Raw genomic sequence first — 55743 nt, 5'->3', positions numbered from 1 at the left:
ACCGCGGTCCAATCGATCGATCGGGCGGTGGCGATCCTGCGCTGCTTCGACGCCCGGCGGCCGGACCAGGGGATCAGCGATCTGGCCCGGGCGACCGGCTTGTCCACCAGTACCGTGCACCGGTTGTTGCTGGCCATGCAGGCGAACGGCCTGGTCCGCCAGACCGTCGACCGCCGCTATGCCCTCGGACCGCTCGTCGCCCAGCTGGCCCGCAGCGGCGGGATCCCCGACACCCTGCGGGACGCGGCCATGCCCGTACTGCGAGCGCTGCGTGACGACACCGAGGAGACTGCCGCGGTGCACGAGTTGCTGCCCTCTGGGGAGCGCGTAGTACTCGATCAGGTTGAGAGCCATCACCAGTTGCGCCGTACGTACACCGAGTTCGGCATCCCGGTCCCGTTGCCGCAAGGTGCGCCGGGCAAGGTGTTGCTCGCGTTTGCGCCGTGGGAGCAACAGGTCGCAGTACTGGCTGTTCCGCTCGAACAGGTGCTACCGCAGACGATCACTGATCCCGCAGTACTGGCTGCGCAGTTGGCTGAGGCCCGGCGAAGCGGGTATGCCCGGTCCATGGCCGAGCGCACTCCAGGGATCCGCAGTGTGGCTGCAGCGGTCTTCGACTTCTCCGGCCAGGCTGTCGGTTGCCTCAGCCTCTCCGGTCCTGAACTGCGGATGCCGCCGGACCGCCTGAGCCAGCTAGGTGACCAGGTCGCCCAGGCCGCTTGGTCAGCTTCCGAACTACTCGGCGCCACCACCGCAGTACGCGAACGTTGCATAGCGCTCGCCACCGCGCCCGCTGCTGTACCGGCCCGGTAGTCCGCCGATGCAGGAACCGGTGAGCCTCTGGAAGATCGCCCCCTCTGTCTATCTGCCCGCGCTGCTCTATGGCATCGGGCAGGGCGCGATCGCTCCGGTTATCGCCCTGTCGGCCATCAACCTCGGCGCCTCGTTCGCCGTAGCCAGCCTGGTCGTCGCCGCGGCCGGTGTCGGCCAGGTGATCGGCGATATCCCCGCCGGCGCCCTCACCACCCGCATCGGCGAACGCCGCGCCATGCTGCTGGCCACTCTGCTCGTCTCCGTCGCGCTGGTCGCCTGCCTGGTGGTCCCGACGGTTTGGGGACTCGCCCTCGCGATCGGAGCCACCGGACTCGCCGCATCCGTCTGGGGCCTTGCCCGCCAGGCCTACCTGAGCGAAGCCGTTCCGCTGCAGCTGCGAGCCCGCGCCCTGTCGACACTCGGCGGCGTCCAACGCATCGGCTCTTTCGTTGGCCCGTTCCTGGGAGCCCTGGTGATGCGTTTCCTCGGCACCGACGGCGCCTACTGGGTCCACCTGGTCGCCGCCCTGCTTGCTTGCGCCGTGCTGGCGAGCCTCCCCGACCTCGAGTCCGTACGCCGCAACCGCCTGGCCCGGCCGGTCGCCATGCAGTCCACCCGCACGGTGATCCGCGACCACCTCCCCGTACTACGAACACTCGGCGTCGGCGCTCTCCTCGTCGGCGCAGTACGCGCATCCCGCCAGGTCGTGATCCCGTTGTGGGCCGAGCACATCGGCCTGGATCCGCAGACGACCAGCCTGATCTTCGGCATCTCCGGTGCGGTCGACATGCTGCTCTTCTATCCGGCCGGCTCCGTGATGGACCGCTTCGGCCGGAAGTGGGTCGCAGTACCGTCCATGGCAGTCCTGGGCCTGGCGCATCTCCTCTTACCGCTGACGCATTCCGTCCACGCGTTGACAGCGGTCGCCCTCCTGATGGGCGTCGGCAACGGTCTGGGTGCCGGCGTGATCATGACGCTGGGCGCCGACGCCTCCCCACCGGTCGGCCGAGCCCAGTTCCTCGGCGCCTTCCGCCTCTTCGCCGACACCGGCAACGCCGCCGGCCCCTTCCTCCTCGCCGCAGTCACCGCCCTGGCCGGCCTGGCCCCCGCGATCCTCGTCCTAGGCCTCACCGGCTGGGCCGCCGCCACCGCCATGAGCCACTGGATCCCACCCCACCCCGTCGCCCCACCAGCAGTCGATCCCTAGCCGGATTTGGTGCGGGCGTCACCGGCGGTTACTCTTGAGGCTGCCGAAGACCGCTGGTTGTCGCTCCCGGAGCGACTGAAGGTCCCACAAGTTCGTGGGCGGCCCGCGCAGGTGACAAGTAGTGGAGAGTTTTTCACGCCCTTGCGCCCGCGCAGGGGCGTTTTCGATGTTGAGGGTCCTGGCCGGTGTGGCAAAGAAGCCCAACCTTGTCGATCGACAAGGCGGAAGGAGACCCATGGCGAGGCCGGACAAGGCTGCCGACGTCGCAGAGCTCACGGAGAACTTCAAGAGCTCTACCGGCGCCGTGCTGACCGAGTACCGCGGACTCACCGTGGCGCAGTTGCGGCAGTTGCGCACTACGCTCGGTGACGACGTGAACTACGCCGTGGTGAAGAACACGCTGACCAAGATCGCGGCCAAGGACGCGGGAGTGGAGTCGTTCGACTCGCTGCTGCAGGGTCCGTCGGCCATCGCCTTCATCAAGGGCGACCCGGTGGTCGCGGCCAAGGGGCTGCGTGACTTCGCCAAGGCCAATCCCCTTCTCGTCATCAAGGGCGGTGTGCTGGACGGCAAGGCACTCGACTCTGACGAGATCAACAAGCTCGCTGACCTGGAGTCGCGTGAGGTTCTCCTCGCGAAGCTCGCAGGTGCGATGAAGGCGGCCCCGCAGCAAGCGGTGTCGTTGTTCGCTGCTCCGCTCGCTCAGGCTGCCCGCCTGTTCGCGGCGCTGCAGGACAAGCTGCCGGCCGAGGCTGCCCCCGTGGCAGACGAGGCTCCGGCCGTGCAGGACACGCCGGCCGAAGCACCTGCCGAGGCGAGCACCGAGGAGACCCCGTCAGCCGACAGCTGACGAGATCACCTCACGCAGGACCCCATTCAGTCATCAGCTAGCAAGACACTTACGGAAGGACCGCCAAAATGGCGAAGCTCAGCACCGAAGAGCTGCTCGGCCAGTTCAAGGAACTCACCCTGCTCGAGCTCTCTGAGTTCGTGAAGGCCTTCGAGGAGGAGTTCGGCGTGACCGCCGCTGCTCCCGTCGCCGTCGCCGCTGCCCCGGGTGCCCCCGGCGCCGCTGCCGAAGAGGCTTTCGAGCAGGACGAGTTCGACGTCGTCCTCGAGGCGGCCGGCGACAAGAAGATCCAGGTCATCAAGGAGGTGCGTGGCCTCACGAGCCTCGGCCTGAAGGAGGCCAAGGACCTCGTCGAGAGCGCGCCGAAGGCCATCCTCGAGAAGGTCGACAAGGCCGCCGCGGAGAAGGCCAAGGAGGCCCTCGAGGGCGCCGGGGCCACCGTCACCGTCAAGTGACCTTCGCGGCCCGGTACTAGCCGGCCGCACCCAGCACCAAAACGAAGGGCGGTCCCGCAAGGGGCCGCCCTTCGGCATGTCCGGCCGAAGCAGAACGGGTGACCATGGTGGCCGGATATGGCCAGACGTGGGGTGCGGGTGCGGGGGAGTCTTGAGTCCTCATCGACTCGGTCCAGGAGGACTCAAGTGCTCGCAAAGGTGTTTCCCATCAAGCTGAAGGACGGCGACCAGGCGAAGGCGGAGGAGCTCGTGCTCGCCTTCGCGCCGCAGGGACCTGGGCAGGAAGAGGGCACCCTGTCGTTCCGCGTCTACCGCGATCCGGCGAACCCGGATTACCTGCTGTTCGTGGAACATTTCGCCGACCAGGCGGCGTACGACGCGCACACCGGCTCGTCGGCGTACAAGGAACTGATCGCCGGGCAGTTCGCCGATCTGATCGTGGAGTTCGTGGAGATCGACCACGAACTGCTCGTCAGCCTCTGACGATGACGATCGACAGAAGCGCTCAAGCGCGCGAGTTCCAGGCCCTGCACCAGAAGCCTCCGCTCGTCCTGCCGAATGCCTGGGATGCGGGGTCGGCGAAGGCGATCGAGGCGGCAGGCGCGCAGGCGATCGCGACCACCAGTGCCGGCGTTGCCTGGGCAGCGGGGACTGCGGATGCGGGTGGACTCACCCGCTCCGACGCTTTCGAGGCCTTACGCCGCATCGTCGCTGCCGTCTCCGTGCCCGTCACCGCCGACATCGAGTCCGGGTACGGCGGGTCGCCGGCTGAGGTCGCGGCGACCGTTGCCGAGGTCATCGCGATCGGAGCCGTCGGCATCAACCTGGAAGACAGCGCCAACCGTGCATTGATCGACCCGGCAGCACAGGCGGAACGGATCGCAGCGGCACGGGAAGCCGCTATCGCTGCAGGTATCGAGCTCTGCATCAACGCTCGCATCGATACCTACTTCTTCGGGGACCCAGCGGAGACGGTCGAGCGGGCCGCGGCCTACACCGAGGCTGGTGCGGACGTGGTGTTCGTCCCGGGGCTGCTGGACCCGGTCGCGATCCGCCAGTTGGTCGCCGCGATCTCGTTGCCCCTGAACCTGATGGTCGGTCCAGGCGCGCCAACTGTCGCCGAACTCGTCGAACTCGGAGTCGCGAGGATCAGCGTGGGCCCCGCGATCACCGCACGCGCCTATGCACTCGCCGGTGCGGCCGCGGCAGAGCTGCTCACCGACGGCACCTACAACACACTGGGGTAGTAACGCGCCGCTGTCATCCGAGGATGGCAGCGGTCTCCAGGTGGGTGGCCGCCAGCGCTCGCCACGGCCGCCATGCTTCGGATTCCTCGTCACGGGGAAAGGCATCTCGCGCCCCGAGCCGCAGCGCGATCCACTGCGCAGTTCTCTCCGTGACGCCGGAGACCGCGGTCAATGACCCGATCAGCTCGTCCAGCGACTCACCGCCGTCCAGCGACACGTTGCCCCCAGCAACCGCTGCGGCCAGTGCCCTGACAATCGCTTCGACCTCAGACGGTACGCCGTACTGGTCCGCCCGCGCGAGCGTCTCCGCCGACGGGAAGGTATGCGTCAATCCATAGCCGAGGCCGGCGAACGGTGTTCCCTGAGCCTCGACCAGCCGGCCAAGTGCGTCCCTCCCGCCGGCTTCGCCGAGGCAATCAGCGACTACCGCCTGCACGGCGACCTCGAACGGCCCCCAGATCCCCGGCACCCGCAGCCCGGGACGCGCCGCGATCAGCGGTCCGATCACGGGGTCTCCCGCGAGCTGGGCCGCGGCCAGCACCGGCTCGGTCTGCAGGCCGACGAGACGGCCCGCTCTCTCGACCACGTGGATCGTCCCTTCCCAGTAAGGAAGATGGGCCTTCAACAGGAGGTGATCGGAGCCTGCGGGTGCGATCTCGAGCAGTCCGGGATCGCCGTCGAGGGTGATCGTGCGCCGGTAGACGCCGTCAACGACCGACTCCACCCCGGGAACGGCGTTCCGGGCGAGGAAGGCGGCCATCGCGTCCCAGTCGTAGGGCGGCGTGAACGGCATCCGCAGCAGCAGACCGCCGTCCGCCGCCAGCCGGTCGTTGCGCCGGCGCCGCTGCCTGAGCTCACCCGGAGTCGACCGGAACACCTCGCGGATGGCCCGATTGAACTGGCGAAGGCTGCCGAATCCCGAGGCGAAGGCGACATCCGCGATGGTCAGCTCCGAGTCGTCCAGCAGCCTCCTGGCGAAATGAGCCCGCCGCGACCGGGCGAACTGGTCCGGTGTGACGCCGAGATGATCGTTGAACATCCGCCGCAGATGCCGCGCCGATACCCCGAGCCGCCGGCCGAGCGCCGCCTCGCCCGCGTCGTCGAGCACGCCGCTGATGATCAACTGCACCGCGCGACAGACCAGTTCGGGCGCCTCGTCCGCCACGGTCCCCGCCACCCGGTACGGCCGGCACCGCAGGCACGCCCGATACCCCGCGGCCTCCGCGGCAGCGGCCAGCTCGAACGTCCGCACATTCTCGGCCAACGGCTTGGCCCCACACCCTGGCCGACAGTAGATGCCGGTCGTCCGCACCGCCGAATAGGTCGTCACGCCCCACCCCCAACCGCCCGTCGCTACCACGTCCGGACACACTCCAGAGACTAGGCACCCGTTCCGACACTTTCCGCGGTCTGGCCTAAGAGGCGTTGCTGCGGACCTCTGAAGCAGTACGGCGGGCGTGGTTCAACAGGGTGCGGCGGGCCGGGGCACCTAGATATCTGTGGGCGCCTTCGGCGACGACGATGGCGAGGGCGATCCAGGCGATCGCGAGCAGGCCGTTCGCCAGGGAGCCGGCGTGGACGGGGCCGAAGCCGTGGACCACGATCGTGTGGAGCAGGAAGAGGGCGTAGCTGATGACGCCCAGTCGGATCATCACGTTGGTGGAGAGCAGCACTGAGGTCCAGGAGCCGCGCGTGGCCGCGACGGTGAGGATCACCAGAGCCAGCGGCGCCGACCACAGTGCGCTGTACTGCACCGCACTGCTCGAGCCGAACAAGATGATCACCGCTACCGCATAGATCACAGCACCCGCCTGCACCAGATAGGCGGCACGTGTAGTGGTCAGGCGATACACCCAGTACGCCGCTCGCGTGGTCGGCCGCTGCACCGAGTACGCCGTACGGGTGGCTAGGCCGGCCACGATCATGCCGATCACGAGATCCGGCACCCAGACGAGGGGATTGCGGTAGAGCCAGGCATCGGAGCCCGTGGTCAGCCGTACGCCCAGCACGACCAACTGCAGTGCGAACGCGACGAGCAACGAGGTCGCGGGACTCGTGGCGACCACCCGGGCCAGCAGGGGATAGGCGCAGTACAGAAGGAGAGCGGTCCCGACGAACCAGGCCTCAGGACCGAAGACAGTCCGGATCCAGTCGCCGCCGTTGAGGGCGCCGAGGATCAGTACGCCGAGCCCGACCACCACGAACAGCGGAGCCAGCCGAGCCACCCGGGCCATCGCATAGCGGCCGAGCGCCTGCCGCCCGGACCACACCGTCAGCGACGGGTAGTTGTAAGCCAGCACGAACCCGGACAGCAGGAAGAAGAACGGCACGCCCAGCGACGCCCCCGCCACCAGGTCATGCAAGAAGGCCGGCGCAGTCCGCCAGACGCCCACCTGAGACGCGACCACCCCGACAGCGGCGAGCCCGCGAAGTCCTGTCAGCGCAAGGATCTCCGGCCTGGGATGGGAGAGCGCAGCGCCTTGCTCGACCGATGTGAGTCCGCTCACGCCGAGACCTTCTCAGTCGCACGCTCAGTGACAGCCGGCCGCCGCGTCAGCCGCAGTACGGCCCGACGAGCCGGTACTTCGATCAGCCGGTGCGCGCCTTCCCCGACCAGTAAGCACAATCCGACGATCACCAGCACCGCCAGGTACGCCGCCCAGCCGGGTGGATCCGCCAGCATGCTGTTGGGATCCCTCCCCAGATAGGCCAGCAACGGCCGGTGCGTCAGGTAGACGGCATAACTAGCAGTACCCAAAGTCACCAGGGCCCGGGTGGCAAAGAAGCGGGACAGCCACGCAGTAGGCGCAGCAGCCATCGACAGCAGCAGTACTGCGAACGGCACGGTCCACATCGCCCCGTAGAACGCAGGCAGCTGCCAGTCGGCCAGAGACGGTCCGATCGACGCCACAACGAGCACAAAGCCGACACTAACCACCTGCACCCAACCCGCCAGCCGCTCGCGCAAGCGGAATCCCCGCAGCAGCAGGAAAGCTAGCGAGATCCCGACCACGAACTCGGACAACCGCGGCAAGGGATTGCGGTAGAGCCACCGATGACCGGACGACGGATCCTTCACCGACAGGAAGGCCCATCCCTCAGCCGTGAAGATCGCGACCAGTGCCACCTGCACGGCGAAGGCGACCACCATCACTCCGACGAGTCCGAGACTCCCGAACCGCTTGGAGACATAGGCGATCACGGGCACCAGGAGCGGGAACACGGCGTACAGGAAGATCTCCACGCAGATCGACCAGCCGGGCGAGTTGTAGCTGGCCTGGCCGATCGAATAGTCCCCGGACCACGACTGGATGGCGAGCACATGCCGCCACAACGACTCCTGCGGTACGCCGTGCGCGGCGCGCTGTATTACCAGGAACAACAGCACCACCCAGTACAGCGGCATCACCCGCGCGATCCGGGCCAGGTAGAACCGCCACAGCCGGGTGCCGGCCGTGATCGTCAGCGTCGAGTAGTTCCACGCCAGCACCAGCCCGGACAACATGAAGAACAGCGGGACCCCGATATAGCCGGAGGCAACCAGGTTCCGTAACGGTGACGGTGCCGAAGCTGGTAACCCGATGTGATGCAACACGACGGCGAGGGCTGCCGCGGCCCGGACGCCCGTCAGCGCTAGGATCTCGGCACGCGGGTGCGGGAGCTGATCCCCGTGCTGCGGTGAAGCGATACCGTGCGGCACCCGCAGGACTGTACCGGACCGTCCTGCCCGGCCTCGGACGCAGTACCCCGGACGGAACGTGACCAGAGCGTGACTAATTGATCGCAAACACTTGATACACAGGGGTTACGCAAAAAGGTACTCGTGCGTAACCTAGGCAACCGCGCCCTCGTTGAACCGATGCCAAGTCGTCGGTTCGGGGCCTGTACGACCAAAGACCCGTGAGGAGGACCGGTGGGCGTAGAAGTCCGCGTAGAGGGACTCACGAAGTCCTTCGGCAGTCAGCTGATCTGGGGCGACGTGTCCCTGACGCTGCCTGCAGGCGAGATCTGCGTGATGCTGGGCCCTTCCGGTACCGGTAAGTCCGTATTCCTCAAGACGCTGATCGGTCTGCTCAAGCCGGACCGGGGCCACGTGCACATCGAGGGCGTCGACATCGCCACCTGCTCGGAGCGCAAGCTGTACGAGGTGCGCAAGCTGTTCGGCGTGCTGTTCCAGGACGGCGCGATGTTCGGCTCGATGAACCTGTACGACAACGTCGCCTTCCCGCTCCGCGAGCACACCCGCAAGTCCGAGTCCGAGATCCGCTCCATCGTGATGGAGAAGATGGAGATGGTCGGCCTGGTCGGGGCGGAGAAGAAGCTGCCCGGGGAGATCTCCGGCGGCATGCGCAAGCGCGCCGGCCTGGCCCGCGCGCTGGTGCTGGAGCCCGAGATCCTGCTCTTCGACGAGCCCGACTCCGGCCTGGACCCGGTCCGCACCGCGTTCCTGAACCAGCTGATCATCGACCTGAACGAGATGACCCAGGCGACCTGCCTGATCGTCACGCACGACATCAACACCGCGCGCACCGTGCCGGACAACATCGGCCTGCTGTACCACCGGCACCTGGCGATGTTCGGCCCGCGGGAGATGCTGCTGTCCAGCGAGGAGCCGGTGGTCCGCCAGTTCCTGAACGCCCAGCGGATCGGCCCGATCGGCATGTCCGAGGAGAAGGACGCCGAGGACCTCGCCCGCGAGGCCGACCAGGAGCTGCCGCCGCTGCCGCCGATCCCGGTGCAGCAGCTGCCGAGCAGCGGTGTGATCCGTCCGACGCAGCGGCCACCGGGACAGTGGTGTGCCGACAACGGGGTGACCCCGCCGCCGGGCTCCTTCGCCTCCGATGTGGTGGGGGCTACGTGACTGTTGACGCGACCGCCCCGCTGAAGCACGCAGGATCGCTCTTCGCGTTCGCACTCGACACCGCCAGGGCCTCTGTCCGGCGGCCGTTCCAGCTGCGCGAGTTCCTGCAGCAGGCCTGGTTCGTGGCCAGCGTGACGATCATCCCGACCGCGCTGGTGGCGATCCCCTTCGGTGCGGTGATCGCGCTGCAGGTCGGCGGGCTGATCCAGCAGTTCGGTGCCCAGGCGTTCACCGGGTCCGCTGCGGTGCTGGCCGTAGTACGGGAGGCGTCGCCGATCGCGACCGCTCTGCTGATCGCGGGAGCGGGCGGTTCGGCGATCTGCGCGGACCTCGGCGCGCGCAAGATCCGCGAAGAGCTGGACGCGATGATGGTGCTCGGCATCGACCCGATCCAGCGCCTGGTGGTGCCGCGGGTGCTGGCCACCATGCTGGTCGCCTTCTTCCTGAACGGCTTCGTCAGCGTGGTCGGCGTGATGGGCGGCTACATCTTCAACGTGGTCCTGCAGGACGGTACGCCGGGGAGTTACATCGCCTCGTTCACCGCGCTCGCCCATCTGCCCGACCTGTGGCAGGGCCAGGCGAAGGCGCTGGTGTTCGGCTTCATCGCCGCGGTGGTCGCGTCGTACAAGGGGATGAACGCGGGCGGCGGCCCGAAGGGGGTCGGCGACGCGGTGAACCAGTCCGTCGTGATCACCTTCATGCTGCTGTTCGTCGCGAACTTCTCCATGACGGCGATCTACTTCCAGCTCGTACCGCCGAAGGGGGCCTGACCGTGACAGCAGCACAGTCAGTCCTCGATGTCCTGGTGAAGAAGCCGCTCCACTCCCTCGACCGGCTGGGTGAACAGCTCTCCTTCTACATCAAGGCGCTGGCCTGGTCGGGCAAGTCGATCACCCGCTATCGCAAGGAGATCCTGCGGCTGCTGGCCGAGGTGACGCTGGGCACCGGCGCCCTCGCGGTGATCGGCGGCACCGTCGGTGTGATCACCTTCCTGGCCTTCTTCACCGGGACCGAGGTCGGCCTGCAGGGGTACTCGGCGCTGAACCAGATCGGCACCTCGGCCTTCGCCGGCTTCGTCTCCGCCTACATCAACACCCGCGAGATCGGCCCGCTGATCGCCGGTATCGCGCTCGCCGCGACCGTCGGCTGCGGCTTCACCGCGCAGCTCGGCGCGATGCGGATCAGCGAGGAGATCGACGCGCTCGAGGTGATGGCGATCCCGTCGCTGCCCTACCTGGTGACCACCCGGATCATCGCCGGTCTGATCGCCGTCGTCCCCCTGTACGTCGTCGGCCTGCTCGCCTCGTACTTCGCGACGAGGCTGACCGTGACCACGTTCTACGGGCAGAGTACGGGGACGTACGACCATTACTTCCATCTGTTCTTACCACCGGGGGACGTGCTCTGGTCCTTCGGGAAAGTGCTGGTCTTCGCGGTCCTGGTGATCCTGGTGCACTGCTACCACGGCTACCACGCGACCGGTGGCCCGGCCGGAGTCGGTGTCGCGGTCGGTCGCGCGGTACGGACCTCCATCGTGGTGATCAACGTCGTCGACCTGCTGCTCTCGATGGCGATCTGGGGCACCACGACGACGGTCAGGCTGGCGGGGTAGCGATGGCCAAACGCGTCCTCGGGACAGCCTTCATCGGGCTGGTCTGCTTCCTGCTCTGGCTCACCTATGCCTTCTACGCCAAGATCTTCGTCGACACCGTGGACGTGAAGCTGGAGACCAGCCACATCGGCCTGCAGCTGAACCGGCACGCGGACGTGAAGCTGCGCGGCATCATCGTCGGCGAGGTCCGCAGTGTCTCGACCAACGGCGAGACCGCGACGATCGAACTGGCCCTGAAGCCCGACCAGGTCAAGGAGATCTCCAGCGCGGTCAGCGCGCGGATCCTGCCCAAGACCCTGTTCGGCGAGAAGTACGTCGCCCTGGTGCCGCCGAGGGGCGCGGAGGGCCGGGCGATCCGGGCGGGCGATGTGATCTCCCGGGACAAGACCGCGGTCGGCATCGAGATCGAGAAGGTGCTGAACGACGCGCTGCCGCTGCTGCAGGCGGTCGACCCCGCTGATCTGAACGCAACTCTGAACGCCCTGGCGACCGCGCTGGAGGGACGCGGCAGCGAGATCGCCGAGACCCTGACCCAGCTCGACGGCTACCTGAAGAAGCTGAACCCGAATGTGCCGAAGCTGATGGCGGCCCTGACCAAGCTGACCCAGGTCTCGGACATCTACGGCGACGTGACCCCCGACCTGGTCCGGGCGCTGCGCAACCTGACCATCACCGGCAACACCGTGGTGGAGAAGGAGCAGCAACTGCAGACCTTCTTCACCGACGTGACCACGCTGTCGACCACGGCGAACGGGTTCCTGAAGGAGAACGAGGACCGGGTGATCCGGCTCGGCGAGGTGAGCAAGCCGGTGCTGGACCTGCTGGAGCGGTACTCGCCGGAGTTCCCCTGCTTCCTCAAGGTGATGACGGACACCGCGCCGGTCCTGAGCGACACGTTCCGCGACGGGGCCCTGCACATCAACCTCGAGCTGATCACGAACCAGCCGACGCCGTACGAGTCGAACGAACTGCCGAAGTACGAGGACAAGCGCGGTCCCACCTGTGTCGGCAAGAACTACAGTCACCCGGGAGCCAAGCCGGGCCCGTACACGCAGGACAACCCGGCGCCGTACATCACCGGTGAGGACGGCGTGATCGGCGATCACAACAAGGAAGAGCGCTTCCCGCTGAACCTGACCCTGAACCGCTCGGCGCCCGGGTTCGCGATGGACACCGGCGGCGTCGGGACCCCCGCGGAACAGAAGGTGATCGACTCCTTCGTCGGTCCCGCGATGGGCGTCCCGGCAGGCGACGTACCGGATCTGGCCACCTTGATGATTGGCCCGCTGACTCGTGGAGGGCAGGTGAACCTGAAGTGAAGCTGCTGGACAGGAAGACCTCGTTCGACACCGTGCGGCTGGCGATCTTCGTGGTGGTCACCACCATCGCCACGGCTCTACTTGCCGTCACGATCGGGAACATCACCTTCAACGCGACCACGAAGTACCGGGCCGTGTTCACCGACGTGGTCGGGCTGAACAAGGGTGACGACATCCGGATCGCCGGGGTGCGGGTCGGCCAGGTCGACAAGATCGCGCTCCAGCAGACTGATGGCGGTCAGGGTGGGTTGGCGATGGTCACCTTCTCGGTCGACTCCGACCAGGTGCTCGACACCTCGACCCGCGCGACCATGCGCTACCGGAACCTGGTCGGCAACCGCTACGTCGCGCTCACCGAGGGCGTCGGTGGCGGCACCCGGATGAAGAAGAACGATGTCATCGACAAGGACCGGACCGCGCCGGCGCTGGACCTGTCGGTGCTGTTCAACGGGTTCAAGCCGCTGTTCACCGCGCTCACCCCGGCGGACGTGAACCAGTTCGCCTTCGAGGTGATCAAGGTGCTGCAGGGCGAGGGCGGCACGATCGAGAGCCTGCTGGCCCGGACCGCCTCGCTGACCACCACGCTGGCCGACGCGGACCAGGTGATCGGTGACCTGATCACCAACCTGACCTCGACGCTGCAGATCGTCTCGCAGCGGCAGGCGAACTTCTCCCAGTTGCTGGTGAACCTGCAGCGATTCATCACTGGGCTGAGCCAGGACATCAACCCGATCCTGGGCTCGCTCGGCTCGATCAACTCGCTGAACACCAAGACCGCTGGGCTGCTGCAGCAGACCCGGGTGCCGCTGAAGGCGGACCTGGACCAGCTCCGGACGATCGCGTCCACGCTGGACGACACCCAGGCGATCTGGGTGAAGACGCTGCAGAAGATGCCGGACAAGCTGAACACGATGACCCGGACCGCGTCGTACGGGTCCTGGTTCAACTTCTTCCTCTGCGGCTTCGACGGCAACGTCACCCTGCCGCTGGGCACCCGGATCCCGGTCAGCTACGACAACAACTCGGCGAGGTGCGCCAAGTGAAGCCGTTCAGAGAGCAGAACCAGGTCACCATCGGGGTGGTCGGCCTGGTCGTGATCGGGCTGATCATGCTGGCCGCCTTCAAGGCGCAGGATCTGCCGCTGATCGGCGGCGGGGTGAAGTACTCCGCGCAGTTCTCCGAGGCCGGCGGGCTGAAGCCGAACGACGAGATCCGGGTCGCCGGGGTCCGCGTCGGCCAGGTCCGCAAGGTTGATCTCGAGGGCAGCCACGTGCGGGTCGACTTCGTCGTCGACAAGGGCGTGAAGCTCGGCGACCAGACCGGCGCCGAGATGAAGATCAAGACGCTGCTCGGGCAGAAGTACCTGAAACTGAACCCGGCCGGTGAGGGGACGCTCAAGGAGGGTTCGGAGATCCCGCTGGCGCGGACCATCTCGGCGTACGACGTGGTCGACGCCTTCACGGATCTCGCCAACACCACCGAGCGGATCGACACCGCCCAGCTGGCCAAGGCCCTGGACACCTTGTCCACCACCTTCAAGAACACCCCGGCGGAGGTCAAGGCGTCCCTCGACGGGCTGTCCAGGCTGTCCCGGAACGTGGCCAAGCGGGACGAGGACCTGAAGAAGCTGCTCCAGCACTCCGACACCGTCACCAAGATCCTTGCCGACCGCAACCAGGAGCTGATCAAGCTGCTGAAGGACGGCAACACGGTGTTCCAAGCGGTGCAGGCCCGCCGCGATCTCGTCCACCAGTTGCTCGTGTCGACACAGAAGCTGGCCGCGCAAATCACCGCGCTGGTCCGGGAGAACCGCAAGGACCTGACGCCCACCCTGCAGAAGGTGAACGCCGTCCTCGCCACCCTGCTGGCGAACCAGAACGCGCTGGACGCCAGCATCCGTGGCCTCGCGCCGTACGCGCGGGTGTTCACGAACACGCTCGGCACCGGGCCGTGGTTCGACACCTACGTGCAGAACCTGGCCCCGGTTCCGGAGATCCCGCTGCCGAAGGTCCAGATTCCTGGTCTGCCGCCGATCCTGGGAGGTGGCGGATGAAGAGACCGGGGTGGTGGGGTGGGGAAAGTATCAAGATGGCTGCGTTCTCCCGGCTGGTTGCGATCGGTGTCGTGGTCGCGGTGCTGGCGGTCAGCGTGATCGCGCTCTGGCCGAACCCCGAACGGGTCTCCGCGACGGCGTACTTCCCCCGCGCGGTCAGTGTCTACCCGGGCTCGGACGTGCGGATCTTGGGCATCAAGGTCGGCGAGATCGAAAGTGTCACGCCGGCCGGCCGTTCGGTCCGGGTGAAGTTCTGGTGGGAGGCCAAGCACAAGGTGCCGGCCGACGCGAAGGCGGTGATCGCGTCGCCGTCGATCGTGGCCGACCGGTACCTCCAGCTCACCCCCGCCTACACCAAGGGTGACGTGATGGCCGACGGGACGGAGATCCCGTTGACCAGGACCGCCGTACCGCTGGAGCTGGACCAGATCTACCAGAGCCTGAACGACCTGTCCGTGGCACTCGGCCCGAAGGGCGCGAACGACCAGGGCGCACTGTCGCGGCTGCTGGACGTCTCTGCGGCCAACCTCAACGGTCAAGGCGCCAAGCTGAACCAGACCATCACGGACGTCTCGAAGCTGACGCAGACGCTGTCGGGCAACTCCGACAGTCTGTTCAACACGATCCGCCAGTTGCAGACCTTCGTCTCCGCGCTGGCCGCGAACGACTCGCTGGTCAAGCAGTTCAACACCAACTTCGCTGCCGTCTCGACCACCTTGGCCGGCGAGCGGAAGGACCTGTCCGCCGCGTTGTCCACTCTGGCGACGGCGCTCGGCGAGGTCGCGTCCTTCGTCAAGGACAACCGCGGGCTGCTGAAGACCACCATCTCCGGCGCCACCGACATCTCCCAGATCCTGGTCAAGGAGAAGGCCGCGCTGGCCGAGATCATCGACACCGCCCCACTCGGCCTGGGCAACCTGGCCCGCGTCTACAACCCGCAGTTCGGGACCCTGGACCAGCGGATCAACCTGGCCCAGCTGGACGACCCGGCAACGTTCATCTGCTCGCTGTTGCTCCAGGCGAACCAGCCGGTGTCCACCTGCTCGGCGCTGAAGCCCGTGCTCGACGCACTGCCGAAGCTCCCGCTGCTGAGCGCCATCACCGGCGACAGCAACACCGGCTCCGGCGGCCCAGCCGGTACTCCGTGGGCTCCCGCCCCGGCTCCGAAGCTTCCGAGTCCCGACAACGTCGACTCCACCCTCGGTGGCCTGGTCCCGGGAGCCACCCCATGAGGCGGCGGCTGAGGGTTCTCGCCGGCGTGGTTGCGCTGGCCACGTTGCTGAGCGGCTGCGACTTCAGTGTCTACTCGTTGCCGTTGCCGGGCGGCGCCAAGATCAAGGGACCGGCGTACACGGTCACGGTCGAGTTCAGCGACGTCCTCGACCTGGTGCCGAAGTCCTCGGTGAAGGTGGACGACGTCACGGTCGGAACGGTCGAGAAGGTCTGGCTCGAGGGCTACGTCGCGAAGGTGCGACTGAAGCTGCCGAAGAGCCTCGACCTGCCGGACAACGCCCGGGCGACGATCCGGCAGACCAGCCTGCTCGGCGAGAAGTTCGTCTCGCTGGCGCCGCCGACCGGTGACGAGAAGCCGCGCGGCAAGCTGGAGAACGGCGAGCTGATCCCGCTGTCGCGGACCACCAGCAACGTCGAGGTCGAGCAGGTCCTGTCCGCGCTCTCGCTGCTGCTGAACGGCGGCGGCGTGGCCCAGTTGCAGATCATCACCCAGGAACTGAACAAGGCGCTGACCGGCAACGAGCCGGCCATCCGCAGCGTGCTGACCCAGCTGAACACCTTCGTCGGGACGCTGGACAAGAACAAGCAGCAGATCGTCACCGCGATCACGGCGGTCGACTCGCTGGCGAAGAAGCTCAACGCGCAGAAGGCCACCCTGGCGACCGCGATCGACTCGCTGCCGAAGTCGATCGCCACCCTGGACAAGCAACGGGCCGCGCTGGTGAAGACCTTGCAGGCGCTGGCAACGCTGGGCAACACCGCGACCAGGGTGATCACGGCATCCCAGAAGGACCTGGTGGCCAACCTCCAGTCGCTGTACCCGGTGCTGACGAACCTGGCCAAGGCGGGGGAGAACCTGCCGAAGTCGCTGGAGCTGCTCTTCACCTATCCCTTCCCGGACGCTGCGGCAGATGCGGTGCAGGGTGACTTCACCAACCTGGTCATCACTCTCGACGTGAACACCCAGAAGGCACTGCAGGGCCTGCTCGGGCTGAACCTGCCCAGCACCGGGCTCACCTTGCCGACCGCCAAGCTGAGCCTCCCGGTCCACAACTCACCGCAGTTCCCGACCGCCGGCTCGACCGGTGGCCTGCCGCCACTGCCACTACCGACCGGCACAGCCACCAGCTGCATCACCGTGCTCGGTCTACCGGTCTGTACCCCGACGCTCAACCGGTCCGGGTTCGATCCGGAGCTGGCCAAGGTCCTGATGCCGGGGGTGGCCAAGTGATCAGCAGAACGGTCCGGATCCAGCTGATGGTGTTCCTGCTGATCACCGTGGTCGGCATCGCCTATGTCGGCGGCAAGTACGCGCAGGTGGACCAGCTGCTGTTCGACGACGACTACACCGTCAGCGCCAGCTTCGCCGAGTCCGGCGGCATCTTCACCGGCGCCGAGGTGACGTACCGCGGCCAGCCGGTCGGCCGGGTCGGCAAGCTCGAGCTGCTCTCCGACGGCGTCGAGGTCAACCTGGACATCGACAAGAAGCAGAAGATCCCGAACGACCTGCTCGCCGTGGTCGCGAACCGGTCCGCGATCGGCGAGCAGTACGTCGACCTGCAGCCGCGCCGCGACGGCGGTCCCTACCTGCAGGACCGCTCCAAGATCGCCCGGCAGGACACCGCGATCCCGATCGACACCACCGAGCTGCTGCTGAACCTGGACCAGCTGGTGAACTCGGTCGACAAGAACAGCCTGAAGACCACCGTCAAGGAGCTCGGCGACGCGCTCCGCGGCCGCGGCACCGACCTGCAGAAGATCATCGACAGCTCCGGACACCTGATCGACGACGCGGACGCGAACATCCTGCAGACGATCAAGCTGATCAACGACGGCGACACCGTGCTCGCCACCCAGGTGGCCAGCGGCGACGCGATCAAGACCTGGGCGAAGAACCTGGCGCTGCTGTCGGACACCCTGGTCAGCTCGGACGCGAGCATCCGGTCCGTGATCGACAACGGCTCGGCCGCGTCGACGCAGCTCACCGGCCTGATCCAGGACAACCGCGCGGACATCGCGGTGCTGCTGGGTAACCTGCTGACAGTGAGCGAGATGACCGCGGTCCGGCTGGACGCCGTCGAACAGTTGCTGGTGGTCTACCCGGCGGTGTCGATGGGCGGCTACGTAGTACCGGCGAAGGACGCGGGGACAGGGCACTACGACGCCCACTTCGGGCTCGTGCTCGGCGTCAGCCCGCCTGCCTGCCGAGCCGGCTACAACGGCACCGACAAGCGGGTCCCACAGGACACCACCAGCAAGGCCGCCAACTCCAAAGCCGCCTGTACTGCGAAGCCGTCGACCGGGATCGACGTCCGCGGCTCGCAGAACAAGCCGAACCCCACGTCCCGCGAGGATGCCAACCGGATCGGGTACGGCGTCGGGTACGACCCGGCCACCGGCGCGGCAGGTGGTTCCGGCGGCATGCCCGAACTGGTGCTCGGCTCGACCGGCGGCCAGGAGGATCTCCTCGGCGCGGACTCCTGGAAAGCCCTCCTCCTCGGACCGGTGACTGCGAAGTGACTTCAACCTCCCGGCGGGGCCCGGTGATTCTGGCCTGGGCGCTCAGCGTGCTGCTCGTGGTCGCGCTTGCGGCCGCGACCGTGTCGGTGCTCGCGTTGCGACGTCAGGACGTGCGGAACGAAGACCGTGCGGGCGCGATGCAGGCAGCCCGGCAGTTGGCGCTCGACTTCACCACCTATAACTACGGGACCTGGGACGCCGACGCGAAGCGGGTGGTGGACGACTCCACCGGGCAGTTCAAGGAGGAGTTCTCCTCCGGGTCGAACTCGGTCAAGACCGAGGTGGTGGCGAACAAGGCGACCTCCAAGGGCGATGTGAAGGAGGCCGCCGTGGTGTCGAACGACAAGGACTCGGCCCAGGTCCTGGTGATCGTGAACGCCGTGGTGACGAACACCGCGGCGTCGACCGGCGTCGAGCGGCGCTACCGGATCAAGCTCGACATGGTCCGCGAGAACAACCGCTGGCTGACCGCCGACTTCCAGGTCGTGGGCTGATGCCGGACCGCAACCGCAACCGCATTGCCGGCCGCCGCCGCCCCACCCCCGACCGCGGCCCACACACCCCGCCCGACACCGAGGACACCCCCACCGACGCATCCCCGCAAGCGCCCTCGGCGCCCGCCGAGCCGGGCGAGTCCACGGGCGTGCAGCCGCCCGTTGCCCCCGCCGTGGAGGAAGCGGAGGCGGCTGCGGCAGACGTGACCCCTACCACAGTCGACGCTGACGACCCGCTGGTAATGGTCCCGTCAGAGCGGCGAGGGCGGCGCACGGCCTGGCTGATCAGGCGCAGCACCTTACGGAAAGTAGCGGAGGCGGCTGAGGCAGCGGCGCCCGCGAAAAGAGCCCGGGCGGTCAGTGTGGTGCTGTCCGGCGTCCTGGCGGTGCTCATCGTGGTGATCCTGGCGTTTGCCGGGATTCTCGGGCTGAAGGCCTGGAAGGGGCAGCAGGCCGAGGACGCCCGGGGCGAGGCGGCCGCGGCGGGCCGGAAGGCTGCCGAAACCGCGCTCAGTTACGACTACCGCTCGCTCGACAAGAGCTTCGCCGCCGCCCGCGCCACCATGACCCCGGATTTCGCCACCAAGTTCGACGAGACCGCCAAGGTGGCCGGCGAGCTCGCCACCAAGACCAAGGCGACCGTGCGCGCCGAGGTCCGGGAGGTCGGCGTACGGGATGGTGACGCCGATCGCGTCACGCTGGTCATCTTCGTCAACCAGACGACCACCAGCACGATCACGCAGGGTAAGCCCCGGGTCGATCTGAACCGGACGAGATTCACGATGGTCCGAAACGGGGACCAATGGCTGGTCCAGGAGATCGCTGGACTGTAGTCTCATGGTGACTCCGGAAAGGTTCGAGTTCCGGGCGGCTCGCGGGTCCATCCACCCGCTGGAGACCCCGGGTCGGTCCTTGACGGAGAGGGTGGTCCGACGGCATAGTGTTGGACCCCATTGGACAGTCTTGCCCTGATCGGGTAATCTATTGCTTTGCGCTGCCTCTACCTCCCCCCTGGCTCAGGTCAAAACTTGACTAGGGCGGTTCGGCATGCGCTCCCAGCACCGAAGTGCCAGCACAGTAGTTACTTTGCGAGCCCGTGGAAGGACGCCCCTTGGTCGCCTCGCGCAACCCTCAGTCCGACAGTATTACCAACGTTTCCGGCTCCCGCCGCATCTCCTTCGCCAAGATCTCCGAGCCTCTCGAGGTTCCGGATCTACTGGCGTTGCAGGTGGACAGTTTCGACTGGCTGGTCGGGAACGAAACCTGGCAGGCCCGGGTGGCCGCCGCCGAGGCGGAGGGACGGACTGATCTGTCCTCCCCGTCCGGCCTGGAGGAGATCTTCGAAGAGATCTCCCCGATCGAGGACTTCAGCGGCACCATGTCGCTGTCGTTCCGTGACCACCGGTTCGAGCCCCCGAAGAACACGGTCGACGAGTGCAAGGAGCGTGACGTCACCTACTCGGCGCCGCTGTTCGTCACCGCCGAGTTCATGAACAACGAGACCGGTGAGATCAAGAGCCAGACCGTCTTCATGGGTGATTTCCCACTGATGACGCGCAAGGGCACGTTCGTGATCAACGGCACCGAGCGTGTCGTCGTGTCCCAGCTGGTTCGCTCGCCCGGTGTGTACTTCGAGCGCACGCCGGACAAGACGTCGGACAAGGACATCTTCACCGCCAAGATCATCCCGTCGCGCGGTGCGTGGCTGGAGTTCGAGGTCGACAAGCGCGACATGGTCGGCGTACGGCTCGACCGCAAGCGCAAGCAGAACGTCACCGTGCTGCTCAAGGCGCTCGGCTGGACCGACGCGCAGATCCTCGAGGAGTTCGGCGAGTACGAGTCGATCCGCCTCACCCTGGAGAAGGACCACACCTCCGGGCAGGACGACGCGCTGCTGGACATCTACCGCAAGCTGCGCCCGGGTGAGCCCCCGACGCGCGAGGCCGCGCAGGCGCTGTTGGACAACTATTACTTCAACGGCAAGCGCTACGACCTCGCCAAGGTCGGCCGGTACAAGATCAACAAGAAGCTGGGCCGCGACGAGGCGCACGACACGGCCGTCCTGACGATCAACGACATCGTCGCGACGATCAAGTACCTGGTCGCGCTGCACGAGGGCAAGACCGAGCTGGCCGCGCCGCAGGGCGAGATCGTGGTCGAAGAGGACGACATCGACCACTTCGGCAACCGCCGTCTCCGGACGGTCGGCGAGCTGATCCAGAACCAGCTCCGGACCGGCCTGGCCCGGATGGAGCGGGTGGTCCGCGAGCGGATGACGACTCAGGACGTCGAGGCGATCACGCCGCAGACGCTGATCAACATCCGCCCGGTGGTGGCGGCGCTGAAGGAGTTCTTCGGCACCTCCCAGCTGTCCCAGTTCATGGACCAGACCAACCCGATCGCGGGTCTGACCCACAAGCGCCGCCTGTCGGCGCTTGGCCCGGGTGGTCTGAGCCGCGAGCGGGCCGGCTTCGAGGTTCGCGACGTGCACCCGTCCCACTACGGCCGGATGTGCCCGATCGAGACCCCGGAAGGCCCGAACATCGGCCTGATCGGTTCGCTGGCCACCTATGGCCGGGTGAACCCGTTCGGTTTCGTCGAGACGCCGTACCGCAAGGTCGTCGAGGGTGTCGTCACCGACCAGGTCGACTACCTGACCGCGGACGAGGAAGACCGTTTCGTCATCGCCCAGGCCAACGCGGTGCTGAACGAGCAGAACGCGTTCGCCGAGGACCGGGTGCTGGTTCGCCGGCGCCACGGTGAGGTCGAGCTCGTGCTGGTCGACGACGTGGACTACATGGACGTCTCGCCGCGCCAGATGGTGTCGGTCGCGACGGCGATGATCCCGTTCCTCGAGCACGACGACGCCAACCGCGCCCTGATGGGCTCCAACATGCAGCGCCAGGCCGTTCCGCTGATCACCGCGGACGCCCCCCTGGTCGGTACCGGCATGGAGTTCCGCGGTGCGGTCGACGCCGGTGACGTGCTGGTGTCGGAGAAGGCGGGTGTGATCAAGGAGGTCTCGGCCGATCTGATCGAGGTCGCCGCCGACGACGGCACGTACCAGACCTACCGGCTGCAGAAGTTCCGTCGCTCGAACCAGGGCACCTGCATCAACCAGCGTCCGCTGGTCGATGCCGGGCAGCGGGTCGAGATCGGTTCGCCGCTGGCCGACGGTCCGTGCACCGACGAGGGCGAGATGGCCCTCGGCCGGAACCTGCTCGTGGCGTTCATGCCGTGGGAGGGTCACAACTACGAGGACGCGATCATCCTCAGCCAGCGCGTCGTGCAGCAGGACCTGCTGACCTCGATCCACATCGAGGAGCACGAGGTCGACGCCCGCGACACCAAGCTGGGTCCGGAGGAGATCACCCGGGACATCCCGAACGTCTCCGACGAGATGCTGGCGGACCTGGACGAGCGCGGCATCATCCGGATCGGCGCGGAGGTCACCACCGGTGACATCCTGGTCGGCAAGGTCACGCCCAAGGGTGAGACCGAGCTGACCCCGGAGGAGCGACTGCTCCGGGCGATCTTCGGTGAGAAGGCGCGCGAGGTGCGCGACACCTCGCTGAAGGTGCCGCACGGTGAGAACGGAACCGTTATCGGGGTCCGCGTCTTCGACCGCGACAACGGCGACGAACTGCCGCCGGGCGTGAACCAGCTGGTCCGCGTGTACGTCGCGCAGAAGCGCAAGATCTCCGTCGGTGACAAGCTCGCCGGACGCCACGGCAACAAGGGCGTCATCTCGAAGATCCTGCCGGTCGAGGACATGCCCTTCATGGAGGACGGCACCCAGGTCGACATCATCCTGAACCCGCTGGGCGTGCCCGGCCGGATGAACGTCGGTCAGGTGCTCGAGACCCACCTCGGCTGGGTTGCCAGCCGCGGCTGGAAGGTCGACCCGACCAGCAAGGAAGAGTGGGCCCAGCGACTGATCAAGATCGGTGCCGGCGAAGCCGCTCCGTTCACGAACGTCGCCACCCCGGTCTTCGACGGTGCGCGTGAGGAAGAGGTCACCGGCCTGCTCGGCTCGACCCTGCCGAACCGCGACGGTGACCGGATGGTCGACAGCACCGGCAAGGCCAACCTGTTCGACGGCCGCTCGGGTGAGCCTTTCCCGCAGCCGGTCGGCGTCGGCTACATGTACATGCTGAAGCTGCACCACCTGGTGGACGACAAGATCCACGCCCGCTCGACCGGTCCGTACTCGATGATCACGCAGCAGCCGCTGGGTGGTAAGGCGCAGTTCGGTGGTCAGCGGTTCGGCGAGATGGAGGTGTGGGCCCTGGAGGCCTACGGTGCCGCCTTCGCGCTGCAGGAGTTGCTGACGATCAAGTCGGACGATGTGGTCGGTCGCGTCAAGGTGTACGAGGCGATCGTCAAGGGCGAGAACATTCCGGAGCCGGGTATCCCGGAGTCCTTCAAGGTTCTGGTCAAGGAAATGCAGTCCCTGTGTCTGAATGTCGAGGTCCTCTCGTCCGACGGAAGCCGGGTCGAGATGCGCGACAGCGAAGAGGATGTCTTCCGCGCTGCGGAGGAACTGGGAATCGATCTGTCCCGGCGTGAGCCGAACAGCGTCGAGGAGGTCTGAGCGCGTTGGCGCTTGAGATCAACAACCAACTCACTCAGACCATTTTGAAAAACGGGAGATAACACATCGTGCTCGACGTGAATTTCTTCGACGAGCTTCGGATCGGCCTGGCGACCGCGGATGAGATCCGCCAGTGGTCGCACGGCGAGGTCAAGAAGCCCGAGACGATCAACTACCGGACGCTCAAGCCCGAGCGTGACGGTCTGTTCTGCGAGAAGATCTTCGGTCCCACCCGGGACTGGGAGTGCTACTGCGGTAAGTACAAGCGCGTTCGCTTCAAGGGCATCATCTGCGAGCGGTGTGGCGTCGAGGTCACCCGCTCCAAGGTGCGCCGCGAGCGGATGGGCCACATCGAGCTGGCCGCGCCGGTCACCCACATCTGGTACTTCAAGGGTGTCCCGTCGCGACTCGGCTACCTGCTCGACCTCGCCCCGAAGGACCTGGAGAAGGTCATCTACTTCGCGGCGTACATGATCACCGACGTCGACGACGAGGCGCGGCACCGCGACCTCTCGTCGTTGGAGGGCCGGACCGATGTCGAGCGCAAGCAGCTCGAGGGCCGGCGCGACAACGACATCGAGACCCGGATGAAGAAGCTCGAGGAGGACCTGGCGCAGCTCGAGGCCGAGGGCGCCAAGGCCGACGTTCGCCGCAAGGTGAAGGAAGGCGCCGAGCGTGAGGTCAAGCAGTTGCGCGACCGTGCGCAGCGCGAGATCGACCGCCTGGACGAGGTCTGGAGCCGGTTCAAGAACCTCAAGGTCCAGGACCTTGAGGGCGACGAGATCCTGTACCGCGCCATGAAGGAGCGGTTCGGCAAGTACTTCGAGGGCGCGATGGGTGCCGCCGCGATCCAGCGGCGGCTGGAGACCTTCGACCTCAAGGCCGAGGCGGCCAGCCTGCGGGAGACCATCAAGACCGGTAAGGGCCAGCGCAAGACCCGCGCCCTGAAGCGGCTCAAGGTCGTCACCGCGTTCCTGGCCACCAACAACAGCCCGATGGGCATGGTGCTCGACTGCGTCCCGGTGATCCCGCCGGACCTGCGGCCGATGGTCCAGCTCGACGGTGGCCGGTTCGCCACCTCCGACCTGAACGACCTGTACCGCCGGGTGATCAACCGGAACAACCGGCTGAAGCGGCTGCTCGACCTGGGCGCGCCCGAGATCATCGTCAACAACGAGAAGCGGATGCTGCAGGAGGCCGTCGACGCACTGTTCGACAACGGCCGCCGTGGGCGTCCCGTCACCGGCCCGGGCAACCGGCCGCTGAAGTCGCTGTCCGACATGCTCAAGGGCAAGCAGGGCCGGTTCCGTCAGAACCTGCTGGGCAAGCGCGTCGACTACTCCGGCCGTTCGGTCATCGTGGTCGGCCCGCAGCTGAAGCTGCACCAGTGCGGTCTGCCGAAGGCGATGGCGCTGGAGCTGTTCAAGCCGTTCGTGATGAAGCGGCTGGTCGACCTCAACCACGCGCAGAACATCAAGTCCGCCAAGCGGATGGTCGAGCGTCAGCGCGCCCAGGTCTGGGACGTGCTGGAAGAGGTCATCACCGAGCACCCCGTGCTGCTGAACCGTGCGCCTACTCTGCACCGGTTGGGCATCCAGGCGTTCGAGCCGCAGCTGATCGAGGGCAAGGCGATCCAGATCCACCCGCTCGTCTGCTCCGCGTTCAACGCGGACTTCGACGGTGACCAGATGGCGGTGCACCTGCCGCTGTCGGCCGAGGCCCAGGCCGAGGCGCGGATCCTGATGCTGTCGACGAACAACATCCTGAAGCCTGCTGACGGCCGTCCGGTCACGATGCCGACCCAGGACATGATCATCGGCATCTACTTCCTGACCATGCTGAAGGAAGGCGCCCTCGGTGAGGGTCGTGCCTTCACCTCGGTGGCCGAGGCCCTGATGGCCTTCGACCGTGGCGAGCTCTCGCTGCAGGCGAAGGTCACCCTGCGCCTCGACGAGGCCGGCGCACCGGAAGGCTCGACCGAGCGTCCGAACGGCGGCTTCTCGATGGAGACGACGCTGGGCCGCGCGCTGTTCAACGAGGCGCTGCCGAGCGACTACACCTTCGTGGACGTCGAGGTCGGCAAGAAGCAGCTGGGTTCGATCGTCAACGATCTGGCCGAGCGCTACTCCAAGGTCCAGGTGGCCTACTGCCTGGACGCGCTGAAGGACCTCGGTTTCCGCTGGGCCACCCGGTCGGGTGTCACGGTGTCGATCGACGACTTCAGCACGCCGCCGAGCAAGCCCGAGATCATGGCGCGCTACGAGTCGCAGGCCGAGAAGGTCCAGAAGCAGTTCGAGCGAGGTCTCATCACCTCGTCCGAGCGGCGGCAGGAACTGATCGAGATCTGGACCGGCGCCAACGCCGAGGTCGGCAAGGCGATGGAGGAGAACTTCGCCAAGACCAACCCGATCTGGATGATGGTGCACTCCGGTGCGCGAGGCAACATGATGCAGATCCGGCAGATCGCCGGTATGCGGGGTCTGGTCGCCAACCCGAAGGGCGAGATCATCGCCCGGCCGATCAAGTCCAACTTCCGCGAGGGTCTGTCGGTGGTCGAGTACTTCATCGCCACCCACGGTGCCCGGAAGGGTCTGGCCGACACCGCGCTGCGGACCGCCGACTCGGGGTACCTGACCCGTCGTCTGGTGGACGTCTCGCAGGACGTCATCATCCGCGAGGAGGACTGCGGCACCGAGCGTGGTCTGCCCAAGCAGATCGGCGAGCGGAACGCGGACGGCAAGGTCGTGCACGCGGAGAACGTGGAGACCAGCGCCTACGCCCGCACCCTGGCGACCGATGTCACGGACGCCAAGGGCAACGTGGTACTGACCGCCGGCAGCGACCTGGGCGACGTGTCCATCGCCGCGCTGGTGGATGCGGGGATCGAGGAGGTCAAGGTCCGCTCCGTGCTGACCTGTGACGCCAAGACCGGTACCTGCGCGAAGTGCTACGGGCGTTCGCTGGCGACCGGCAAGCCGGTCGACATCGGCGAGGCCGTCGGCATCATCGCGGCGCAGTCCATCGGTGAGCCCGGTACGCAGCTGACCATGCGTACCTTCCACACCGGTGGTGTCGCGGGTGATGACATCACCCACGGTCTGCCCCGCGTGGTCGAGCTGTTCGAGGCGCGTCAGCCCAAGGGCAAGGCGCCGATCGCCGAGGCCGCCGGCCGGATCGCGATCGAGGACACCGACAAGACCCGGAAGCTGGTGCTCACCCCGGACGACGGTTCCGAGGAGGTCGCCTACCCGGTGTCGAAGCGCGGCCGGCTGCTGATCGAGGACGGCCAGCACGTCGAGGTCGGACAGCAGCTGACGCAGGGTACGCCGGACCCGCAGGAGGTTCTGCGGATCCTGGGCATCCGCAAGGCGCAGGAGCACCTGGTGGACGAGGTCCAGGCGGTGTACCGGTCGCAGGGTGTGGCCATCCACGACAAGCACATCGAGATCATCGTCCGGCAGATGTTGCGCCGGGTCACGGTGATCGAGTCCGGCGAGGCGAACCTGCTGCCGGGCGAGCTGGCGGACCGCCTGATGTTCGAGGCGGAGAACCGTCGGGTCGTGGCCGAGGGCGGTACGCCGGCCTCGGGACGTCCGGTCCTGATGGGGATCACCAAGGCGTCGCTCGCGACCGAGTCGTGGCTGTCGGCCGCCTCCTTCCAGGAGACGACCCGCGTCCTCACCGAGGCCGCGATCCACGGCAAGTCCGACTCGCTGGTCGGTCTGAAGGAGAACGTCATCATCGGAAAGCTGATCCCGGCGGGTACCGGCATGGACCGTTACCGCAACATCCGGGTGGAGCCCACCGAGGAGGCGAAGGCCGCGATGTACTCGATGGTCGGCTACGAGTCGTACGACTACGACTTCGGCCCGTCCGCGGGTCAGTCGGTCCCGCTCGACGACTTCGACCTGGGCTCGTACCAGAACTGAAGTCACCCAGTACCCGCCGAGGGCGGCACTCCCATCAGGGGGTGCCGCCCTCGCGGCATTGCTGCCCCGGTCGTCGCCGCGATCAACGATTGTTGCTTAGGGCAATAAATTTGGAGGAGTGCGGAAGCGTGCTGGGGATGGGGAATGCAGGGGAGCGCGGAGGGTCGGTGAGAGGGCGACACGCCGGGGGTGGAGGTGGGTTTCGGGGCAACGCGCGGGGTCGGAGTTGAAGTGTCGGCGGGATGCGCGAAGATGACCGCATGGCAGAGCTCCCGGTCCAGCTGCAGCCCTTCGTCCTCGAGGTCGCGGCCGCTGCGGATCAGCGGGTCGACAGGGTCGGTCAGCTCGACTTCCACCGGCCGGGATCGACCGCGCGGACGGGCGCGATCCTCTTTGTCCACGGGGGTCCGGTGCCCGCCGATCTCGACGTCCTGCCCCGCGACTGGCCGGTCTACACCGGCTATGCGTCAGCGGCCGCACAACGCGGTCTGGTGGGCGTCACGGTCGACCACAGCCTGATCCATGGACTCGACCGGCTGATCGACGCAGCGGACGACGTAGAGGCCGCCATCGCCGTACTGCGGGCTGATCCGCAGGTGGATCCGAACCGCATCGCCCTGTGGTTCTTCTCGGGCGCCGGACTGCTGGCGGGGGAGTGGCTGGACAGCCGCCCCGACTGGCTCCGCTGCGTCCTGCTCAGCTATCCCCGCCTCGCCACCCCGCCCGGTGTCGACGAACTGGTTTCCGCCGCCGAGGTCATCGGCAAACCCGCAAATAGCGTCCTGCCGGTGCTGCTGACGAGGGTCGGCCGCGAGCGGGAGGAGCTCGCCGGTCCGGTGGCGGAGTTCGTCTCCGCCGGTGGCGCCGCGCTGGACATCATCGACGTACCGAAAGGGCAACACGGCTTCGACATGCTCGACCACACCGACGAATCCCGCGCCGCGGTGACCAAGGCCCTGGACTGGGCCATCGCCCACCTCGGCGAGGACCCCAGCGCCCAGCTCCCCATCCCAACCCCCACCTCCCAACCAACCTCCACCCCCACCACGACAACCCGCCCAACCGCCACAGCGACTGCCGCAGGCGCCCCCGCGGCCGCAGGCACTCCTGCTGGCCCCGCCAGTCAGCAGGTCGCCCCTGCCACCACCCGCACTCAGGCGCCGGCCGACCAGCTGGCAGCTGAGTCCGCTTCTGGTGCTCTTACGGCGGCTGCGTCCTCTCTACCTGCTTCGGCATCGGCTCCTTCGGTTTCGGCTGGGGCTGATAGCCCGGCGGCTCGGGTGGTGCGTCGGGAGCAGGCTGCTTATCTGGCGCACGATCTGGAGGCGTTCCTGGCGATGTACTCGCCGACCGCCCAGCTCCAGCTCGCGGACGGCACCGTCATGCGCGGTCGCCGGTCGCTGCGTGAGTACTACCGGCCGCACTTCGAGACCGGTCAGTGCAAGACCGAGCTGATCCAGCGGATCACCCTGGGCGAGTGGGTCGTCGACCACTCCCTCGTCCACGACTCCGACCAGGGCCCGACCCCTACGATCTCCCTCTACCGCGTTCAGGAGGGCCTGATCGTCGAGGTTCGCTTCCTCGCCTGACAGGAAGGGTCCGCTCGATCCTCCGCGGAGGTTCGAGCGGACCGCGGTGGCGGGTTTCAGGCTCGATGAAAGAGTTACGGCCTAGACCCTGTAAACTGTCGAAGCGGCCGGGCCTCAGCCCTGCACGGTGATCTGTTTTGACCGTGCTTGAGGCAGCCGCTAGTCTTAACGATCGTGCCCGGGTCATCCTGGGCCGTCATGCGTGCCCCTCGTATCGGGTCAGCGCGCGTGGCACGGGACTTCTGCTGACAGTCAGGAAGTTTATGACTCCGGTCTGCCCCGTGCCTACGCGACACACCCGACCGCGGGGGTCAGGCGCGCAGCAACCGACCGGACGACAGAAAGAGACCTACGCGGTGCCCACCATCCAGCAGTTGGTCCGCAAGGGCCGCCAGGACAAGGTGTCCAAGAACAAGACGCCGGCCCTGAAGGGTTCCCCTCAGCGTCGTGGTGTGTGCACACGCGTCTACACGACCACTCCGAAGAAGCCGAACTCGGCCCTTCGGAAGGTCGCACGTGTCCGCCTCACCAGCGGCATCGAGGTCACCGCCTACATTCCCGGAGTCGGCCACAACCTGCAGGAGCACTCGATCGTGCTCGTGCGTGGTGGCCGGGTGAAGGACCTCCCGGGTGTTCGGTACAAGATCATCCGCGGTTCGCTCGACACCCAGGGTGTGAAGAACCGGAAGCAGGCTCGCAGCCGGTACGGCGCGAAGAAGGAGAAGAGCTAATGCCGCGCAAGGGTCCCGCCCCGAAGCGGCCGGTCATCATCGACCCGGTCTACAGCTCGCCGCTCGTCACCCAGTTGATCTCCAAGATCCTGGTCGACGGCAAGAAGCAGATCGCCCAGAGCATCGTCTACACGGCGCTCGAGGGCACCCGGGCGAAGACCGGCACCGATCCAGTGATCACGCTGAAGCGCGCACTGGACAACGTGAAGCCCAGCATCGAGGTGAAGAGCCGCCGCGTCGGTGGAGCCACCTACCAGGTGCCGATCGAGGTCAAGCCCGGTCGCTCGACCACGCTCGCCCTGCGCTGGATGACTTCGTACTCCCGTGCGCGTCGCGAGAAGACCATGTCCGAGCGCCTGATGAACGAGATCCTGGACGCGTCGAACGGTCTGGGTGCCGCAGTCAAGCGCCGCGAGGACACGCACAAGATGGCCGAAGCCAACAAGGCTTTCGCCCACTACCGCTGGTGATCCGGGGTCCGTTCCCGGACCCCCAGATCACCCATTTGAAGCACTACAGAAGCGAGAGGTAGACCACCGAGGTGGCCGTACAAATCACCACCGACCTGAGCATGGTGCGCAACATCGGCATCATGGCCCACATCGACGCCGGTAAGACGACGACGACTGAGCGGATCCTCTTCTACACCGGTATCACTTACAAGATCGGTGAGGTCCACGACGGCGCCGCCACGATGGACTGGATGGAGCAGGAGCAGGAGCGCGGCATCACCATCACGTCCGCCGCGACGACCTGCACCTGGAAAGACCACACCATCAACATCATCGACACCCCGGGCCACGTCGACTTCACTGTCGAGGTGGAGCGCTCGCTGCGCGTCCTCGACGGTGCCGTCGCCGTGTTCGACGGTGTCGCCGGCGTCGAGCCGCAGTCCGAGACCGTGTGGCGTCAGGCGGACCGGTACGGCGTACCGCGGATCTGCTTCGTGAACAAGCTCGACCGCACCGGCGCCGAGTTCATGCGCTGCGTCGACATGATCGTCGACCGGCTGGCCGCGGTGCCGCTGGTGCTGCAGCTGCCGATCGGTTCGGAGGCCGACTTCATCGGCGTCGTCGATCTGGTCGGTATGCGGGCGCTGACGTGGCGTGGCGAGACCACGATGGGTGAGGACTACACCATCGAGGAGATCCCGGCCAGCCACACCGAGATCGCCGCCGAGTGGCGCGACAAGCTGATCGAGACGCTGGCCGAGGCCGACGACGAGATCATGGAGATGTACCTGGAGGGCGAAGCCCCGACCCAGGAGCAGATCGTCGCGGGCATCCGGCGGGCGACCATCGCCAGCAAGCTGACCCCGGTGCTGACCGGTACGGCGTTCAAGAACAAGGGCGTGCAGCCCCTGCTCGACGCCATCAACGCGTACCTGCCGAGCCCGCTCGACGTGCCCGACATCGAGGGCCACGACGTCAAGGACCCCGAGGTCGTCGTCACCCGCAAGGCGGCCGACGCCGAGCCGTTCTCGGCGCTGGCCTACAAGATCGCGGCCGACCCGCACCTGGGCAAGCTGACCTTCATCCGGGTGTACTCGGGCAAGCTCGAGACCGGCACCCAGGTCCTGAACCCCACCAAGGGGCGCAAGGAGCGGATCGGCAAGATCTACCGGATGCACGCGAACAAGCGTGAGGAGATCGCGTCGGTCGGCGCCGGCCACATCGTCGCGGTGATGGGTCTGAAGGACACCACCACCGGTGAGACGCTGTGCGACCCGGCCAAGCCGATCATCCTGGAGTCGATGCAGTTCCCGGCTCCGGTGATCTCGGTCGCGATCGAGCCGAAGTCGAAGGCCGACCAGGAGAAGCTGGGTGTCGCCATCCAGCGCCTGGCCGACGAGGACCCGACCTTCCAGGTCCGGACCGACGAGGACACCGGCCAGACGATCATCGCCGGGATGGGCGAGCTCCACCTGGAGATCCTGGTCGACCGGATGAAGCGCGAGTTCCGCGTCGAGGCCAACGTCGGCAAGCCCCAGGTCGCCTACCGCGAGACGATCAAGAAGAAGGTCGAGAAGGTCGACTACACGCACAAGAAGCAGACCGGTGGTTCAGGTCAGTTCGCGCGCGTGATCATCGACATCGAGCCGACCAGCGCCGAGACCGGTGGTGAGGGCGGGTACGAGTTCGTCAACGCCGTCACCGGTGGCCGCATCCCCCGGGAGTACATCCCGTCGGTGGACGAGGGCGCCCAGGAGGCGATGGAGTTCGGCGTACTGGCCGGCTACCCGATGGTGGACATCAAGGTGACGCTGCGAGACGGCGCCTACCACGATGTCGACTCGTCCGAGCTCGCCTTCAAGATCGCCGGTTCGATGGCCTTCAAGGACGCCGCCCGCCGGGCGACTCCGGTCATCCTGGAGCCGATGTTCGCGGTCGAGGTCATCACCCCTGAGGACTACATGGGTGAAGTGATCGGAGACCTCAACTCACGCCGTGGCCAGATCCAGTCGATGGACGAAGGCCCCGGTGGCAGCCGGGCTATCAAAGCCTCGGTGCCGTTGTCCGAGATGTTCGGGTACGTCGGTGACCTGCGGTCGAAGACCCAGGGTCGCGCGTCGTACTCGATGCAGTTCGATTCCTACGCCGAGGTTCCGAAGAACGTGGCGGAAGAGATCATCAAGAAGGCCCGCGGCGAGTAATCTCGCCCCGGACCAACCAACCCACAGCGCGTCGGCGTACGGCGTAAGTCAACACTTTCCAGGAGGGCCCCAGTGGCTAAGGCGAAGTTCGAGCGGACTAAGCCGCACGTCAACATCGGCACCATCGGTCACATCGACCACGGTAAGACCACTCTTACCGCGGCGATCACCAAGGTGCTGCACGACAAGTACCCGACTCTGAACGAGGCCTCGGCCTTCGATCAGATCGACAAGGCGCCGGAAGAGCGTCAGCGCGGTATCACCATCTCCATCGCGCACGTCGAGTACCAGACCGAGGCCCGGCACTACGCCCACGTCGACTGCCCGGGTCACGCGGACTACATCAAGAACATGATCACCGGTGCGGCCCAGATGGACGGTGCGATCCTGGTCGTCGCCGCCACCGACGGCCCGATGCCGCAGACGCGTGAGCACGTGCTGCTCGCCCGTCAGGTCGGCGTGCCGGCGATGGTCGTCGCCCTGAACAAGTGCGACATGGTCGACGACGAGGAGATCCTGGAGCTCGTCGAGCTCGAGGTTCGCGAGCTGCTCTCCGAGCAGGAGTTCGACGGCGACAACGCCCCGGTCATCAAGGTCGCGGCGGCCCCGGCTCTGCAGGGTGACGCAAAGTGGGGCGAGTCGATCATCGAGCTGATGGACGCGGTCGACTCCTACATCCCGCAGCCGGTGCGCGAGATCGACAAGCCGTTCCTGATGCCGGTGGAGGATGTCTTCACCATCACGGGTCGCGGCACTGTCATCACCGGCCGGATCGAGCGCGGCGTGGTCAAGGTCAACGAGACCGTCGACCTGATCGGCATCCGCCCGGAGAAGCAGACCACCACGGTCACCGGTATCGAGATGTTCCGCAAGCTGCTCGACACCGGTGAGGCCGGCGAGAACGTCGGTCTGCTGCTTCGTGGCACCAAGCGCGAGGACGTCGAGCGCGGCATGGTCGTGATCAAGCCGGGCACCACCACCCCGCACACCAACTTCGACGCTTCGGTCTACATCCTGTCGAAGGAAGAGGGCGGCCGGCACACGCCGTTCTTCCAGAACTACCGCCCGCAGTTCTACTTCCGCACCACGGACGTCACCGGCGTCGTCACGCTGCCCGAGGGCACCGAGATGGTCATGCCGGGCGACAACACCGACATGTCGGTCGAGCTGATCCAGCCGATCGCCATGGAAGAGGGCCTGAAGTTCGCGATCCGTGAAGGTGGCCGCACCGTCGGCGCCGGCCGGGTCACCAAGATCCTCAAGTGATTTCAGGAGGTCCGCGAGGGCTCGCAGTCTGAGCCCCGCGGACCTCTGCTTTGAGCCCGCTCCGGGTCCGTGGAACGATCCGGAGCTGGCCCGAAGCCACCCGATTGGCATTCCGGTGCCGATCTCTGGCACAATATTCAGGTTGCTCAGGCGAGGCCGCCGGGGTGCGCCACAGACGCTTGTCTGGCAGGTGCGCCGGACCGGAGACCATGCCGAGGTTCCGGTCCGAGACCGAACCCCGATCACCATCCCAGGGTCGAAGTTTGTCGTACTGACGCGCGTGCCGCGTCCGCGACACACCCGACCGCGGGGGTCGGAGCAACGCAACGAAGACGAAGAGAAGGACGAAGCGAAGCGATGGCGGGACAAAAGATCCGCATCCGGCTGAAGGCCTACGACCACGAGGTCATCGACAGTTCGGCGCGCAAGATTGTCGACACGGTGACGCGTACTGGTGCGAAGGTTGCTGGCCCGGTGCCGTTGCCGACGGAAAAGAACGTGTTCTGCGTCATCCGCTCGCCGCACAAGTACAAGGACAGCCGCGAGCACTTCGAGATGCGCACCCACAAGCGGCTCATCGACATCATCGACCCCACCCCGAAGACGGTCGACTCGCTGATGCGTCTCGACCTGCCGGCCGGTGTCGACATCGAGATCAAGCTCTGAGGGACGCGAATAACCAATGAGCAAGCTAAAGAACACGCGCGGTCTGCTGGGCACCAAGCTCGGCATGACCCAGACCTGGGACGAGAACAACCGAGTCGTCCCCGTCACCGTGATCCAGGCCGGCCCCTGCGTGGTCACCGAGGTGCGTACCTCGGACAGCCACGGCTACGACGGCGTCCAGATCGCCTTCGGCGACATCGACCCCCGCAAGGTGACCTCGCCGATGCGCGGCCACTTCGAGAAGGCCGGCGTGACCCCGCGTCGCCACCTGCTCGAGCTGCGGACCGCTGACGCCAGCGAGTACACGCTCGGCCAGGAGATCAAGGCCGAGGCGTTCGCCGCCGGCGAGATCGTCGACGTGTCCGCCACCAGCAAGGGCAAGGGTTTCGCCGGTGTGATGAAGCGGCACGGCTTCCACGGTCTGCGCGCCACCCACGGTGTGCACAAGAAGCACCGCTCGCCGGGTTCCATCGGCGGCTGCGCGACCCCCGGCCGCGTCTTCAAGGGTATGAAGATGTCGGGCCGGATGGGCCACGAGAAGGTCACCACGCAGAACGTGACGGTCCACGCGATCGACACCGAGCGCGGCCTGATCCTGCTCAAGGGCGCAGTCCCCGGTCCCAAGGGCGGCCTGGTGCTGATCCGTAACGCCGCGAAGGGAGCCACCAAATGAGCACCGTTGACGTCGTCGTCGTGAAGGGCGAGAAGGTCAGCAAGAAGGGTTCCGCGGAGCTCCCCGCCGAGCTGTTCGACGTACAGGTCAACATCCCGCTGATCCACCAGGTCGTCGTGGCCCAGCTGGCCGCTGCCCGTCAGGGCACGCACAAGGTCAAGCGCCGCGGCGAGGTGTCCGGCGGTGGCGCCAAGCCGTACCGCCAGAAGGGCACCGGTCGCGCCCGTCAGGGCTCGACCCGCGCGCCGCAGTTCACCGGTGGTGGCGTCGTGCACGGCCCGACCCCGCGCGACTACAGCCAGCGGACCCCGAAGAAGATGGTCGCCGCCGCACTCCGCGGCGCGCTGTCGGACCGGGCCCGTGACGGCCGCGTGCACGTGGTCGAGAAGTTGGTGGACGGCGACAAGCCCTCCACCAAGGCGGCGCTGAAGGTGCTGGCCGAGGTCACCGAGTACGTCAAGGTGCTGGTCGTCGTCGACCGCGCCGACGAGCTGACCTGGCTGAGCCTGCGCAACGCGCCGACCGTGCACCTGATCGCGGCCGACCAGCTGAACGCGTACGACGTGCTCTGCAGCGACGCGGTGATCTTCACCAGCCCCGCGCTCGAGTCGTTCGTCGCGGGTGCGCCGAAGGGCAAGTCCGTCAAGGCCGTCGCTACGTCGACCGAGGCCGAGCAGGAGGTAGAAGCATGAGTCACGGAGTCAACAAGGACCCGCGGGACGTGCTGCTGCGGCCGGTCGTGAGCGAGAAGAGCTACGGCCTGCTGGACGAGCAGAAGTACACGTTCGAGGTCGCCCCGGACGCCAACAAGACCGAGATCAAGCTCGCGGTCGAGAAGGTCTTCAAGGTGCGGGTCACGTCCGTCAACACTCTCAACCGCAAGGGCAAGCGCCGCCGTACCCGTACGGGCTGGGGCAAGCGTCCTGACGCCAAGCGAGCGATCGTCAGCCTCGCCGGCGACGACCGTATCGACATCTTCGGAGGCCAGTCGTAATGGGTATCCGCAAATACAAGCCGACGACGCCGGGCCGCCGTGGCTCGAGCGTGGCCGACTTCGTCGAGCTCACCCGTTCGACCCCTGAGAAGTCGCTGCTCCGGCCGCTGCCCAAGAAGGGTGGCCGGAACAACTCCGGCAAGATCACCACCCGCCACCACGGCGGTGGGCACAAGCGGGCGTACCGCCTGATCGACTTCAAGCGGTACGACAAGGACGGCGTGCCGGCCAAGGTCGCCGAGATCGAGTACGACCCGAACCGCACCGCGCGGATCGCGCTGCTGCACTACGTCGACGGGGAGAAGCGCTACATCCTCGCCCCGTCGAACCTGAAGCAGGGCACGATCGTCGAGAACGGCCCGGCCGCCGACATCAAGGTGGGCAACAACCTGCCGCTGCGCAACATCCCGGTCGGTTCCACGGTGCACGCCGTCGAGCTGCGTCCGGGCGGTGGCGCCAAGATGGCCCGCTCCGCCGGTGCCAGCGTTCAGCTGGTCGCCAAGGAGGGCCGGATGGCCACCCTGCGGATGCCGTCCGGCGAGGTCCGGATGGTCGACGTGCGCTGCCGCGCCACCCTCGGTGAGGTGGGCAACGGCGAGCAGTCGAACATCAACTGGGGCAAGGCCGGCCGGATGCGCTGGAAGGGCAAGCGCCCGACCGTCCGCGGTGTCGCGATGAACCCGGTCGACCACCCGCACGGTGGTGGTGAGGGTAAGACCTCGGGTGGACGTCACCCGGTGTCCCCGTGGGGCAAGCCCGAGGGTCGCACCCGCACCCGCAAGGAAAGCGACCGCATGATCGTCCGGCGCCGCAAGGCCGGCAAGAAGCGCTGATAGGAGCCGGACAGAATGCCACGCAGCCTCAAGAAGGGCCCGTTCGTCGACCACCACCTGCTCAAGAAGGTGGAGGTGCAGAACGAAAAGGGCACCAAGAACGTGATCAAGACCTGGTCGCGCCGATCCATGATCATTCCCGACATGATCGGCCACACGCTCGCGGTGCACGACGGCCGCAAGCACGTCCCGGTGTTCGTGACGGACGCGATGGTCGGGCACAAGCTCGGCGAGTTCGCCCCGACCCGGACGTTCAAGGGCCACGAGAAGGACGACCGCAAGGCACGGCGTCGCTGACCTCGGTCAGGACGAAGCGCAGAGCAGAAACCTACGGAGAGATTCGAACATCATGAGCGTTCAAGAGCGTAGGGCCGTCAGTGCCCGTCGCGAGAGCCTGCTGGGCGACGAGCCCGGGGCCTTCGCGGTCGCGCGCTTCGTCCGCGTGACGCCGATGAAGGCGCGTCGCGTGCTCGATCTGGTGCGCGGCATGGGCGTCGACGACGCCCTCGCCACTCTGAAGTTCGCCCCGCAGGCCGCTGCCGCGACCGTGTACAAGGTCGTCGACAGCGCCGCGGCGAACGCCGAGGGCACCGAGCACCTGACCCGGACCGACCTGGTCGTGGTCAAGGCTTTCGTGGACGAGGGGCCGACGCTGAAGCGTCACCGCCCGCGGGCACAGGGCCGGGCCACCCGGATCGACAAGCGGACCAGCCACATCACTGTCGTGGTCGGCCCGAAGGTCGAGGCCGAGCCGCCGGTGAAGAAGGCCGACGCCAAGAAGGCGGACGCCAGCAAGGACGACGCGAAGAAGGCCACTGCCAAGAAGGCACCGGCCAAGAAGGCGCCGACCAAGAAGGCGACCGCCGACAAGGCTGAGAAGAAGGAGACCCGATAGTGGGCCAGAAGGTAAACCCGCACGGGTTCCGACTCGGCATCAGCACGGACCACAAGAGCCGTTGGTACGCCGACAAGCTCTACCGGGACTACGTGGGCGAGGACGTCAAGATCCGCCGCCTGCTGGGCAAGGGCATGGAGCGCGCAGGGATCTCCCGGGTGGAGATCGAGCGCACCCGTGACCGGGTCCGGGTCGACATCCACACCGCCCGTCCGGGCATCGTCATCGGTCGCCGCGGCGCCGAGGCGGACCGGATCCGCGGCAGCCTGGAGGAGCTCACCGGCAAGCAGGTGCAGCTGAACATCCTCGAGGTGAAGAACGCCGAGGTCGACGCTCAGCTGGTCGCCCAGGGTGTGGCCGAGCAGCTGTCCGGCCGGGTGGCGTTCCGCCGCGCGATGCGCAAGGCGATGCAGACCACCATGCGTGGCGGCGCCCTGGGCATCCGGATCCAGTGCTCCGGCCGGCTCGGTGGCGCCGAGATGTCGCGGTCGGAGTTCTACCGCGAGGGCCGGGTGCCGTTGCACACGCTCCGCGCGGACATCGACTACGGCTTCTACGAGGCCCGCACGACCTTCGGCCGGATCGGCGTGAAGGTCTGGATCTACAAGGGCGACGTCGCCGGTACCCGCGCCGAGCGGGAGGCGCAGGCAGCTGCCCGCGCCGCCACGCAGCAGCGTGGCCGTCCGGCCCGTCGTGACGGTGGTGGCGACCGCGGTGACCGTGGTGGCCGTGGCGGTGACCGTGGTGGTCGTCGCGACGACCGTCGTGACGGTGGCGCGCCGGCCGCGAAGGCCGAGGCCCCCAAGGCCGACGCCCCCGCCGCCGACAAGCCCGCCGAGACGACCGGAACGGAGAGCTGAACCGTGCTCATCCCCCGCAAGGTCAAGCACCGCAAGCAGCACCACCCGAAGCGCTCCGGCGCTGCCAAGGGCGGTACCACGCTGGCCTTCGGTGACTTCGGTATCCAGGCGCTGGAGAACCACTACGTCACCAACCGGCAGATCGAGTCCGCTCGTATCGCGATGACCCGGCACATCAAGCGAGGCGGAAAGGTCTGGATCAACATCTACCCGGACCGCCCGCTGACCAAGAAGCCGGCCGAGACCCGGATGGGTTCCGGTAAGGGTTCGCCCGAGTGGTGGATCGCCAACGTCAAGACCGGCCGCGTCATGTTCGAACTGTCGGGCGTGACCGAGGAAGTCGCTCGCGAGGCCATGCGCCGCGCGATCCACAAGTTGCCGATGAAGTGCCGCTTCATCACCCGAGAGGCAGGTGAGAACTGATGGCTACCCTGACCGCCGCCGAACTGCGGAACCTGGGAAAGGACGAGCTTCTGGAGAAGCTCGGTAACGCCAAGGAGGAGCTGTTCAACCTCCGGTTCCAGGCTGCCACGGGTCAGCTGGAGTCCCACGGCCGGCTGCGCGCCGTCCGCAAGGACATCGCCCGCATCTACACGGTGCTGACCGAGCGCGCGCTCGGCATCACCGACGAGGTCGACGCCGCTCCGGTCGCCGAGGCTGATGACTCAGCCGAGACCGAAGCCGAAGAGACCGCGGACGACAGCGAGAAGGCTGGGAGCAAGGCATGACCGAGAACGCAGCGAAGGACGAGACCGTGAGCACGACCGCCACCGAGACGCGAGGCCGCCGCAAGACCCGTGAGGGTCTGGTGCTGAGCGACAAGATGGACAAGACCGTCACCGTCGAGGTCGAGGACCGGGTCAAGCACAAGCTGTACGGCAAGGTCATCCGCCGCACCAGCAAGCTCAAGGCGCACGACGAGCAGAACGCCGCCGGTACGGGCGACCGGGTCCTCCTGATGGAGACCAGGCCGCTGTCGGCGACCAAGCGCTGGCGCGTCGTGGAGATCCTCGAGAAGGCCAAGTAGGCCCGCAGCGCACCGCACGGCAACGCCCAGCGGTAATCAATCGAAATTATTCGTTCCGCAAGGCTCATGTGAGTGAGAACCAGCGAGACAACCAGGAGATCAACAGATGATCCAGCAGGAGTCGCGACTGAAGGTCGCCGACAACACGGGTGCCAAGGAGATCTTGTGCATCCGCGTGCTCGGTGGCTCCGGTCGGCGCTACGCCGGTGTCGGTGACACGATCGTCGCCACCGTCAAGGACGCGATCCCGGGCGGCGGTGTCAAGAAGGGTGACGTCGTCAAGGCCGTCATCGTGCGGACCGTGAAGGAGCGCCGGCGTCCGGACGGCTCCTACATCCGGTTCGACGAGAACGCCGCCGTCATCCTCAAGGCCGACGGCGAGCCGCGTGGCACCCGCATCTTCGGGCCGGTCGGCCGGGAGCTGCGCGAGAAGCGCTTCATGAAGATCATCTCGCTCGCTCCGGAGGTGCTCTGAGATGGCACAGGTCAAGAAGACGCAGCGTTCGCTGCATGTGAAGAAGGGTGATCTCGTTCGCGTGATCGCCGGCAAGTCCAAGGGTCTCGAGGGCAAGATCATCTCGGTCCTGCCCGAGGACGAGAAGGTCATCGTCGAAGGCGTCAACCGGGTCAAGAAGCACACCAAGGTGCAGCAGGCCCAGCGCGGCGGCACCACGGGTGGCATCGTCACCCAGGAAGCCCCGATCCACGTCTCCAACGTGATGCTGATCGTCGAGATCACCGACGCGGATGGCAAGAAGCAGAAGGTCACCACCCGCGTCGGCTACAACCGCGTCGAGGTGCAGAAGCGGCGCCCCGACGGTTCGACGTACACCGGGTTCCGCAGCGTGCGTATCTCGCGCCGCACCGGCGAGGAGATCTGATGACCACCACAGCTTCCGAGGCGAAGACACTGCCCCGGTTGAAGACGAAGTACCGCGAAGAGATCGTCGGCAAGCTCCAGGAGGAGTTCACCTTCGACAACGTCATGCAGGTGCCCGGGCTCACCAAGATCGTGGTGAACATGGGTGTCGGCGAGGCGGCTCGCGACTCCAAGCTGATCGACGGCGCGGTCAAGGACCTGGCCGCGATCACCGGCCAGAAGCCGTCGGTGACCAAGGCCCGCAAGTCCATCGCGCAGTTCAAGCTGCGTGAGGGCATGCCGATCGGCGCGCACGTCACGCTGCGCGGCGACCGGATGTGGGAGTTCCTGGACCGGCTGCTGTCGCTCGCGCTGCCCCGGATCCGCGACTTCCGCGGTCTGTCCCCGAAGCAGTTCGACGGCAACGGGAACTACACCTTCGGCCTGACCGAGCAGGTGATGTTCCACGAGATCAACCAGGACCGGATCGACCGGGTCCGCGGTATGGACATCACCGTGGTGACCACCGCCAAGAACGACGACGAGGGGCGGGCGCTGCTGCGGCAGCTCGGCTTCCCGTTCAAGGAGAACTGACGTGGCGAAGACAGCACTCAAGGTCAAGCAGGCCCGCAAGCCGAAGTTCGCGGTCCGGGGTTACACCCGGTGCCAGCGCTGCGGCCGGCCCAAGGCCGTCTTCCGCAAGTTCGGCCTGTGCCGGATCTGCCTGCGCGAGATGGCGCACCGGGGCGAGCTGCCCGGTGTCACCAAGTCCAGCTGGTGACCCCAGCCGGACGCTGCTCCACCACTGACTTCTTCGACCAACACCATCTAGTCACCGTAGGTCGCCGGACGGCGAAACCACGGCGGGAAAGAGGCCCCAGGCCATGACGATGACCGACCCGATCGCAGACATGCTGACGCGTCTGCGCAACGCCAACCAGGCGTATCACGAGTCGACCCAGATGCCGTACAGCAAGATCAAGCAGGGTATCGCCGACATCCTCCAGCAGGAGGGCTACATCTCGTCCTACCAGGTCGAGGAGCCCAAGGAGGGTGCTGTCGGTAAGACCCTGGTGGTCGACCTGAAGTTCGGCCCGAGCCGTGAGCGCTCGATCGCCGGCGTGCGCCGGATCAGCAAGCCCGGTCTGCGCGTCTACGCGAAGTCGACCAACCTGCCCAAGGTGCTCGGTGGCCTCGGCGTCGCGATCATCTCGACGTCGCAGGGTCTGCTGACCGACCGGCAGGCCAAGAACAAGGGCGTGGGTGGGGAAGTCCTCGCCTACGTCTGGTGACGGAAGAACCCGGAAGGAGGACCTAGGAATGTCTCGCATCGGCAAGCTGCCCATCACGGTCCCGTCCGGCGTCGACGTCACGATCGACGGCCAGACGGTCACCGTGAAGGGCCCCAAGGGCCAGCTCTCGCACAGTGTTGCGGAGCCCATCGTGGTCGCGCGCGACGAGGACGGCACCATCGCCGTCACGCGTCCGGACGACCAGCGCAAGAGCAAGGAACTGCACGGCCTCTCCCGCACCCTGATCGCCAACCTGGTGACCGGTGTGACGGACGGCTACGAGAAGAAGCTCGAGATCGTCGGCGTCGGCTACCGCGTCCTGTCCAAGGGCCCGGCCACGCTGGAGTTCTCGCTCGGGTACAGCCACACCATCACGGTGGAGGCGCCCGCGGGCATCACCTTCGCGGTGGAGTCGCCGACCAAGTTCTCGGTGCAGGGAATCGACAAGCAGTCGGTCGGCGAGGTCGCCGCCAACATCCGCAAGCTGCGCAAGCCTGAGCCCTACAAGGGCAAGGGTGTGCGGTACGCGGGCGAGCAGGTGCGCCGCAAGGTCGGAAAGGCTGGTAAGTAACCCATGGCGATCGGATTGCGTCCGAACAAGCACTCCGCCAAGAAGACGTCTTCCCGGCTGCGTCGCCAGATCCGCGTCCGGAAGAAGATCAACGGCACGGCCGAGCGGCCGCGCCTGGTGGTCTCCAAGTCCTCGAAGCACCTGTTCGCACAGGTCATCGACGACGTGGCCGGTGTCACGCTGGTCTCGGCTTCCACCATGGAGGCCGACCTGCGCGGCGCGGAGGCGAACAAGACCGACAAGGCCAAGACCGTCGGCGGCTTGCTCGCCGACCGGGCCAAGGCCGCCGGCATCGACTCGGTCGTGTTCGACCGGGCCGGGAACAAGTACCACGGCCGCATCGCGGCCCTGGCCGACGCTGCTCGCGAGGGCGGGCTCGGCTTCTGATGGCGACGTCAAGGGAAGAAGGTAGTTCTGTGTGCGAGCGCATGCGAGCGGACCATTCAATGCAGCAGCGACTCGTGAATAAGAACTCCGAGCGAAGCGAGGATTCGAAATGAGCGGAGGCCAGCAGCGTCGCGGAGGCGGCGCCGGTGGTGAGCGCCGTAACCGCGACGGAGGTCGTGGTGCGGCAGCTGACAAGACCGCCTACATCGAGCGCGTGGTAGCCATCAACCGTGTCGCCAAGGTCGTGAAGGGTGGTCGTCGCTTCAGCTTCACCGCCCTCGTGGTCGTCGGCGACGGTGAAGGCACCGTCGGTGTGGGTTACGGCAAGGCCAAGGAGGTGCCCGCGGCGATCGCCAAGGGTGTCGAGGAGGCCAAGAAGTCGTTCTTCAAGGTGCCGAGGATCCAGGGCACCATCCCGCACCCGGTCCAGGGCGAGAAGGCCGCAGGCGTTGTGATGCTGCGTCCGGCCGCTCCCGGTACCGGTGTGATCGCGGGTGGCTCGGCGCGCGCCGTACTGGAGTGCGCCGGGATCCACGACATCCTGAGCAAGTCGCTGGGTTCCTCCAACGCGATCAACGTGGTGCACGCCACGGTGGCCGCGCTGCAGGCCCTGGAGACGCCGGAGGCCGTGGCGGCTCGCCGTGGTCTGCCGGTCGAGCACGTCGCCCCGGCGGCGCTGCTGAAGGCGCGGGCGGAGGCGACATCCTGATGGCACGCCTGAAGGTGACCCAGACCCGTTCCGGCATCGGTGGCAAGCAGAACCAGCGCGACACGCTGCGCACCCTGGGCGTCAAGCGGATCGGCGACACCGCCGTCCACGAGGACAAGCCCGAGGTTCGCGGCATGGTGCGCGCGGTTCGCCACCTCATCACCGTCGAAGAGGTTGACTGACATGGCGCTCAAGGTTCATCACCTGCGTCCGGCTCCCGGCGCCAAGACCGCCAAGACCCGCGTGGGTCGTGGTGAGGGCAGCAAGGGCAAGACGGCCGGCCGCGGTACCAAGGGCAGCAAGGCCCGTAACAACATCCCCGAGAACTTCGAGGGTGGCCAGATGCCGCTGCACATGCGGCTGCCGAAGCTGAAGGGCTTCAAAAGCAGGAACCGAGTGGAGTTCCAGGTCGTTAACCTGGACAAGCTCGGACAACTGTTCCCCGAAGGCGGCGAGGTCGGCGTGACCGACCTGGTCGCCAAGGGCGCGGTCCGCGACAGTCTCCCGGTGAAGGTGCTGGGCGACGGTGAGCTGACCGTTGCACTGCAGGTTTCGGTGCACAAGTTCTCGAAGTCCGCCAAGGAGAAGATCGCGGCGGCCGGAGGAACCACCACCGAGGTGTGAGTGCCAGGGCTCGTGCGAGCCAGCGTTTGTTATTGTCGCGCTGGAGTTCGGACGAGCCCTGGTTCGTCTCTTGCCCAGCTGCTTTGCTAGGCCCCTGCCCTGACCGGGCAAGGGAAACTTGTGGGAGGACAGGGTGTTAGGCGCCTTCGCCAACGCGTTCAAGACTCCGGACCTGCGCCGGAAGATCTTGTTCGTACTCTTCATCGTCGTGATCTTCCGGATCGGCTCCGTCGTTCCGGCACCCGGCGTCAACGTCCAGTCGCTGGACAAGTGCCTGAACCAGGCCACGACGGGTACGAACGCGAACCTGTACAACTTGATCAACCTGTTCTCCGGTGGCGCACTGCTGCAGCTCGCGATCTTCGCGCTGGGCATCATGCCGTACATCACCGCCAGCATCATTCTGCAGCTGCTCACCGTGGTCATCCCGCGGCTGGAGTCGCTGAAGAAGGAGGGCCAGGCGGGACAGACCAAGATCACCCAGTACACCCGGTTCCTGACCGTCGGGCTGGCGATCCTGCAGGCCACCGCGTTCGTCGCGCTGGCGCGGACGCCCGGCCGGCTGTTCCAGGGCTGCGCCGAGCCGCTGCTGCGCGACGACTCGTGGTTCCCGGTCGTTGTGATGGTGCTCACCATGACCGCCGGTACCGGCGTCGTGATGTGGCTCGGTGAGCTGATCACCGACCGTGGTGTCGGCAACGGCATGTCGATCCTGATCTTCACCCAGATCGTGGCGACCTTCCCGAGCCAGCTGTGGAGCATCCGCAAGGACAAGGGCATCGGCACCTTCGTGATCGTGATCGTGATCGGCCTGGTGATCATGGCCGCGGTCATCTTCATCGAGCAGGCGCAGCGCCGTATCCCGGTGCAGTACGCCAAACGGATGGTCGGCCGGAAGATGTTCGGCGGGACCTCGACCTACATCCCGCTGAAGGTCAACCAGGCGGGTGTGATCCCGGTCATCTTCGCCTCCAGCCTGATGTACCTGCCGGTGCTGGTCAGCCAGTTCCGTGCGAACGAGGGATGGGCGATCTGGATCCAGGGGAACCTGGTCAAGGGCGATCACCCGGTCTACATGGTGACGTATATCGCCCTGATCATCTTCTTCACGTACTTCTATGTCTCGATTACCTTCAATCCGAAGGAAGTTGCAGACAACATGAAGAAGTACGGCGGCTTCATCCCCGGGATCCGGGCGGGCCGGCCGACCGAGGAGTACCTCTCCTACGTCCTGTCCCGCATCACGCTGCCCGGCGCGATCTACCTCGCGGCGATCTCCATGATCCCGCTGGTCGCACTGGTTTTGCTGAACGCCAGTCAGAACTTCCCGTTCGGTGGTACGTCGATCCTGATCATGGTCGGCGTCGGTCTCGACACGGTGAAGCAGATCGAGTCTCAGCTGCAGCAGCGTAATTACGAAGGGTTCCTGCGCTGATGAGAATGTTGCTGATGGGTCCGCCCGGGGCGGGTAAGGGGACGCAGGCAAAGGTGCTTGCGGACCGTCTCGGCATCCCGGCCGTCTCCACCGGCGACATCTTCCGCGCGAACGTCAAGGACAAGACCGAACTCGGTCTCGAGGCCAAGCGCTACATGGACGCGGGCAACTACGTGCCGGACGAGATCACCAACGCGATGGTGCGCGACCGGCTCTCCGACGCGGACGCGGGCGAGGGATTCCTGCTGGACGGGTATCCCCGCACGCTGCCGCAGGTCGGCACCCTGGACGACATCCTGGCCGACCACGGTCACAAGCTGGACGCGGTGGTGGCGCTGGTCGCCGACATCGACGTCCTGGTCGACCGGATGCTGCGCCGGTCCAAGATCGACGGCCGCACGGATGACTCCGAAGAGGTGATCCGGCACCGGCAGGAGGTCTACGCCGCCGAGACCAAACCGCTGCTCCGGGTCTACGCCCAGCGCGGCCTGCTGGTCGAGGTGGACGGCGTCGGTGAGATCGAAGAGGTCAGCGAGCGTGTGCTCACCGCCCTCAAGACGATCACGGAGTGAGAAGCAGAGCACGTGATCTTTAAGGACCGCGGGATCGAGATCAAGACCCGCGAACAGATCCTCGCCATGCGTGTGGCCGGCCTGGTGGTCGGCCGCACGCTGGAACTGCTCCGCGGCGAGGTGAAGGCCGGCATCAGCACCGGCGAGCTGGACGCGATCGCGGAGGACCACATCCGCTCCTCCGGCGCGACCCCCTCGTTCAAGGGCTACCACGGCTTCACCGGCTCGATCTGTACGTCGGTGAACGACGAGATCGTGCACGGCATCCCCGGTGAGCGGGTGCTGGCCGACGGCGACATCATCTCGATCGACTGCGGCGCGATCGTGAACGGCTGGCACGGCGACGCGGCGATCACGGTGCCCGTCGGCGAGGTCGAGGCCGGGCTGCTCGAGCTGGCCCGGGTCTGCGAGGAGTCGATGTGGCGGGGATTCGCAGCCGCCCACCTCGGTGGCCGGTTGACGGACATCTCGGCGGCCGTCGAGAGCCACGTGCGCGCCACCTCGTCGTACGGGATCGTCGAGGACTTCGTCGGGCACGGGATCGGGTCGGCGATGCACCAGCCGCCGAACGTGCCGAACTTCGGCAAGGCCGGTCGCGGGCCGAAGCTGGTCGAGGGACTCGCGCTGGCGGTCGAGCCGATGCTCACGCTGGGCAACCAGGAAAACCACACGCTCGAGGACGACTGGACGGTCGTCACCAACGACGGCTTGGCCGCCGCGCACACCGAGCACTCCTTCACGCTGACGCCCGAGGGTCCCTGGGTGCTGACAGCGCTGGACGGTGGCGAGGCCAAGCTGGCCGAGCTCGGCGTCACCTTCGGTCCGCTGGCCGACTGACAGCCCGTACTCCGCGGCCGGGCCGATCGACGGACAGCCGGAGTCCGTCCATCGGGGGACGCCGGACGCTCCCGAGCTGAGGCACACTTGGGGCATGCCCAGCCCGTACCAACCCCACCAGCGCTTCACCGAGGCCGACCGGGAGAAGATCGCCGGTCGGTTGCGGGACGCCTTCGCGGACGGCCGGCTGGACCAGCCCGAGTTCAGCACCCGGCTGGATCAGCTCTACACCGTCCAGACGTACGGCGAGCTGGAACCGCTGGTGCGTGATCTCCCGCCGGTCCGGACCTACCAGACCCCGGCGGCGGTGCAGCCCGCCAAGCCCGCGCCCGAGCCCGGCAGCTTCCCCGAGCGGCGCAAGGGCAAGCAGCCGAACGGCCTGCAGGCACTGACCGGTGGCTTCACCGGCGTCGTCCTGCTGAACGTGGTGATCTGGTTCGTGATCGGCGTCGCCAACGGCGGTGACTGGCCCAACTTCTGGCCGGTCTGGCTCCTCATCCCGTGGGCGTTCTTCGCCATGGGCAGCCTCGGAAAGCGCCGTTGACCAGCGCCCCGGTCAGTCGCCGCGTGCTCTGGCCCCGCCTTCGTCCGGCGTGGGTCTGGCAGCTGCGGCAGGGCTCGGCGCTCGTCTACTTGATCTGGTTCGCTGTCGCGATCCCGTTGGTGGTCGTCGGTCTGTTGGTCGAGCCGCGCTGGGTCGGCTGGCTGGTACTGGCCTGGTTCCTCGTCCTGATCGCCTTCACCGCCGCCCTGCGGCTCTCGGACGGCCGGTTGCGCAAAGGCTGGTCGGATGTGGTGGAGCAACTCGGTTGGCACTTCAGCGCGTCCGAGCCGGCGGTGCTCGAGCGCTGGCCCTTCCCGCCTTTCGACGCCGACCCGGCCGCGGAGGTCTCCGACGTGACGGCGGGCCGGCATCGTGGTCGCGAGCTGTGGACAGGCAGGTTCCGGCACAAGGTGAGGCGCCGCCAGCTGGGCTTCGACTTCCTTGACCTCGAGGTCGACCGGCCGCTGCCGCCGATGCAGGTGCTGCCTGCCTCGCTCGCAGCGGTGGCCGCGGCCAGCCTGCTCCCGCTGAAGCTGTCCGTCGACGGTCTGGCCGAGGGCTACTGCCTGTTCAACGGCCGCGAGGACCTAGCCCTCGAGGTGCTCCACCCACGGGCGGTGGAGGCCCTCGCCCAGGTGCCGACCTTCGGCTTCAGCTGCGAGGGCCGCCGCTTCGTAGCGGTCCTGCCCGCCTACCGCGACTCCAGTACTGCGCTGGCGCAGCTGGACGCAGCCTGTGACCTGCTGGACCTGATGCCGGAGCACGTCTGGCAGGCAGGCGAGCAATGGGCCGCTACGAGACCTTCCGAAGCAGCCGAACAATAGCGGCGAGGTCCTCGTCGCCGTGGCCCTCAGCGACGGTCCGGTCCAGGAGCTCGCCCATCGGCGTCACCATCGCCGGGTCGACGCCCTGATCCACCGAGGCATCGATCAGGTTGACGTAGGCGGTCGCCTGCATGGCCAGGTTCGAGCCGGCCGCACCCGGCGCAGCGCCGTACTCGAGGTCTGCTGCGATCTGGGAGAGCGTGCCGAGCATGGCGGTGAGCCAGGGGATCAGCAGGTCGTTGGTGAACGCCGTCGGGGAGATCTTCTCGCTGGAGACCAGCGCGAGCGCGTGCGCGGCGCCGCCGACCATGCCGTACATCCCGCTGAGCAAGGCCAGATCATGCAGGGCCGCGAACCCCGGATCGCTTCCCACGTACTGCGGACGCGCGAGCTCGGCGAGCGCGGCCTGATGGCGTTCGAAGGCCACCTCTGAGCCGCTGTAGAGGATGAACGCGGCTGGTCCGCCGATCATCACGGGCACGGCCATGATCCCGCCGTCCAGGTACTCCGCGCCCTGCTGCGCGGCCCAGTCGGCGGTCCGCCGGGCCTGGGCCGGGGTGCCGTTGGTGAGGTTGACCAGGGTGCGGTCGGACAGTTCGGTGGCGGCAGGAGCGAGGGTGGTCCGGACGGAGTCGTCGTTCAGGAGGCAGACGACGATCAGCGGGCTCACCGCGAGCGCGTCGGCGACGGTGGCCGCGCGGGTGACGCCGAGCTCGTCCAGCTCGGGGGAGCGGCCGGGGGTTCGGTTCCAGACGGTGGTCGGGTGGCCGGCGGCCAGGAAGGCCCGGGCCAGGGCGGTGCCCATCGCACCGAGACCGAGGACGGTGACAGGAGTTTTCATGTCCCCTAGGGTTGCGGCAGCACTTTAGGGTGGACAAGTACCCACTAAATAGTCAGGTACTGACCGAAAGGTAAGTAACCATGGTCGCTACGAGGCCGTACACCTGCGGGCTGGATGCCGCCGCGGACGTGATCGGCGGGAAATGGAAGCCGCGGATCCTCTGGGCGCTGCACCACGGGCCTCGGCGGTTCGGGGAACTGCGCAAGGAGATCTCCGGGGTGACCGAGAAGATGCTGATCCAGCAACTGCGCGAGCTGGAGAGCCGCCGGGTCGTGCATCGGGAGGTGTTCCACCAGGTGCCACCGAAGGTCGAGTACTGGCTGACCCCGCTGGGGGAGTCGCTCAACCTGGCCCTGGCGCCGCTGGACGACTGGGGCGCCGAGCACCTGGACGAACTGGAGACCACTCGCGCCGGCTGACCTCGCGGCGTACCGTAGGAGGGCCACCTCGGCCACCGACCCCGGCGTACCGGGGGCGATTGGGTTTCCCGTGGGTAAGTGGCGTACACTCTTTCCTTGGTCCTTTGTGGCCTCTGCTCGTGCTGCCCGCGGCTGCTCGATGAGTGCTTTTCTGCACGCCGTCGGGAGGGTGGCTCCCTGAGCAGGGGTGGAGCGGGCCGACCGCACCACCCACCATTCAGTTGTCGTCTACAGAAGTGCGAGGACATGCCCAAAAAAGAGGGAGTCATCGAACTCGAGGGCACCATCGTTGAGGCCCTGCCGAACGCGATGTTCCGTGTTGAGCTGTCCAACGGGCACAAGGTGCTCGCGCACATCAGCGGCAAGATGAGGCAGCACTACATCCGGATCCTCCCCGAGGACCGGGTCGTCGTGGAGCTGTCGCCGTACGACCTCACCAGGGGTCGCATCGTCTACCGGTACAAGTAACCACCACATCACCTGTCGAAGAAAGAAGCTCGATGAAGGTCAATCCGAGCGTCAAGAAGATCTGCGACAAGTGCAAGGTGATCCGCCGTCACGGTCGGGTCATGGTGATCTGCGAGAACCCGCGGCACAAGCAGCGGCAAGGCTGATCCAGCCTTACTCGAGCAGCACACGGCACTTTCGCACCACAGCGCGCATGCTCGTCCGACACCGCAATCAGGTCGGATGTTGCCCCCGGAACAGAGGCCGGGGCCTTGCCGGTGAACAACTCACCGAGGCGGGCAAGGACGCAGCGCGCCACCACACCTCTGCCGACGAAAGGAACACCGCCACATGGCACGCCTCGTAGGGGTCGACCTGCCGCGCGACAAGCGCATCGAGGTCGCTCTCACCTACATCTTCGGTGTAGGTCGTACTCGCGCCCTGAAGACGCTCGAAGCCACCGGCATCTCCGGTGACAAGCGCGTCCACGAACTGGGTGACGAAGAACTGGTCAGCCTCCGGGATTTCATCGAGGGCAACTACAAGATCGAAGGTGACCTCCGTCGTGAGGTGACCGCGGACATCCGCCGCAAGATCGAGATCGGGTCGTACCAGGGTCGCCGGCACCGCAGCGGCCTGCCGGTGCGTGGTCAGCGCACGCGGACCAACGCCCGTACCCGTAAGGGTCGTCGCAAGGCGATCGCCGGCAAGAAGAAGAAGTGACCCGGATGACCGTCGACCACCCCAGGAGTATCTGACCTATGCCTCCCAAGAGCCGCACCGCGGCCGGCGCGAAGAAGGTGCGCCGCAAGGAGAAGAAGAACGTGGCCGCCGGCCACGCGCACATCAAGAGCACGTTCAACAACACGATCGTGACGATCACCGACCCGAGCGGCGCGGTCATCTCGTGGGCATCCGCGGGCACCGTCGGTTTCAAGGGTTCGCGCAAGTCCACCCCGTTCGCCGCGCAGATGGCAGCCGAGGCTGCCGGCCGGCGCGCGATGGAGCACGGCATGCGCAAGATCGACGTCTTCGTCAAGGGTCCCGGCTCCGGCCGTGAGACCGCGATCCGTTCGCTGGGAGCTGTCGGCCTCGAGGTCGGCACCATCCAGGACGTCACCCCGACCGCACACAACGGCTGCCGCCCTCCCAAGCGGCGCCGGGTCTGACCCAGAGAAAGGTAGGCAGCGAAAATGGCCCGTTACACCGGACCCATGACCAAGAAGTCGCGCCGTCTCGGGGTCGACCTCGTCGGTGGCGACAAGGCGTTCGAGCGTCGTCCGTACCCGCCGGGTATGCACGGCCGCGGCCGTCCCAAGGAGAGCGAGTACCTGCTTCAGCTCCGTGAGAAGCAGAAGGCCCGCTACGCCTACGGCGTGCTCGAGAAGCAGTTCAGCCTGTACTACAAGGAGGCCTCGCGGCGTCCTGGTAAGACCGGTGACAACCTGCTGATCATCCTCGAGTCCCGCCTCGACAACGTCGTGTACCGCGCCGGTCTGGCCCGTACCCGTCGTCAGGCCCGTCAGCTCGTCGTGCACGGTCACTTCACCGTGAACGGCATCAAGGTGAACATCCCGTCGTACCGGGTCGCGGCCCACGACGTGATCGACGTCCGGCCGAAGTCGGTCGAGATGACCCCGTTCATCATCGCCAGGGAGACCCACTCCGAGCGAGTGGTGCCGGCCTGGCTCGAGGCGCTGCCCGAGCGGCTGCGGATCCTCGTGCACCAACTGCCCACCCGGGCACAGATCGACACCCAGGTCGCCGAGCACCTGATCGTCGAGCTCTACTCGAAGAACTGACCCGGTCCCGCCGGTGGCTTCCAGGCTGCCGGCGGGTCGGTGTTCTTCACCACTTCGCGGCCTCAAATAGTGGTCGTCGCGGAAACAGAAGGAAGTTAGAAAGTGCTTATTGCGCAGCGTCCCACCCTGACCGAAGAGGTCGTCAGCGAGCACCGCTCGCGGTTCATGATCGAGCCGCTCGAGCCGGGCTTCGGCTACACCCTCGGCAACTCCATCCGGCGTACCCTGCTGTCGTCCATCCCGGGCGCGGCCGTGACCAGCATCAAGGTCGACGGCGTGCTGCACGAGTTCTCCACCGTGGCCGGGGTGAAGGAAGACGCCACCCAGATGATCCTGAACCTGAAGGACCTGGTTGTCTCCTCCGAGCACGACGAGCCGGTCACCATGTACCTGCGCAAGCAGGGCCCCGGTGACGTCACCGCCGCCGACATCGCGCCGCCGGCCGGTGTCGAGGTGCACAACCCGGACCTGAAGATCGCCACCCTGAACGAGAAGGGCCGGCTCGAGATGGAGCTGGTCGTCGAGCGCGGCCGCGGTTACGTCTCCGCCGTGCAGAACAAGTCCGCCGACGCCGAGATCGGCCGGATGCCGGTCGACTCGATCTACTCGCCGGTCCTCAAGGTCACCTACAAGGTCGAGGCGACCCGGGTCGAGCAGCGCACCGACTTCGACCGCCTGGTAGTCGACGTCGAGACCAAGCAGTCGATGCTGCCCCGCGACGCCGTCGCGTCGGCCGGTAAGACGCTGGTCGAGCTGTTCGGTCTGGCCCGCGAGCTGAACGTCGAGGCCGAGGGCATCGACATCGGCCCGTCGCCGGTCGACGAGCAGATGGCCGCCGACCTGGCGCTGCCGGTCGAGGACCTGCAGCTGACCGTCCGGTCCTACAACTGCCTCAAGCGCGAGGGCATCCACACCGTGGGTGAGCTGATCTCCCGCAGCGAGCAGGACCTGCTGGACATCCGCAACTTCGGCTCCAAGTCGATCGACGAGGTCAAGCTGAAGCTGGCCGAGATGGGCCTGTCGCTGAAGGACTCGCCCCCCGGCTTCGACCTGCGCGCCGCTGCCGAGGCGTACGGCGACGACGCCGAGGACGAGGACGAGAGCTTCGCCGAGACCGAGCAGTACTGAGCTAGTAAGGCCCATCCCAAGGTCCGGCACCCGGGCCTGAGATTTCCTGGAGTAACAGAAGATGCCTACCCCTACAAAGGGAACCCGCCTCGGCGGCAGCGCGGCGCACCAGAAGCTGATCCTCAGCAACCTGGCGACCTCGCTGTTCGAGCACGGCGCGATCACGACCACGGCGACCAAGGCCAAGCGCCTGCAGCCGCTGGCGGAGTCCTTGATCACCAAGGCCAAGCGCGGTGACCTGACCTCGCGCCGTCAGGTGATGAAGCGGATCCGGGACAAGAGCGTCGTGCACGTGCTGTTCACCGAGATCGGTGAGCGGTACGCGGACCGTCCGGGCGGTTACACCCGGATCATCAAGCTCGGCCCGCGCAAGGGCGACAACGCCCCGATGGTGAAGATCGAGCTGGTCGAGGCGATGGCCGACTCGCCGAAGGCGAAGAAGGCCGCCGCGAAGAAGGCCCCGGCCAAGAAGGCGACCGCGAAGAAGGCCGCTGCCCAGGACGAGGCCAAGACCGAGGACGTCGAGGCTCCGGCCGCCGAGGTCCAGGACACGGTCGAGGCGAAGTACGAAGGCTCCGCTGCCCCGAAGGCCGACGGCTCCGCGCCCGAGGGCTTCGACATCAAGGGCAACGAGAACTCGATGAAGTTCCACACCCCCGACTCGCCCTGGTACGACCAGACCGAGGCCGAGGTGTGGTTCAGCACCGAGGAGGCCGCCGAGGCCGCCGGTTTCACCAAGGCCGGCGAGACCGAGGACAAGTAACACCTTCCTCAAGCAAGCCACGCAGCGCCCCTTCGCTTCGAGCGGAGGGGCGCTGCTGCGTTAGATTGCCCTGTGCGTTGGCGGATTGATCTGAGGTATGACGGGACGGCTTTTCACGGCTGGGCCCGTCAGGGCGGTCTCAGGACCGTGCAGGGAGTGCTTGAGCAGGCGCTGGGCACCGTACTGCGGCAGTCGGAGCCGCCGTCGGTGACTTGTGCCGGCCGGACGGATACCGGTGTCCACGCGAGGGGCCAGGTGGTGCACCTCTGGCTTCCCGAGGGGACTGTCGCGAGGGACCTCATCCACCGGCTCAACGGCGTACTGCCTGATGACGTGTGGATCAATGCCGCTGCTCCGGCCCCGGACGGCTTCGACGCGCGCTTCTCCGCGCTGTTCCGCCGGTATGTGTACCGGGTCTGCGACGACCGGGCCGCCTGGGATCCACTGACCAGGAACCACGTACTGCGCGTGCTCCAGCCGCTCGATGTGGATCGGATGAACGAGGCCTCGGCGCACCTTCTCGGCGAGCACGACTTCGCCGCCTTCTGCAGACGCCGCGAGGGGGCGAGTACGGTCCGGGCCCTGCTGGAGTTCAGTTGGCGGCGGACCGCCCCGGGTCGGGTCGAGGCCACGGTGATCGCCGACGCCTTCTGCCACTCGATGGTGCGGGCTCTCGTCGGTTCGGTACTGCCGGTCGGTGACGGCCGCCGCGAGCCGTCCTGGCCCGCGGAAGTGCTGGCCGCCCGGGTGCGGGATTCGGCCGTCTTCGTGGTGCCGGCTCACGGGCTCACCCTGGAGGAAGTGCGGTACCCAGCAGACGAGGGAATGGCCGCGCGTGCCGTGGAGGCTCGCCAGGTCAGAGGAGAGGTACACCAACGTGGCTGACCACTACTTCTCGGCGGAGCCAGGCTCAGCCGACATACGCCGTACCGTGCAGGCCAAGATCTGGGACCGGGAGTACACGTTCACCACTGCCACCGGAGTGTTCTCCCGGGACCGGCTGGACCTCGGTACTTCGGTGCTGCTGCGCGAGGTGGAACCGCCGTCCGAGGGCGGCACGTTGCTCGACCTGGGCACGGGCTACGGGCCGATCGCCTGCGCTCTGGCGGTGGAGGCCACCGAGGCCGAGGTCTGGGCGGTCGACGTGAACACCAGGGCGCTGGAGTTGACCGTGGAGAACGCGAAGGCGGCGGGCGTCGGCGAACGCGTCCGCGCCGTCCTGCCGGACGACGTACCGGCTGATTTGAGGTTCGATCAGATTTGGTCGAATCCCGCGATCCACATCGGCAAGCCCGAGTTGCACAAGATGCTGCTGCACTGGCTGGCCCGGCTTGCCCCCGGCGGCGTGGCATGGTTCGTCGTCGGCAAGAACCTCGGCGGTGACTCGCTGCAGCGCTGGCTGAACGACCAGGGCTATCCCTGCGAGCGGACGGCGAGTGCGAAGGGGTTCCGGGTCCTGCGTGCAACGAACGCGGGGTCCACGCCGTCCTGAGGGTATGGAGGCAGCCTTGGCGGCAGCGGAGGCAGAGGCGGGTGCGATCGACTTCGAGGTCTGGGTGACCGAGAAGGCCGACGCGCTGGTGCGGTTCGCCTATGTGCTGACCGGGGACGTCACCCTGGCCGAGGACGCGGTCCAGGACGCCCTCACCACGGCTTGTGCGCGCTGGGCCAAGGTGAGTCGCGCCGACGACCCCGAGGCTTACGTGAAGCGGATGGTGGTCAACGCGCACATCTCCTGGTGGCGCCGCTTCCGCCGTCGCGAGGCGCCGACTCCCGAACCTGTCCGCAGCACATCGCCGACACCCGACGGCACTGCTGCCCGTGCCGATGCAGAGGCCGTCTGGGAACTCTGCAAGACCCTCCCGGACCGCCAGCGGGCCGCAGTCGTCCTCCGCTTCTACGAGGACCTCTCGTACGCCGAGATCGGCGTACTGCTGAACTGTGCGGAGGCCACAGCCAGGTCGCACGTCCACCGGGCCCTAGGGGTTCTGAAGAGCACGCTGAGCAAGGAAGGAGCCGAGGATGCCTGAGCCGGAGTGCGGACCCGAGCAGGAACTCGGCCCCAAGCTCGCCGACGCCTTCCAGACCCAGGCGGACTCTCTCAGCGGCCTGCGGGGGCGTGTCATGGCTGCAGAAGCGCGCCGGAGGATCCGCAAGCGGCGGCAGACGCTGGTTGCCGCCGCTGCGGCCGTAGTGGTCGTAGTAGCCATCGGTGGGGTGTGGAGCGCTATCGGTAGCCCATCGCCGGTCGCGACGAGTGCAGGCGACAGTAGTACTGGCGAGGCAGCCGGTGCCGGGACCAACGATGCACCGTC

Annotated in this window: 64 protein-coding genes and 2 pseudogenes (1 of these 66 only partly in view); 62 read left to right on the top strand and 4 right to left on the bottom strand. The window is 67.0% G+C overall.

Features of this window, described 5'->3' with window-relative positions:
- The 6 genes from VFG33_RS37060 to VFG33_RS37035 form a co-directional block, all read left to right on the top strand.
- On the top strand, nucleotides 1-813 hold the 3' portion of the coding sequence (locus VFG33_RS37060) for an IclR family transcriptional regulator (protein ID WP_325057697.1). It extends 66 nt beyond the left edge of the window; only the last 813 of its 879 coding nucleotides appear in the window; the start codon falls outside the window, past its left edge; the stop codon is at nucleotides 811-813.
- Between the two features lie 19 nt (nucleotides 814-832).
- Nucleotides 833-2020: an MFS transporter gene (locus VFG33_RS37055; protein WP_325057696.1), complete on the top strand. Its 1188-nt coding sequence runs from the start codon at nucleotides 833-835 to the stop codon at nucleotides 2018-2020.
- Between the two features lie 235 nt (nucleotides 2021-2255).
- Entirely contained in the window at nucleotides 2256-2870 is a 615-nt protein-coding gene (rplJ, locus tag VFG33_RS37050; protein ID WP_325057695.1) for a 50S ribosomal protein L10, read from the top strand.
- Nucleotides 2871-2938: 68 nt separating this feature from the next.
- Entirely contained in the window at nucleotides 2939-3325 is a 387-nt protein-coding gene (gene rplL, locus VFG33_RS37045) for a 50S ribosomal protein L7/L12 (RefSeq protein WP_325057694.1), read from the top strand.
- A gap of 186 nt (nucleotides 3326-3511) precedes the next feature.
- Complete coding sequence (locus tag VFG33_RS37040; protein ID WP_325057693.1) at nucleotides 3512-3808, top strand: putative quinol monooxygenase; 297 nt, start codon at nucleotides 3512-3514, stop codon at nucleotides 3806-3808.
- Between the two features lie 2 nt (nucleotides 3809-3810).
- A complete protein-coding gene (locus tag VFG33_RS37035) occupies nucleotides 3811-4572 on the top strand; it encodes an isocitrate lyase/PEP mutase family protein (protein WP_325057692.1) in 762 nt (253 codons plus the stop codon).
- 13 nt (nucleotides 4573-4585) lie between these two features.
- Here VFG33_RS37035 and VFG33_RS37030 read toward each other — a convergent pair whose 3' ends face one another.
- From VFG33_RS37030 to VFG33_RS37020, 3 genes are all read right to left on the bottom strand, one after another.
- Nucleotides 4586-5902: an AlkA N-terminal domain-containing protein gene (locus VFG33_RS37030; protein ID WP_325057691.1), complete on the bottom strand. Its 1317-nt coding sequence runs from the start codon at nucleotides 5900-5902 to the stop codon at nucleotides 4586-4588.
- Between the two features lie 85 nt (nucleotides 5903-5987).
- The gene (locus VFG33_RS37025; protein ID WP_325057690.1) at nucleotides 5988-7079 is read right to left on the bottom strand and encodes an acyltransferase family protein; all 1092 of its coding nucleotides are present in this window, start codon (nucleotides 7077-7079) and stop codon (nucleotides 5988-5990) included.
- Nucleotides 7076-8272, bottom strand: a complete 1197-nt coding sequence (locus VFG33_RS37020; protein ID WP_325057689.1) for an acyltransferase family protein — start codon at nucleotides 8270-8272, stop codon at nucleotides 7076-7078. The genes VFG33_RS37025 and VFG33_RS37020 overlap by 4 nt, the downstream gene beginning before the upstream one ends.
- Nucleotides 8273-8485: 213 nt before the next feature.
- Here VFG33_RS37020 and VFG33_RS37015 point away from each other — a divergent pair, with 213 nt between their 5' ends.
- The 44 genes and pseudogenes from VFG33_RS37015 to VFG33_RS36800 all read left to right on the top strand — a co-directional run bounded on the left by VFG33_RS37015 (nucleotide 8486) and on the right by VFG33_RS36800 (nucleotide 48028).
- The gene (locus VFG33_RS37015) at nucleotides 8486-9433 is read left to right on the top strand and encodes an ABC transporter ATP-binding protein (RefSeq protein ID WP_325057688.1); all 948 of its coding nucleotides are present in this window, start codon (nucleotides 8486-8488) and stop codon (nucleotides 9431-9433) included.
- Entirely contained in the window at nucleotides 9430-10203 is a 774-nt protein-coding gene (locus tag VFG33_RS37010; protein ID WP_325057687.1) for an MlaE family ABC transporter permease, read from the top strand. The genes VFG33_RS37015 and VFG33_RS37010 overlap by 4 nt, the downstream gene beginning before the upstream one ends.
- 2 nt (nucleotides 10204-10205) lie before the next feature.
- The gene (locus VFG33_RS37005; protein WP_325057686.1) at nucleotides 10206-11045 is read left to right on the top strand and encodes an MlaE family ABC transporter permease; all 840 of its coding nucleotides are present in this window, start codon (nucleotides 10206-10208) and stop codon (nucleotides 11043-11045) included.
- A gap of 2 nt (nucleotides 11046-11047) precedes the next feature.
- Nucleotides 11048-12364, top strand: coding sequence for an MCE family protein (locus VFG33_RS37000; protein ID WP_325057685.1), 1317 nt, complete (start codon nucleotides 11048-11050; stop codon nucleotides 12362-12364).
- The gene (locus VFG33_RS36995) at nucleotides 12361-13407 is read left to right on the top strand and encodes an MCE family protein (protein ID WP_325057684.1); all 1047 of its coding nucleotides are present in this window, start codon (nucleotides 12361-12363) and stop codon (nucleotides 13405-13407) included. Before VFG33_RS37000 ends, VFG33_RS36995 begins: the two co-directional genes overlap by 4 nt.
- Nucleotides 13404-14417, top strand: a complete 1014-nt coding sequence (locus VFG33_RS36990; protein WP_325057683.1) for an MCE family protein — start codon at nucleotides 13404-13406, stop codon at nucleotides 14415-14417. Before VFG33_RS36995 ends, VFG33_RS36990 begins: the two co-directional genes overlap by 4 nt.
- A gap of 35 nt (nucleotides 14418-14452) precedes the next feature.
- Nucleotides 14453-15649 (top strand): MCE family protein, encoded by a 1197-nt coding sequence (locus tag VFG33_RS36985; RefSeq protein ID WP_325057682.1) that lies wholly within the window; start codon nucleotides 14453-14455, stop codon nucleotides 15647-15649.
- The gene (locus VFG33_RS36980) at nucleotides 15646-16881 is read left to right on the top strand and encodes an MCE family protein (protein ID WP_325057681.1); all 1236 of its coding nucleotides are present in this window, start codon (nucleotides 15646-15648) and stop codon (nucleotides 16879-16881) included. Before VFG33_RS36985 ends, VFG33_RS36980 begins: the two co-directional genes overlap by 4 nt.
- Entirely contained in the window at nucleotides 16878-18170 is a 1293-nt protein-coding gene (locus VFG33_RS36975; protein ID WP_325057680.1) for an MCE family protein, read from the top strand. The genes VFG33_RS36980 and VFG33_RS36975 overlap by 4 nt, the downstream gene beginning before the upstream one ends.
- On the top strand, nucleotides 18167-18664 hold the full coding sequence (locus VFG33_RS36970; protein WP_325057679.1) for an Rv1363c family protein: 498 nt from the start codon (nucleotides 18167-18169) through the stop codon (nucleotides 18662-18664). The genes VFG33_RS36975 and VFG33_RS36970 overlap by 4 nt, the downstream gene beginning before the upstream one ends.
- The gene (locus tag VFG33_RS36965) at nucleotides 18664-19497 is read left to right on the top strand and encodes a hypothetical protein (protein WP_325057678.1); all 834 of its coding nucleotides are present in this window, start codon (nucleotides 18664-18666) and stop codon (nucleotides 19495-19497) included. Before VFG33_RS36970 ends, VFG33_RS36965 begins: the two co-directional genes overlap by 1 nt.
- A gap of 278 nt (nucleotides 19498-19775) precedes the next feature.
- Entirely contained in the window at nucleotides 19776-23258 is a 3483-nt protein-coding gene (gene rpoB, locus VFG33_RS36960; RefSeq protein ID WP_325057707.1) for a DNA-directed RNA polymerase subunit beta, read from the top strand.
- A gap of 68 nt (nucleotides 23259-23326) precedes the next feature.
- Complete coding sequence (locus VFG33_RS36955; protein WP_325057677.1) at nucleotides 23327-27187, top strand: DNA-directed RNA polymerase subunit beta'; 3861 nt, start codon at nucleotides 23327-23329, stop codon at nucleotides 27185-27187.
- A gap of 260 nt (nucleotides 27188-27447) precedes the next feature.
- Nucleotides 27448-28776 carry a nuclear transport factor 2 family protein gene (locus VFG33_RS36950; RefSeq protein WP_325057676.1) on the top strand — a complete coding sequence of 443 codons (1329 nt, stop codon included), beginning with the start codon at nucleotides 27448-27450 and terminating at the stop codon, nucleotides 28774-28776.
- 356 nt (nucleotides 28777-29132) lie between these two features.
- Nucleotides 29133-29507, top strand: a complete 375-nt coding sequence (gene rpsL / locus VFG33_RS36945; RefSeq protein ID WP_012923692.1) for a 30S ribosomal protein S12 — start codon at nucleotides 29133-29135, stop codon at nucleotides 29505-29507.
- Nucleotides 29507-29977, top strand: a complete 471-nt coding sequence (rpsG, locus tag VFG33_RS36940) for a 30S ribosomal protein S7 (protein WP_325057675.1) — start codon at nucleotides 29507-29509, stop codon at nucleotides 29975-29977. The genes rpsL and rpsG overlap by 1 nt, the downstream gene beginning before the upstream one ends.
- A gap of 101 nt (nucleotides 29978-30078) precedes the next feature.
- The gene (fusA, locus tag VFG33_RS36935) at nucleotides 30079-32160 is read left to right on the top strand and encodes an elongation factor G (protein ID WP_414673014.1); all 2082 of its coding nucleotides are present in this window, start codon (nucleotides 30079-30081) and stop codon (nucleotides 32158-32160) included.
- Nucleotides 32161-32232: 72 nt separating this feature from the next.
- Entirely contained in the window at nucleotides 32233-33426 is a 1194-nt protein-coding gene (gene tuf / locus VFG33_RS36930) for an elongation factor Tu (RefSeq protein ID WP_325057673.1), read from the top strand.
- A 357-nt stretch (nucleotides 33427-33783) separates the two neighbouring features.
- On the top strand, nucleotides 33784-34092 hold the full coding sequence (rpsJ, locus tag VFG33_RS36925; RefSeq protein WP_012923688.1) for a 30S ribosomal protein S10: 309 nt from the start codon (nucleotides 33784-33786) through the stop codon (nucleotides 34090-34092).
- 16 nt (nucleotides 34093-34108) lie between these two features.
- On the top strand, nucleotides 34109-34765 hold the full coding sequence (rplC, locus tag VFG33_RS36920) for a 50S ribosomal protein L3 (protein WP_325057672.1): 657 nt from the start codon (nucleotides 34109-34111) through the stop codon (nucleotides 34763-34765).
- Complete coding sequence (gene rplD, locus VFG33_RS36915; RefSeq protein ID WP_325057671.1) at nucleotides 34762-35457, top strand: 50S ribosomal protein L4; 696 nt, start codon at nucleotides 34762-34764, stop codon at nucleotides 35455-35457. Before rplC ends, rplD begins: the two co-directional genes overlap by 4 nt.
- Nucleotides 35454-35759, top strand: coding sequence for a 50S ribosomal protein L23 (gene rplW, locus VFG33_RS36910; RefSeq protein WP_020388107.1), 306 nt, complete (start codon nucleotides 35454-35456; stop codon nucleotides 35757-35759). The genes rplD and rplW overlap by 4 nt, the downstream gene beginning before the upstream one ends.
- Nucleotides 35759-36592, top strand: a complete 834-nt coding sequence (rplB, locus tag VFG33_RS36905) for a 50S ribosomal protein L2 (RefSeq protein ID WP_325057670.1) — start codon at nucleotides 35759-35761, stop codon at nucleotides 36590-36592. Before rplW ends, rplB begins: the two co-directional genes overlap by 1 nt.
- Before the next feature lie 15 nt (nucleotides 36593-36607).
- The gene (gene rpsS / locus VFG33_RS36900; RefSeq protein WP_020388105.1) at nucleotides 36608-36889 is read left to right on the top strand and encodes a 30S ribosomal protein S19; all 282 of its coding nucleotides are present in this window, start codon (nucleotides 36608-36610) and stop codon (nucleotides 36887-36889) included.
- A 52-nt stretch (nucleotides 36890-36941) separates the two neighbouring features.
- Nucleotides 36942-37403: pseudogene (gene rplV, locus VFG33_RS36895) on the top strand (50S ribosomal protein L22); the annotation flags it as partial.
- An 83-nt stretch (nucleotides 37404-37486) separates the two neighbouring features.
- The gene (rpsC, locus tag VFG33_RS36890) at nucleotides 37487-38347 is read left to right on the top strand and encodes a 30S ribosomal protein S3 (protein ID WP_325057669.1); all 861 of its coding nucleotides are present in this window, start codon (nucleotides 37487-37489) and stop codon (nucleotides 38345-38347) included.
- Nucleotides 38348-38350: 3 nt separating this feature from the next.
- Complete coding sequence (gene rplP / locus VFG33_RS36885) at nucleotides 38351-38770, top strand: 50S ribosomal protein L16 (protein ID WP_325057668.1); 420 nt, start codon at nucleotides 38351-38353, stop codon at nucleotides 38768-38770.
- Nucleotides 38770-39075 (top strand): 50S ribosomal protein L29, encoded by a 306-nt coding sequence (rpmC, locus tag VFG33_RS36880; RefSeq protein ID WP_325057667.1) that lies wholly within the window; start codon nucleotides 38770-38772, stop codon nucleotides 39073-39075. Before rplP ends, rpmC begins: the two co-directional genes overlap by 1 nt.
- Complete coding sequence (rpsQ, locus tag VFG33_RS36875) at nucleotides 39072-39374, top strand: 30S ribosomal protein S17 (RefSeq protein ID WP_325057666.1); 303 nt, start codon at nucleotides 39072-39074, stop codon at nucleotides 39372-39374. The genes rpmC and rpsQ overlap by 4 nt, the downstream gene beginning before the upstream one ends.
- A 106-nt stretch (nucleotides 39375-39480) precedes the next feature.
- Nucleotides 39481-39849 carry a 50S ribosomal protein L14 gene (rplN, locus tag VFG33_RS36870; protein ID WP_077019238.1) on the top strand — a complete coding sequence of 123 codons (369 nt, stop codon included), beginning with the start codon at nucleotides 39481-39483 and terminating at the stop codon, nucleotides 39847-39849.
- A 1-nt stretch (nucleotide 39850) separates the two neighbouring features.
- Nucleotides 39851-40255 carry a 50S ribosomal protein L24 gene (gene rplX, locus VFG33_RS36865; RefSeq protein ID WP_325057665.1) on the top strand — a complete coding sequence of 135 codons (405 nt, stop codon included), beginning with the start codon at nucleotides 39851-39853 and terminating at the stop codon, nucleotides 40253-40255.
- A complete protein-coding gene (gene rplE / locus VFG33_RS36860) occupies nucleotides 40255-40827 on the top strand; it encodes a 50S ribosomal protein L5 (protein ID WP_325057664.1) in 573 nt (190 codons plus the stop codon). The genes rplX and rplE overlap by 1 nt, the downstream gene beginning before the upstream one ends.
- 1 nt (nucleotide 40828) lies before the next feature.
- Nucleotides 40829-41014 (top strand): type Z 30S ribosomal protein S14, encoded by a 186-nt coding sequence (locus VFG33_RS36855; RefSeq protein WP_012923674.1) that lies wholly within the window; start codon nucleotides 40829-40831, stop codon nucleotides 41012-41014.
- A gap of 103 nt (nucleotides 41015-41117) precedes the next feature.
- Nucleotides 41118-41525 carry a 30S ribosomal protein S8 gene (gene rpsH / locus VFG33_RS36850; RefSeq protein WP_270136192.1) on the top strand — a complete coding sequence of 136 codons (408 nt, stop codon included), beginning with the start codon at nucleotides 41118-41120 and terminating at the stop codon, nucleotides 41523-41525.
- Nucleotides 41526-41553: 28 nt separating this feature from the next.
- Complete coding sequence (rplF, locus tag VFG33_RS36845; RefSeq protein WP_325057663.1) at nucleotides 41554-42096, top strand: 50S ribosomal protein L6; 543 nt, start codon at nucleotides 41554-41556, stop codon at nucleotides 42094-42096.
- A 3-nt stretch (nucleotides 42097-42099) separates the two neighbouring features.
- Nucleotides 42100-42483, top strand: a complete 384-nt coding sequence (gene rplR / locus VFG33_RS36840; protein WP_325057662.1) for a 50S ribosomal protein L18 — start codon at nucleotides 42100-42102, stop codon at nucleotides 42481-42483.
- Between the two features lie 109 nt (nucleotides 42484-42592).
- Nucleotides 42593-43192, top strand: coding sequence for a 30S ribosomal protein S5 (gene rpsE, locus VFG33_RS36835; RefSeq protein ID WP_325057661.1), 600 nt, complete (start codon nucleotides 42593-42595; stop codon nucleotides 43190-43192).
- Nucleotides 43192-43374, top strand: a complete 183-nt coding sequence (rpmD, locus tag VFG33_RS36830; RefSeq protein ID WP_020388092.1) for a 50S ribosomal protein L30 — start codon at nucleotides 43192-43194, stop codon at nucleotides 43372-43374. Before rpsE ends, rpmD begins: the two co-directional genes overlap by 1 nt.
- Nucleotide 43375: 1 nt before the next feature.
- Entirely contained in the window at nucleotides 43376-43816 is a 441-nt protein-coding gene (rplO, locus tag VFG33_RS36825; RefSeq protein WP_020388091.1) for a 50S ribosomal protein L15, read from the top strand.
- Nucleotides 43817-43949: 133 nt separating this feature from the next.
- Nucleotides 43950-45251 carry a preprotein translocase subunit SecY gene (gene secY, locus VFG33_RS36820; RefSeq protein WP_325057660.1) on the top strand — a complete coding sequence of 434 codons (1302 nt, stop codon included), beginning with the start codon at nucleotides 43950-43952 and terminating at the stop codon, nucleotides 45249-45251.
- On the top strand, nucleotides 45251-45823 hold the full coding sequence (locus VFG33_RS36815; protein WP_325057659.1) for an adenylate kinase: 573 nt from the start codon (nucleotides 45251-45253) through the stop codon (nucleotides 45821-45823). Before secY ends, VFG33_RS36815 begins: the two co-directional genes overlap by 1 nt.
- A 12-nt stretch (nucleotides 45824-45835) precedes the next feature.
- Nucleotides 45836-46660 carry a type I methionyl aminopeptidase gene (gene map, locus VFG33_RS36810; RefSeq protein ID WP_325057658.1) on the top strand — a complete coding sequence of 275 codons (825 nt, stop codon included), beginning with the start codon at nucleotides 45836-45838 and terminating at the stop codon, nucleotides 46658-46660.
- Nucleotides 46661-46754: 94 nt separating this feature from the next.
- Nucleotides 46755-47204, top strand: a complete 450-nt coding sequence (locus VFG33_RS36805) for a DUF1707 SHOCT-like domain-containing protein (protein ID WP_325057657.1) — start codon at nucleotides 46755-46757, stop codon at nucleotides 47202-47204.
- Nucleotides 47201-48028, top strand: coding sequence for a hypothetical protein (locus VFG33_RS36800; protein WP_325057656.1), 828 nt, complete (start codon nucleotides 47201-47203; stop codon nucleotides 48026-48028). The genes VFG33_RS36805 and VFG33_RS36800 overlap by 4 nt, the downstream gene beginning before the upstream one ends.
- On the opposite strand, the gene VFG33_RS36795 is transcribed toward VFG33_RS36800, so the two are convergent.
- On the bottom strand, nucleotides 47997-48869 hold the full coding sequence (locus VFG33_RS36795) for an NAD(P)-dependent oxidoreductase (RefSeq protein ID WP_325057655.1): 873 nt from the start codon (nucleotides 48867-48869) through the stop codon (nucleotides 47997-47999). The two genes, VFG33_RS36800 and VFG33_RS36795, sit on opposite strands and share 32 nt — an antisense overlap.
- A gap of 80 nt (nucleotides 48870-48949) precedes the next feature.
- Between VFG33_RS36795 and VFG33_RS36790 the strand changes: the two genes are divergently transcribed.
- The 12 genes and pseudogenes from VFG33_RS36790 to VFG33_RS36735 form a co-directional block, all read left to right on the top strand.
- Nucleotides 48950-49288 carry a winged helix-turn-helix transcriptional regulator gene (locus tag VFG33_RS36790; protein WP_325057654.1) on the top strand — a complete coding sequence of 113 codons (339 nt, stop codon included), beginning with the start codon at nucleotides 48950-48952 and terminating at the stop codon, nucleotides 49286-49288.
- Nucleotides 49289-49534: 246 nt separating this feature from the next.
- Complete coding sequence (infA, locus tag VFG33_RS36785) at nucleotides 49535-49756, top strand: translation initiation factor IF-1 (protein WP_012923661.1); 222 nt, start codon at nucleotides 49535-49537, stop codon at nucleotides 49754-49756.
- A gap of 32 nt (nucleotides 49757-49788) precedes the next feature.
- Nucleotides 49789-49902, top strand: a complete 114-nt coding sequence (gene rpmJ / locus VFG33_RS36780; protein ID WP_008361054.1) for a 50S ribosomal protein L36 — start codon at nucleotides 49789-49791, stop codon at nucleotides 49900-49902.
- A 184-nt stretch (nucleotides 49903-50086) separates the two neighbouring features.
- Nucleotides 50087-50458 (top strand): 30S ribosomal protein S13, encoded by a 372-nt coding sequence (gene rpsM, locus VFG33_RS36775; protein ID WP_325057653.1) that lies wholly within the window; start codon nucleotides 50087-50089, stop codon nucleotides 50456-50458.
- A 38-nt stretch (nucleotides 50459-50496) separates the two neighbouring features.
- The gene (rpsK, locus tag VFG33_RS36770) at nucleotides 50497-50904 is read left to right on the top strand and encodes a 30S ribosomal protein S11 (RefSeq protein ID WP_325057652.1); all 408 of its coding nucleotides are present in this window, start codon (nucleotides 50497-50499) and stop codon (nucleotides 50902-50904) included.
- A 24-nt stretch (nucleotides 50905-50928) separates the two neighbouring features.
- Nucleotides 50929-51537, top strand: a complete 609-nt coding sequence (gene rpsD / locus VFG33_RS36765; RefSeq protein WP_325057651.1) for a 30S ribosomal protein S4 — start codon at nucleotides 50929-50931, stop codon at nucleotides 51535-51537.
- A 102-nt stretch (nucleotides 51538-51639) separates the two neighbouring features.
- The gene (locus tag VFG33_RS36760; RefSeq protein ID WP_325057650.1) at nucleotides 51640-52665 is read left to right on the top strand and encodes a DNA-directed RNA polymerase subunit alpha; all 1026 of its coding nucleotides are present in this window, start codon (nucleotides 51640-51642) and stop codon (nucleotides 52663-52665) included.
- A 61-nt stretch (nucleotides 52666-52726) separates the two neighbouring features.
- Nucleotides 52727-53428 carry a 50S ribosomal protein L17, sunset domain variant gene (gene rplQ / locus VFG33_RS36755; protein WP_325057649.1) on the top strand — a complete coding sequence of 234 codons (702 nt, stop codon included), beginning with the start codon at nucleotides 52727-52729 and terminating at the stop codon, nucleotides 53426-53428.
- A 72-nt stretch (nucleotides 53429-53500) separates the two neighbouring features.
- Nucleotides 53501-54313 (top strand): tRNA pseudouridine(38-40) synthase TruA, encoded by an 813-nt coding sequence (gene truA, locus VFG33_RS36750; protein WP_325057648.1) that lies wholly within the window; start codon nucleotides 53501-53503, stop codon nucleotides 54311-54313.
- A complete protein-coding gene (locus VFG33_RS36745; protein ID WP_325057647.1) occupies nucleotides 54306-54920 on the top strand; it encodes a class I SAM-dependent methyltransferase in 615 nt (204 codons plus the stop codon). The genes truA and VFG33_RS36745 overlap by 8 nt, the downstream gene beginning before the upstream one ends.
- Nucleotides 54921-54924: 4 nt before the next feature.
- On the top strand, nucleotides 54925-55458 hold the full coding sequence (locus VFG33_RS36740; RefSeq protein ID WP_325057646.1) for a SigE family RNA polymerase sigma factor: 534 nt from the start codon (nucleotides 54925-54927) through the stop codon (nucleotides 55456-55458).
- Nucleotides 55451-55743, top strand: a pseudogene (locus VFG33_RS36735) (hypothetical protein); the annotation flags it as partial. The gene VFG33_RS36740 and the pseudogene VFG33_RS36735, both read left to right, overlap by 8 nt.

The sequence above is a fragment of the Kribbella sp. genome (assembly GCF_035687465.1).
In the GTDB taxonomy this organism is placed as follows: domain Bacteria; phylum Actinomycetota; class Actinomycetes; order Propionibacteriales; family Kribbellaceae; genus Kribbella.
Note: the sequence above shows the minus strand (reverse complement) of the source record. Positions and strands in the feature narration are given on the sequence as shown.

Excerpts from the sequence above, each read along its gene's own strand:
- rplJ (WP_325057695.1), top strand. The coding sequence starts at position 2,256 with ATGGCGAGGCCGGACAAGGCTGCCGACGTCGCAGAGCTCACGGAGAAC.
- rplL (WP_325057694.1), top strand. The coding sequence starts at position 2,939 with ATGGCGAAGCTCAGCACCGAAGAGCTGCTCGGCCAGTTCAAGGAACTC.
- VFG33_RS37035 (WP_325057692.1), top strand. The coding sequence starts at position 3,811 with ATGACGATCGACAGAAGCGCTCAAGCGCGCGAGTTCCAGGCCCTGCAC.
- VFG33_RS37000 (WP_325057685.1), top strand. The coding sequence starts at position 11,048 with ATGGCCAAACGCGTCCTCGGGACAGCCTTCATCGGGCTGGTCTGCTTC.
- VFG33_RS36985 (WP_325057682.1), top strand. The coding sequence starts at position 14,453 with ATGGCTGCGTTCTCCCGGCTGGTTGCGATCGGTGTCGTGGTCGCGGTG.
- VFG33_RS36980 (WP_325057681.1), top strand. The coding sequence starts at position 15,646 with ATGAGGCGGCGGCTGAGGGTTCTCGCCGGCGTGGTTGCGCTGGCCACG.
- VFG33_RS36965 (WP_325057678.1), top strand. The coding sequence starts at position 18,664 with ATGCCGGACCGCAACCGCAACCGCATTGCCGGCCGCCGCCGCCCCACC.
- VFG33_RS36950 (WP_325057676.1), top strand. The coding sequence starts at position 27,448 with ATGGCAGAGCTCCCGGTCCAGCTGCAGCCCTTCGTCCTCGAGGTCGCG.
- rpsG (WP_325057675.1), top strand. The coding sequence starts at position 29,507 with ATGCCGCGCAAGGGTCCCGCCCCGAAGCGGCCGGTCATCATCGACCCG.
- fusA (WP_414673014.1), top strand. The coding sequence starts at position 30,079 with ATGGTGCGCAACATCGGCATCATGGCCCACATCGACGCCGGTAAGACG.
- rpsJ (WP_012923688.1), top strand. The coding sequence starts at position 33,784 with ATGGCGGGACAAAAGATCCGCATCCGGCTGAAGGCCTACGACCACGAG.
- rplC (WP_325057672.1), top strand. The coding sequence starts at position 34,109 with ATGAGCAAGCTAAAGAACACGCGCGGTCTGCTGGGCACCAAGCTCGGC.
- rplD (WP_325057671.1), top strand. The coding sequence starts at position 34,762 with ATGAGCACCGTTGACGTCGTCGTCGTGAAGGGCGAGAAGGTCAGCAAG.
- rplW (WP_020388107.1), top strand. The coding sequence starts at position 35,454 with ATGAGTCACGGAGTCAACAAGGACCCGCGGGACGTGCTGCTGCGGCCG.
- rplB (WP_325057670.1), top strand. The coding sequence starts at position 35,759 with ATGGGTATCCGCAAATACAAGCCGACGACGCCGGGCCGCCGTGGCTCG.
- rpsS (WP_020388105.1), top strand. The coding sequence starts at position 36,608 with ATGCCACGCAGCCTCAAGAAGGGCCCGTTCGTCGACCACCACCTGCTC.
- rpmC (WP_325057667.1), top strand. The coding sequence starts at position 38,770 with ATGGCTACCCTGACCGCCGCCGAACTGCGGAACCTGGGAAAGGACGAG.
- rpsQ (WP_325057666.1), top strand. The coding sequence starts at position 39,072 with ATGACCGAGAACGCAGCGAAGGACGAGACCGTGAGCACGACCGCCACC.
- rplN (WP_077019238.1), top strand. The coding sequence starts at position 39,481 with ATGATCCAGCAGGAGTCGCGACTGAAGGTCGCCGACAACACGGGTGCC.
- rplX (WP_325057665.1), top strand. The coding sequence starts at position 39,851 with ATGGCACAGGTCAAGAAGACGCAGCGTTCGCTGCATGTGAAGAAGGGT.
- rplE (WP_325057664.1), top strand. The coding sequence starts at position 40,255 with ATGACCACCACAGCTTCCGAGGCGAAGACACTGCCCCGGTTGAAGACG.
- rpsH (WP_270136192.1), top strand. The coding sequence starts at position 41,118 with ATGACGATGACCGACCCGATCGCAGACATGCTGACGCGTCTGCGCAAC.
- rplF (WP_325057663.1), top strand. The coding sequence starts at position 41,554 with ATGTCTCGCATCGGCAAGCTGCCCATCACGGTCCCGTCCGGCGTCGAC.
- rplR (WP_325057662.1), top strand. The coding sequence starts at position 42,100 with ATGGCGATCGGATTGCGTCCGAACAAGCACTCCGCCAAGAAGACGTCT.
- rpsE (WP_325057661.1), top strand. The coding sequence starts at position 42,593 with ATGAGCGGAGGCCAGCAGCGTCGCGGAGGCGGCGCCGGTGGTGAGCGC.
- rpmD (WP_020388092.1), top strand. The coding sequence starts at position 43,192 with ATGGCACGCCTGAAGGTGACCCAGACCCGTTCCGGCATCGGTGGCAAG.
- rplO (WP_020388091.1), top strand. The coding sequence starts at position 43,376 with ATGGCGCTCAAGGTTCATCACCTGCGTCCGGCTCCCGGCGCCAAGACC.
- VFG33_RS36815 (WP_325057659.1), top strand. The coding sequence starts at position 45,251 with ATGAGAATGTTGCTGATGGGTCCGCCCGGGGCGGGTAAGGGGACGCAG.
- VFG33_RS36805 (WP_325057657.1), top strand. The coding sequence starts at position 46,755 with ATGCCCAGCCCGTACCAACCCCACCAGCGCTTCACCGAGGCCGACCGG.
- VFG33_RS36795 (WP_325057655.1), bottom strand. The coding sequence starts at position 48,869 with ATGAAAACTCCTGTCACCGTCCTCGGTCTCGGTGCGATGGGCACCGCC.
- VFG33_RS36790 (WP_325057654.1), top strand. The coding sequence starts at position 48,950 with ATGGTCGCTACGAGGCCGTACACCTGCGGGCTGGATGCCGCCGCGGAC.
- infA (WP_012923661.1), top strand. The coding sequence starts at position 49,535 with ATGCCCAAAAAAGAGGGAGTCATCGAACTCGAGGGCACCATCGTTGAG.
- rpmJ (WP_008361054.1), top strand. The coding sequence starts at position 49,789 with ATGAAGGTCAATCCGAGCGTCAAGAAGATCTGCGACAAGTGCAAGGTG.
- rpsM (WP_325057653.1), top strand. The coding sequence starts at position 50,087 with ATGGCACGCCTCGTAGGGGTCGACCTGCCGCGCGACAAGCGCATCGAG.
- rpsK (WP_325057652.1), top strand. The coding sequence starts at position 50,497 with ATGCCTCCCAAGAGCCGCACCGCGGCCGGCGCGAAGAAGGTGCGCCGC.
- rpsD (WP_325057651.1), top strand. The coding sequence starts at position 50,929 with ATGGCCCGTTACACCGGACCCATGACCAAGAAGTCGCGCCGTCTCGGG.
- rplQ (WP_325057649.1), top strand. The coding sequence starts at position 52,727 with ATGCCTACCCCTACAAAGGGAACCCGCCTCGGCGGCAGCGCGGCGCAC.
- VFG33_RS36740 (WP_325057646.1), top strand. The coding sequence starts at position 54,925 with ATGGAGGCAGCCTTGGCGGCAGCGGAGGCAGAGGCGGGTGCGATCGAC.